A 57,671-nucleotide genomic window follows, 5' to 3' on the forward strand; every position below is an offset into this window, starting at 1 on the left:
GCCACATTGCCTTACCCCTCAAATACCCGAATCGCCACTCACGACTCTCTGGACCGAAGGGGGAGTTTCGCGTGACTGGATGGACGACACGCGCACGCGGCCGGTCCGCCGCGTGTCGTCCGCCTGGACACGCGTGTCGTCCGTCTGATCACGGGTGTCGTCCGTCTGATCACACGAAACCGCTCGATTGTAGGTACCTAAGGCACGGTTGGCCCTGACCCGAATCGCCACTCACGACCTTCTCGGCAGGGACCAAGGTCCCCGGCCGAGTGATCCGAAGATCCCTTGGTGCCGCAGGGTGCTCCCGGCAGGATCGGGAAGAGATCGGTCGTGGCCGTGTCAGTGCCCTCGCGAGGACCGATCCTGCTTCCCGAAGAAGGAGAATTCCTTGCTGTCCCCAGCATCCGCCGCGGTGGTTCGTGCCACCTTGCCCGTCGTCCGGGCGCACGCCGTCGAGATCACCGGCGAGTTCTACTCGTCTATGTTCACCGCGCATCCGGAACTGCTCGACCTGTTCAACCAAGGCAATCAGGCCGACGGCAGGCAGAAGCTGGCGCTGGCGTCGGCCGTGGTCGGCTTCGCCGAGTGCTTGATCACCGATATCGGCGAAGCGGTGCGGTTCGAGCAGGTCGCCGAGCGGATCGCCCACAAGCACGTGTCGCTGGGCATCCGGGCCGAGCAGTACCCCGTTGTCGGGCACCATTTGCTCGCCGCCGTCGGCACCGTCCTCGGTTCCGCGGTCACTCCTGACGTCTTCGCGGCGTGGCACGAGGTGTACTGGCTGCTCGCTTGCCGGTTGATCGCGGCCGAAGCCCGCCTCTACCAGCGTGGCGACCTCGACCCCGCCGACCTCTGGCGCCGCTGGCGCGTGGCCAAGCGCCTGGACGAGGCCATCGACGCGGTGTCGTTCACCCTGGTCCCCGACGACGGCGCACCCGTACCGCATTTCTCTCCGGGCCAGTACGTTTCGGTCATGGTCGAGCTTCCCGACGGCCGCCGCCAGCCTCGCCAGTACTCGCTGTCGCACGGCCCCGGGCGAGGTTCGCTGCGAATCACCGTGCGCCGGGTCCGCGGCCGCGAGGACGCCCCGGCGGGCGCGGTGTCCAACCACCTCCACGACCACGTGACCGACGACGACATCCTGCTGCTCGGGCCGCCCGCGGGGGAGACGACGCTCGACACCGGTGACGGACCGGTGCTCCTCGTCAGCGCCGGCATCGGGATCACGCCGATGGCCGCCATGCTGGACCACCTCGCCCGCACCCGGCCGACCCGGCGGATCGTGCTCGCCCACGCCGACCGCTCGCCCGCACATCACGCGTTCCGGCGCGAGTGCGCCCAGACCGCCACCGGCCTGGGCGAGGCGGACGAGTTGTACTGGTACGAAAACGACCATGACGACCGCTCGCGGCCCGGGCGGATGGAGGTCGACGCGCTGCCGTTGGGACCGGACACCACCGCCTACCTGTGTGGTCCTTTGCCGTTCATGCAAGGCATCCGCGCGGGGCTGATCCGCCGCGGCCTGCCCGCCGACCGCATCCGCTACGAGGTCTTCGGGCCCGGGATGCTCGACAAGGCCTGACCGGTCTTGCTGTTCGCTTCTCGAGCAAGGGGTGAGAAGTACTCCGTTCCAGTGATGTGACATTTTGTGGCAACCTGTCAAACTTCAGTGGCGTCGAAGGGGTACCAGAAGCACGAGGGGGATGAATGGGACAGGGGTTCTCGGTCGAGCCGGCGGCGGTGCGTGGTCTCGGCGACCTGGTTCTGCGGGCCGGCGCGGGCGCCGACACCTACCACGAGTGGTTCGCCCGGCTGATCGTCGCAGCGGATGGCGGCGAGGACAATTTCCTGTCGATCATCGGGTCGAAACTGGACGAGTGGCAACGCACGGCACTGACCCAGTTGCGCTTCACGACCGACATGGCTTCGGCCGCCGGTCATGAACTGCGCTGCGTGGCGCACTGGTACACCGTGGTCGACGCGCAGGCTGCCGAGTTGCTGGACCGGATCAATCCGGAGCCGGACGCCGCGCGGATCCCCGCGGACGAGGTCCGCGACCCGGTCGGGGCCACGCTGTTCCGCGACGCCGTCCCGGTGGGCTACGGAGGCCCGGACCCGGACCGGATCACCGACCCGGACTGGTGGCCGGTGAAGTGCGAGAAGGCGGCCGAGGAGCTGCTCGATCTCGGTGGTTCCCTGGGTGATGTCGCCGAGCTGATCCAGATGCTCACCGGTTCCGACAAGGACTTCATCACCATGATCGCCGAGCTGATCGCCGGTGACTGGTCTGTGCTGCAGCAGCAGGCGGTGCTCTACTCCGACGCCGCGGCGGGTCTTGACGGCATCGCGGCCAACATCGACCAGGGCCGGTTCGGCATCCAGGAACCCTGGAGCGGGGAAGCCGCCGACCGGGCGAAGAACTGGCTGACCGGTTACCGGGCCAGTGTCGTCCAGCTGGCGCAGTACTTCCGTGGCGCGAGCCTGGCGATCCAGGCGCTGGCGAAGCTCGCCTACCACCTGATGCAGGAGATCCGGCACGGCTACAGCTCGGCGATCGACATCGCGCTGATGATCCTCACGAAGGGAAAGAAGCTCGGCCTGGAAAAAGGGGTCCGGGTGGCCGAGGTGATCAGCGAAGCCCTGTCTGAACTCGGCCGTCGCGGCAAGCTCATCGACGTCTTCAAGAACGGGGAGCTGAAGGACATCATCCAGCTGGTGTTGTCCTTCAGTGACATCGTCGGGGCCATCCAGACCCTGATCAGTGCCGCGCTCGGACTGGCCCACCAGTTCGCGGGGGAAAGGGCGATGGACGAACTGCTGGAAGCCCTGAAAGCGATGGGTGATCCGCCGCAGTGGCCGGAGGCCTATGAGCATCGGGACGCCGAGTGTCCCGCCAAGAACAAGCGGGTGCTGTTGTGACGGAATTGAACGGCTTGTTCACCTCCGAGGAGGGGGAGCGGGCCCGTCGGACGGTCATGCGACTGCTGGCGGCGACAGGCGGTCCCGCTGGGGACTTCGCCGCGGAGGTGCTCTCCGGACGGCGGCGGCCACACGAACTGCTGGCCCACGGCCCGGTCCTGGACGAGTTCGTCCAGGAGGCGCGGGGCTGGTGGCAGATCATCGACGCGTTGCCCGCCGAGGACCGGGAACAGCTCGCCGTGGGCGCGTGGTCGTCCCTGGAGCGGCAGGTCGGCGAAATGGCCACTTTGGACGCCGACGCCGCTGTGGCCGACTTGGAGGAACTGGCCGCGCAGGTGCGGACGCCGCCCGCGCCGAGCCGACGATCTCGACCGAGCGACGACGAGGACGAAGACTGGGCGGACCGGTCCTATATGGAGCCGCTCTGACCGGGTGTCCGCGAGTCCAGTGCGGCGGCGACGAATGACGCGACCTGCGGTCGGCGGTCCTGCTCGTTCCAGGCGAGCACGAGGTGGCTGGGCGGTGCGTCGATCACCGGGACGCACACCACGTCGGCGTTCATCGGTTCGATCAGTGAACGGGGCAGCACGCCGATCATCCGGCCTACCTTGATCATGTCGACCAGCTGGACCACGTCGGCGACCTCGGGGCCGGTTCCGTCGCCGCCGGGAACCCCCTTCCAGCGCGGCATCGACTCACCCTCCAGATCGGACATCCGCAGTGAGGTCCGCCCGGCCATTCGATGCCCGGGCGGAATGACGGCGACACGGTTTTCGGCATACAGCGTCTCGTGGGCAAGGCCGTCGAGATCGTCGAACGGCGCGTAGAGCAGTCCGACATCAGCCCGGCCGTCGCGCAGGAAATCGGTGCGATCAGCGGGGCCGCTGAACAGGATGTCGACCCGGCGCGCGTCAGGCTGATGGGCGTAGCCGGCCAGGATCCCGGAGAGCAGTCCGGCGTCGCCGCCGGGTTTGAGCACGAGTCGCAGACCGGCCTGGGTGTCGCCCGCGCGGCGGGCGTTCCGGACCGCGGCGCTGACGGCGTTGAGCGCGTGCCTGCCGTGTTCCCGCAATGCCTCCCCGGCGGGAGTGAGTGACACCTGGCGACTGGAGCGGACGAACAGCGGGAACCCGAGTCTTCCCTCGATCCGCCGGATCGCCTTCGACAGCGCGGGCTGGGCGATCGACAGCCGGACGGCCGCCCGGCCGAAATGCAATTCGTCGGCGACGGCGATGAAGTACTCGAGCTCTCGCGTCTCCAGTTCAGCCATGCCTCCAGGTTATCGCCGGATGTCCGATCGGTCTTGGACGCCGACGTCTTTCCAGGCCGAGAATCGAGGCATGATCACGCACACGATGATTGTTTCCTTCGACAGGCCGCTTCCCGATGCCGAGCTCGACCAGTACCTCACGGATATCGAAACGGCCATGCACGACACCGGTCTCGCACAGTCTGTCGCGACCCGGCGGCACGTTCCGATCCCCGGCGAAGAGGCGATCCCCGCGCTGATCGCCACCGCGATCGTGCAGGTCGCCGTGGCCGACACCGAGACGCTGGCGAAGGCGTTCGCCGCGCCCGGCCTGCACGAGGTGATCGGGCGCTGGCAGTCACGACACTCGTACAAGGTCGCCTGGGCGAACCACGAGCCGCTGCCGTGAGCGCCGTTTCCGGGAAGCGCGGACTGGTCACCGGCGGAGGCAGCGGGATCGGCCGTGCGACGGCGATCGAGTTTGCCCGGCAAGGTGCGTCGGTCGCCGTGCTCGACATCGACGAGAACGCCGCTGCCGAGACCGCCGCCCTGATCGGCAAGGACGGAGGCGTGGCGCTGGTCGCCGCGGTCGACATCGCCGACGAGGATTCCGTGCGGGCCGCGGTCGAGCGCACGATCGCGGCCTACGGTGGCCTCGACTTCGCGGTGAACAACGCGGGCATGTCCTCGCGCGGGCTGCTCGATCGGATGCCCCTGGACGAGTTCGAGCGGGTGGTCCAGGTCAATCTGGCAGGGACTTTCCTGTGCATGAAGCACGAGCTCGCCGTGCTGGAGCGCGGCGGCGCGATCGTCAACGTCGCCTCCAACGGCGGTCTGGCCGCGATCCCGAACGCGCCCGCCTACGTGGCCGCCAAACACGGCGTCGTCGGCCTCACGAAGGCCGCCGCGGTCGATTACGCCTCGCGCGGCGTTCGCGTCAACGCGGTGTGCCCAGGCCCGACCAGCACTCCGGGGTTCGAGAGGTGGGCGGCGGGCAGTGACCTCGTCGCCAAGCAGGAGGCGATCACACCGCTCGGCAGGCTGGCCATGCCGGAGGAAGCCGCCGCGGCGGCGGTGTGGCTCTGCTCGGACGCCGCATCGTTCGTCACCGGGATCGCGTTGTCGGTCGACGGCGGGCGCTTGGCCTGATCAAGGAGCCGTCGCTTCCTGCCCGGCGGCCTTACTCTTCACTGCGCCGGAGTCGCTCACGGGCTTCACTCTCGGTCAGTGAGGTGATGGGCCGTCCGACGGTGTGCTGGTACTTGGCGTCGTAGGCCCGGGTCCAGACGCCGGCCGCCCACGACCGCTGGAGTTCGTCGGCGCTGAACTCCCGGCCACGGGCGTGGCAGTACGCGGCCAGGAACCGTTCGGTGTCCTCCACGGTCGCGAGCCGGTCCACGTCGACGGTCGAATACAGCGCGGCGGCGAAGCCGGCTAGGACGGCCTCGCTGTCAGCGATCACGCTGTCCCAGTCGTGCACCACCAGCGGCACGTCTCCGGCCCAGCGCAGATTGCCGGCGAGCCAGTCGCAGTGACCGATCACTGCTTCTGACTCGCCGGCGCGCAGCCGGTCACGGGCACGGCGTCCGGCGTCGTCGATCCACTCCGGGCCGGTCACCTCGTCGAGGTTGACGTCGTCCTCGGGACACGGCCACAGTCCGTCCTCGGTGTGGTTCCATGCCGCCCACGACGGCGCCGGGGCGAGCGTGGACACCTCGGCCGGTCCTGGAGCGAGCCTGATCAGCCGCGCGAACGCCTCGGCGAAGGCCTCGGCCTCACTTGGGAGCGTTGCGCCGCCAGGGATGTAGGCCTCCGCGGTCGCGACGTCTTCGCCGAAAGGCTCGGCGCCGGTGAGCGGTCGAGGGCACGGATAGCCGGCCTGGAACAGGTGCCGCTGGACATCGACGCAGGCCGCGATCCGCGGCGAGTCCGGACGCACCTTGACCACGACCTCACGGCCGTCGGCCAGCCGCAGCCCGATGACCACGGACAGGTGCCCGGATCTGAAGATCTCCTCCGCCGGCCGGCTGCCCAGATGCTCCACGCACCACCGAACAAGACGAGCCGGATCGACGGCAGGCCCGCGAGACGACATCTGGACATCGTCGCATGCACCGGAGACGACCCCGGGCATCGTCGACGGCAACGCGGCTGGACCGCTCGGCGGGTGTCGGCGATGCTGTGGGCGTGGAGTACGTGTCCAGAGTGCCGCGACCGCCGCTGGCCGGGCTGATCGACGACCTCTATTACCTGGAGGGCACGCCGCCGTACGCCCGGCTTCACCTGCGCTATCAGGTACGCCGTTGACCGGGCTGAGCAGGTCCGCCGCTCAGCCCGTGACGACCTACGACTCGGTGTAGAAAGCTATCCGGCCCCCGACGAAGCCGGTGAAGTCCACCGGCTTACCGGCCATGTCCCAGCGCAGGATGTTGTCTTCGCCAGTGCTCGTCAGGATCTCGTGGATGACCTTCGACATCGGCCCAGGGTGTTCGTGCCAGTTGTCCCGGTCGTTGTAGGCGATCCGCCAGTCGTCCGGATCGGCGGAATCGGTGATCCACCAGAACGTGCCACCTGCGTCGTTGCGCCCCCATGGGTACAGCCCGCCAGGTTCGGGGAACAGCCGGTAGGACACGCCGGTGAGGTAGCCGGTGTACTCGTCCGCGAAGATCTCCAGGAGCTTCTCGTTGCTCCCTTTGGTTCCCGCCAGATCGTCGGCGCTTTGTCCCGGGTTGTCCAGCTCGATGCAGCCCCGGAAGTCGCCGCTCGGGAATCGGGCCAGCAAGTCCTTGTAGTCGGCGGGGAGCGGGGTGCCCAGCTCGCGTTCGACGGTGTCCCAGTCGAGTTCCGGTCGGAAATCCCCGGCCCGCCAGCCGACGAGGCGGGCGATCTCGTCGACTAGAGACCGGTGTGGTGCGTCTGTCATCGTTCTGCTCCTGGTCTCGATCAGGCGATCCGGTGGCGGCGCTGGTGAAGTCGGGCCGAACCTAGCGTGGTCGCCGTACTCCGGTTCACCAGGGGAGCGCCGACCTGATCTCGATTACTTCGAGGTGGTCCCGACGCGATGCAGGATCGCGCCGGTCGCGATATCCAAAACCTCGACCTGCCAAGGCGAACGTTGGACCGCGATCCAGGGGAAGCCGTAGTGGCGCACCACAGGACCGGCGAGTTCGACGACCGTGCGCACGTCGTCCGTGGTCCGCGCCCGGACGACGGCGCCCGCGCGCGTCAGGAGCGCCGGTCGATCACCGATTTCCATCAGGCCCAGCACTTCTTCGTCCGGCGGGACGGGGATGAACACGTCCTCGAAGCGGTAGCTCCACACCCTCCAGGTGTGTCCGCGCGGTGCGGCGTACGACGCGCCCGGTCCGAACAGCACGTAGCCGCCACCATCGAGTTTGGTGTGGAACGGAAAGCTCTCAGGCTGGTGAACCATCGAGCTCGACGGTTCGAGATAGACATGGCCGGGGGACGAGCGAAGATTCCACCACGTGCCCGCGCGGCGGAAGTAGACGCCGAACCGCCACGGCTCGTCCATGTCGAGGTACAGCGGCGAAAGGTCGTGCTCGGTCTCGTCGGCGACGCTGAAGTCGATCGGGATGCGCAGCTTCCGCAGGTCGGTGTCCCTGACGCCCTCGATGTGCACCAGGAGCTCCCGGTCGACCTCGATCAGCGTGATCAGCGACTCGAAGTGCGAATCGGATACGTAGGTCGCCGCGAGTATCGGTCCTGGCAGGCGGAACTTGGCCGTCGGCAACCCGTACCGCCACAGGATCAGTTCGTCCGGCCCGTCACCGCGTGCGATCATCAAGGGGGCCGAGCTCGGGAAGGCCGGGAACCGCAGCTTCGTGCCCCGCACCCCGGATTCCAGCATCCCCAGGCACTCCTCTTCCGTGGGCATCTGCACCTCGACCCGTGTTCCGTTCACGTCCACCGCGACGTGCCCGTCGCCGGTTTCGGCCAACGTCACCGTGCGCTCGGGCGGCTGTTCTTCTCCGTCCGAAAAGGTGAACTCGTGAGCGGGGTGCGTCCGGGAGATCAGCCATTCCGTGCCGAGCCGAGACCGCCGGCGATCGGTGAACGACAGGAGCTGGAGGCTCTCGGCTTTCTGTTCCAGGGCGACCATCACGGCCAGTCGTACGAGATCCAGGCGCGCGGAGGACCGCGGCAGATCGTCGAGCAACACCGCGATCCGCGCGGACCGCGGTGACACCAGCGCGGCGACGGCGTCGACCATCTCGCGGAACTCAGGTCCGGGATCGACACCGGTGAGCACGGACAGGTTCGTTGACATCGTCATCCCCCAGAGGTCGAGTGGAGACGATCTTCTCACCCCTGATGGACGTCGTTCGGTCCCGCGCACGAAAGGAGCCGCGACAACGGCGATCGAGGCGCGCGGGACCGGACGACGTCAGTACTTTCGACGAGCTATGACGTCGTCGCCTCCCACGCGGTCACCGCGCCGCCCGTGACCTGGTCGATCCAGGCCCGATAGCCGGGAACGCTGTTGTAGATCCCAGGGCCGTTGAGGCAGTTGCTGCTGTTGTTGCCGGATCGGCTGGTGGCGCCGGTCAGCTTACCGTCCAAAATGGACGGCCCGCCGGAATCGCCGTAGCAGGCACTGGTTCCGGGTGCGCCCTGGAAGCAGATCTCCTTGCCTCGCTTGAAATCGGCGGTACAGCGGGAGTCCGCGACGGTAGTGGTGTCCACCTCGCGAAGCTGCGGCGACGAGCCGCCGCAACCAGGGGTACCGCACGTCTGACCGTGTCCGATCAGTTTGTTGACGGTGCCGACGGCCGGGCTGGTGGCCGCGATCTTGATCGGCGTGGCGGTGGCCGCTCTCGTGAGCTTCACCACGGCGATGTCGTTCGCGCCGAGGGTCGCGCTCGCCGCCGTGATGAGCTCGCCGCCGGAGCCGGTGTTGATCGCGCCGATCCGGGCGGAGAAGCCGCCGCCGGTGGAGCCCTGGACGCAGTGTTTCGCCGTGACGAGCCATTGCGGGGCGATCAGCGACGCCCCGCAGAAATGACGACCATTGCGTTGCAGCGACGCGAAGAACGAGTAAGGAGTGGTGACGATCTTGCCGCCGATGATGAAAGGTTCGATCGGCGGTCCGGCCGGTGATTCGGCCACAGCCGCGGGCCCGGCGAAGAGCGACCCGGCGACGAGGGCGGCGGCGATCATGGACATACGTCGGATCCACATGATTTTTCGGCCTCCTGAAGAGAAAGGGGAGTCCAGCATGGGAGTGGTGTCAGATCGATCAACACCTGACCGTAGTGCCCTGTCGAGTATCCGGTACCTCCGTTGGTACTGAATCGGACATACCATCGATCCGAATATCGTCGGATCGGCTGCCCGGCCGTGCCTGACCACGGCGTCGCCCCGATTTCGTCACCTTCGGCGTCCCCTGCGACCGCACCTCAGTGATCGGTTCCGCGACCTCCGGAAATCCGCGATCCGCAGGAATTCGACCACCACGGGGAGAGGTCTCATGATGACAAGGACGCGCCGGATGGCGACTGTTTTGACAATTCTCGTACTCGGTATCGGCGGTCTCTTCGCCGCGCCCGCGTCGGCCGGAACCGCGTCTTCCGCCACCGCGCAGGCCACCTGCACCGGGTCGGGCTCGTGCTGGTTCACCTGGGGCCGCATCAGGGCGGGGACTGCACGGATGCCCGGTTCTACGACCGGATCAACGGCATGAGAATGACCAGCCACTGCCAACCGCCGGGCGCACGTGGTCTCGCCCGGACCGCGTGCGCCCGGTTCCGTGCGGTGACTCAGATCGGTTCGGGGGCGCGACTCGGATCTCGTTCGGGCACGTTCGCCTCGACGCGCTCCATCAGCAGCGCGAACGACATGACCAGCAACGGGATCACCAGCACCATCCACATGATCCTTCTGGTACCCGGATCGGCCGCCGGGCAATCGCTCCTGTCGCTTGCTGCCACGACTCGCGATGTTCCCGTTACCAAATCACGCTTCAAGGCCGCATCCTCCGTGGAAGCGCGCGCCGACGCAGAAATACGGCGAATCCAGCACAGATGACCGCGGCGCCGGCGGAAAACGTACCGAGGAGAGCTTGCCGGTCGCGTGCGTCCCGGCAGGCCTCGATCTGCTGATGGGCTTCCTCCGACACCAGCGCCTGCGAACCCTGCACAGGTGTGGCGCCTCCGGCGAACACTGACCGCATTTCCTCCGACCAGCCTGTCGCACTGCCGCAGACGACCTCGGCCCGACCGGCCGGCCCCTCAAGGGACACCTCGACCGACAACGCCCAGACGGCGATCGCCGCGAGGACCGCCGCGGCGATCGCCGGCCACCGTGATGCACCCATGAGATCGATTATCGCCAATCCCGACGTGACACCGACGTCCATGGGGACCGGACGCTTCATCGTCTGTCGCTGACGCGATCACAACGTATACGATCAAGGCGTCGACCGGACAGGCCAACGGGCCGTGGCGGTCACGTGCCCGGGGCGCCTCGCGGCGCGACGTCGGCCGCATCGAATTCGGGAGGCTGAAATTCTGACCGACATGAATCAGGCGGGCGGGAGTGTCAAGGTGAACCGCAGTCCTGTGACGATGACGCTGCCGGCTCTTCCCGTGCTGGTCTACGAAGTGCTGTGGGAACGGCTCGGTCTCGGGCCCATGCCATCGCCTCTTGCGGTGCGCCGCCACGGCCGCGATGACGTGGAGCGGGAAGAGCGTCGTGCTCGCGCACATCGATGGCTGACATCCAACAGTCTCGGAGATGCGGACAACCTCGACGGCGACGTGCTGCAGGCGTTGCGGGCGATGGACGACCGCGATCTCGCGCTGTCCTTGCGCTACAGCGACTCCGCCGGACAGGTGGCGATCGGCTGTTTTCCGCAGCCCACCGGCCGGGCGCTGCGTGTGATCGTCCACGACCAGACCGTGGACCTGGGCTGGATGAACGCGACGAGGATGGCGGAAGGCATGCTGGAGGTACTGCCCGATGCCCAGCCGGGCATCGGGCGGCCTCTCCGCGTCGGCGAACTCGCTCTCATCCGGGCCGGTCGAGCATGGCGGCGATCAGGGCTGCTCAGCGCCGGGAAGCGATCTTTGATCGAGCACGGGGTGGATCCTGAAGGCGCCGAGTGGTTCCTGCGTGTTCTGTCGAGGGCGAGAGCGACCGGAAAGGCGAGCGCGGCGCGATCGGGAGTCGACGGGAAGGAACTACCGGCAGGCCGCCCGCTGTCCTTTGTGGACAGTTTTGACGGTCGGTACGTCGCCGTGCGGAGCTACGGATCGGTCACGCTCATGCCCGCCGACGGTGCGACGTTGAAGTCACTGATCGGAGCGCTCGTAGACGACTTCATCGAGAGCCGGCCCGCACGCGATACAGGTACGTTCAGTCACCTCTGGTGATCTGCCTGGGAACCGATACGGCGGTGGCCGTCTCGCCGTCGAGCAGACGGCGAGACGGCCACCCTCTCCCCTCGGTGGGCCTGGTTCAGCCGATGATGCTGCCGGGAGAGACGAATCCTCCCGAAATCGGCGGGTAGTTGTCCGTCCACGTCACTCTGGCCACCATCGCGCTGTCGACCCGCCCGGTGAACCCGTCATAGGGCACGCGGTGGGAGCACGTCGCGGACGGGCCGGGGGTCACGCAGGCCGCGCTGATCGGGGCGACGATCTTGCCGCCCTTGCGGATGCCGATGGTCATCGTGATGTCCCTGGCCAGGTTTGTCAGCTGGCCGGTGGCGGTGTCCCGGCAGGCGATCGCCCACGTCACGTTGAGGAAGCCGCCGTAGATCGTGACGTCGTTGCCGACGCTGACTTCGCAGGCGATCGCGGTCGCGGATACGTCACCGCCGGAGGTGGACAGCTCGACACTGGTAGGGCTGAAGGCGGCACGCGCGGCGGCCGGCGTCGTGGTCGCGGCCGACGCGGCGCCGACCACGCCGACGCTCAACATCAGGACGGATAGGAAACAGGCGATCTGCCTGAGCCGACTGAGCATGCGCTTCTCCTTGCGTTCGTCATAGGGGCCGGGACGCAGGCCAGGATGGGCGCCCGTTTTCGTCCGCCGACACAACGTTCTGCGAATCGGCTGTTCAGTGGTGCCGAGCGGGGTGCCGCGGGCACTAGGCAGGAGTTCGCCACAGCGTCGTGCGGTGACCGGGTGGGAGGGCTGTGCGGTGAGAGTGGAGCTGCGGGTGCTGGGCCAGATAGAAGTCCTGGTCAATGGGACGAGGGTGGACCTCGGGCACGCCCGGCAGCGGTACGTGCTGGCGGTGCTCGTGCTCGAGGCCAACCAGGTGATCTCCACCGACCAGCTGGTGGACCGGATCTGGGGAGAGCGCCCGCCCCGACGGGCCCGGCAACTGGTGAGCAACTACCTGTCCCGGCTACGCCACCTGCTGTCCACCAGCGGCGTCGCGGGCGAGGTGGTGATCGAGCGGCGTGGGGGCGGCTACGTCACGCTGGTCGCACCCGACCGCGTGGATGTGCACCGGTTCCGGCGCCTGGTCACCGATGCCCGTGCCGACGCCGATCGAACCCGTGCGTTGGAGCTGCTGGAGCGGGCCGCGGAGGTGTGGCGGGGCGAGGCACTGTCCGGTTTGGACACTCCATGGATCGCCACGGTGCGGCACGGGCTGGAACGGGAACGGTTCGCCGCCGACACCGACCGCATCGACCTGGCTTTGCGCCACGGTCGGCACGCCACGCTCCTGCCCGAGTTGACCACGCGCGCCCAGTCGCACCCGCTGGACGAACATGTGGCCGCTCAGCTCGTACTCGCCCTGTACCGCAGCGGACGTCAAGCCGACGCCCTGGACCACTACCACGGGCTACGCGCTCGGCTGGCCGAGGAATTGGGCACCGACCCTGGAACAGCCCTGGCGGAACTGCACCGGCGGATGCTGGCCGCCGACCCCGGTCTCGCCGACCCCGGTCTCGCCGAACCCGACCCGGCGGACCGGTCGACGACGGTACCCCGCCAACTGCCCGCCGCACCCGCGCTGTTCACCGGCCGCGTCCCCGAACTGGCCGAACTGGATCGCGTCCTGACCACCACCCGAGACGGCGCATCGTCCCGTGCACAGCAGGACCGGACGGCGGCGAGAACGATGGTGATCTCGGCGATCGGCGGGGTGGGCGGGATCGGCAAGACCTGGCTGGCCCTCGCGTGGGCGCACCGCAACCTGCACCGCTTCCCTGACGGGCAACTGTTCGTCGACCTGCGGGGGTTCAGCCCCGCCGGACGTCCGACCGACCCGGCCGACGCGGTGCGCGGGTTCCTCACGGCTCTCGGCGTCCACCCCGATGGACTCCCGGCGGACCTGGACGCGCTCGCCGCGCTGTACCGGGGTCTGGTCGCGGCGAAGCGGATGCTGGTCGTACTGGACAACGCCGCCACCGCCGACCAGGTCGTCCCGCTGCTGCCCGGCGGCACCTCCTGCACCGTGCTGGTCACCGGTCGCACCAGGCTCTCCTCGGTGATCGACCGGTACGGCGCCCGCCACCTGGCGCTGGACATCCTCACCCGCGGCGAGGCCCGCGCGCTGCTGGCCACGCGCCTGCGCGAGCAACGGGCCGACGCCACGCCCGAGGTGACCGATGAGCTGACCGAGCTGTGCGGACGTCACCCGCTCGCCTTGGCGATCGCCACCCGTCACGCCGCCGCCCGTCCGCGGATCCCGCTGCTCGAGTTCGTCGCCGAACTTCGCGATCTGGGCCTGGAGATGTTCGACCACGACAACGACCCCGCCGCCAGCCTGCCCGCGGTGCTGTCCTGGTCCCTACGCTGGCTCACCGACCGGCAGCGGACGGTGTTCGCGCTGCTCGGGCCGGCTCCCGGGCCGGACATCGACCTGCCCGCCGCCGTGTGTCTGACCGGTCTGCCGCCGGCCGAGATCCGCAAGACCTTGCGAGTCCTGGAGGATCACTCTTTACTCGATCGGCGCGCGGGCGGCCGGTACGTCATGCACGACCTGGTCCGCGCCTACGCCACCAGCCTCGCCCACGACTTGGCCGAGCCGGTGCGGCGGGCCGCGCTGGACCGCGTGGTCGACTTCCACCTGCATACCGCCTATGTCGCCGATGGGCTCCTGGACCCTCATCGCCCGCCGATCCGGCTCGATCCACCTGCCCCCGGTGTCCACATCGAGCCGTTGCCCGACCGACCGGCCGCGTGGGCGTGGCTGGACACCCATCACCCGCATTTGCTTGCCGCCCAGCACACCGCGGCCGCTCTCCGCCACCACCACACGGTGTGGCGGATCGCCTGGTGCCTGTGCACCTTCCACCGCCGGCGAGGTCGCCACCGTGACGACCTGGCCGTGTGGGAGGTCGCCACCGCTGCCGCCGACCGGCTGCCCGACCCCGCCGCTCGCATTCTCGCCCACCGGCTCCTCGGCCACGCTCATGCCGAGCTGGGCCACCACGAGAAAGCCATCCTCCACCTGCATGAGGCCCTCGGCCTTGCCGAACATCACCACGAGCCCACCCAGCAGGCGCACACCCACCACGCCCTCGGATGGGCGTGGGAGCAGCGGGGGGATGACCGGAAGTCCCTGGAACACGCCCGCGACGCCCTGGCCCTGTTCCGCGTCGTCGGATCGCCGGTCTGGGAAGCCGTCGCGCTCAACTCGGTGGGCTCGCTCGCCGCGCGTCTTGGCGAGTACGACACCGCTCGCGAACACTGCCAGGCCGCCCTTGCCCTGCACCGACGCTACGAGGACCCCGACGGCGAGGCGGACGCCCTGGACAGCCTGGGCTTCATCGACCACCACACCGGACACCACCGGCGGGCCATCGACTACTACCGGCAGGCCCTCACCCTCTACCGCAGTGTCGGAAACACCACCGAAGCCGCCGACACCCTTGACAACCTCGGCCACCCCTACGCCGCCCTCGGCGACCACGCCCTTGCCCGTGCCGCCTGGCAGCGAACTCTGGAGCTGTACCGGGAACAAGGCCGCGACGCCGACGCCGAGCGGGTGCGACGGCAACTCGACGTCCTCGCCAGGACGCCGGACGGGGCCGGCCCATTTGCATAAACTATGAATATAAAACTGCTATGCTTCGGGCATGCGTCGTCAAGAGACCGCTTCCGACGCGTCCGCCGCCATCGGGGCAGCTCTCTACGGCCTGGCCACCAGGGCCGCGAGACGCCTGCCCCGGGACATGAGCCTGACGTCCGCCGCCACACTGGCCACCCTGGACAGGACCGGCCCGCGGCGCATCACCGATCTGGCCGCGGTCGAGGGCGTCACCCAGCCCGCGATGACCGCCCTGGTCCGGGTGATGGAGGAGTCCGGACTGGTCGAGCGGCAGGGCGACGCGTCCGACAAGCGGGTCACGCTGGTGTGCCTGACCGAGGCCGGCGCGTCCTATGTCCGGACGCGGCGCCAGACGGGGGTCCACGCGTTCGAGCGGTTGATCGGCGAGCTCACCGGTGACGAGGTCGAGGCGCTGGTGGCGGCCCTTCCGGCGCTGAAGCATCTGGCAGAGCTCGAATAAGTCATTCCAATACTGGAGGTTCCATGCCCAAGGGCTACTGGGTCAGCGCCTATCGCACCATTTCAGACGCTGAGAAGCTGGCTGCATACAACGAGCTGGCCGCTCTGGCCGTCAAGGCCGGGGGCGGTCGGACCCTCGTCCGTGGCGGTCGGGTCGCGGCGCGTGACGCCGGAATCGCCGAGCGCACCGTCCTGGTCGAGTTCGACAGCTTCGAGCAGGCCGTCGCGACGTATGAGAGCGCGGCCTACCGGGAGGCGCTGGCCGCCCTCTCCGATGGCGTCGAGCGCGACTTCCGCATCGTCGAAGGCATCGACTGAGCGGAGCCCGTGCTCACTGAAGATCTTGCCGGTCCGCGGCGAGAACTCCCGCCAGGTCCGCCGGGGACGGGTAAGCGAAGACGAGGGCGACCGAAACCTCGATACCGAGGGCGTCCTGCAGGCCTGCGGTGATCTGGAAAGCGGCCAGCGAGTCCCCGTTGGACTCGAAGAAGTCGCTGTCCGCGTCCAGGGTGTCGTCGCCAAGGGATTCGCGGTACAGCGACACGATCAGCTCGGGAAGTTCGCGGGTCGTGGTCATCGTGATCCGTTCTCGTCGGTCCGGGTCAGTACGGCTCGGTCGCTCTTGCCGCTGTGGGTGGTGGGCACGCGGGTGATGCGGACGAAGCGGCGCGGCATCATGTGCGGCGGCAGGCTCTCGGCCAGATGGGCGCGCAGGGCGGCGTCCGGTACGTCGGTCAGTTCGCCCACGACATGCGCACTGAGGGAGACCCTGCCCCGGTCGTCCTTGTCCGCGGTGAGAACAGCGGCGGTCACGGCCGGATGGGTCAGCAGCGCGCCTTCGATCTCGGCGGGATCCACCCGATGGCCGCGGATCTTGAGCTGACGGTCCATCCGGCCCAGGTACACCAGGGTGCCGTCGAGAAGTCTCCGCGCCAGGTCCCCGGTGCGGTAAAGCCGCGCTCCCGGCGGGCCGAACGGATCCGGGACGAACCGCTCGGCGGTCAGGGCGGGGCGTCCGCCATAGCCGCGTGCGACGCCGACGCCGCCGATGTGGACCTCGCCGGTGGCCCCGTCGAGTACCGGCCGGTGCTCCGGATCGAGCAGCCACACCGACACGCCGTCGATCGGCGCGCCGATCAGGTCGGCCGTCGTCACCGGGTCACGCGGTACGGGGTACCGGGTCGAGGTCATGGTGCATTCGGTCGGGCCGTACTGGTTGACGAGCCCGCCCGGCAGCAGGTGCCTGCCACCGGAGGCCAGGAACGGCAACAGCGACTCCCCGCTCGACACGATCAGCGCGACCGTCCGCAGCGCCGCCGCGGCGGCCTCGTGCCCGGTCATGAAGCCGAGGAAGGTCGGGGTCACGCTGAGCAGCGTGGTGACGCCGAAAGTGCGTAGGGTGTCGGCGAACTCGGCCGGCCGCAGCAGTCTGGCGCGGGGGACCAGCACCACGCAGCCACCGGCGACGAGCGGCGCGAACACGTCGCGGATCGAGGCGTCGTAGCCGATCGGGGCCACCTGGAGGGCGACCGTCCCCGGTCCCAGCCCGTTGTCCGTACCGATCGCGCGCAGGTAGGACCGCAGACCGCCGTGTTCGATCAGCACGGCGTTCGGCGCGCCGGTCGACCCGGACGTGTGGCTGACGTAGGCGAGCGTGTGTGGCGTGACCACGGGCAAGCGCGTCGCCGCGGCGGGCGGCGCGTCCTGGTCGATCAGGACGACCGGGCCGGTCAAGGGCAGCGAGAGCCGTTCGGCGAGCGCTGTCGTCGTCACCAGCGTCCGCGCGCCGCCGGTCCGGCACATGGCTTCGAGACGTGCGTGAGGGAGACCGGCGTCGAGAGCGAGGAACGCGCCACCCGCCCGCGCCACGGCGGCCATCGCGATCACGGCGTCCACGCCGCGGTCGACGGCGATGGCGCAGACCTGTTCCGGTTCCAGCCCGCTGCCCGCCAGGGTCCGGGCTAGCCGCTGGATCCGGTCGGTCAGCTCCCCGTAGCTCAGGTGGCCGTCCGGGGTGCGGATCGCGGGCGCCCCGGCGGGATGTGCGAAGAGGTCGTCGACGAAGGTCATGTCGGCTCGCCGGCCAGCAGTTGCTCCACCTCGGCGTCGGAGAGTCCGGCGATCTCGTCTTCGAGCGCCTGGGTCACCGCTCGGGCCAGGTCGGTGACCGTGGTGGCTTCGAACAGGCAGCGCAGCGGAAGCTCCACCGCGAACGCGTTCCGCAACTCGGCGAGAACCCGGGTGGCCAGCAGCGAATGCCCACCCAGTGCGAAGAAATCATCCGTTACCCCGATCCGCTCCACACCGAGCACCTCGCGCCAGATGTCGGTGATGAGCTGCTCGGCCGGGCCCCGGGGCGCCTCGGCCGGACCGGTACCGGACGCGGTCAGTTCCGCCGCGGGCAAGGCTTTCCGGTCGACTTTCCCGCTCGCCGTCAGCGGCAGGGCGGGGAGTTTCGCCCAGCGTGCCGGGACCATGTACTCCGGCAGCAGCGCGCGCAGGTGTTCCCGCAAGCTGTCCGCGCCCGGCTCACCGACCACATAGGCGGCCAGCAGCGGGTCTCCCGACGGGTCCGCCGCGGTGACCACCACGGCCGCGTCCACGTCCGGATGCCGCAACAGGGCCGCCTCGACCTCCCCGAGTTCGAGGCGCAGGCCGCGGATCTTGACCTGGTGGTCGATGCGCCCGAGGAACTCGATCGTCCCGTCCGGCCGGTGCCGCACCAGGTCTCCCGTGCGGTAGAGCCGTGCTCCCGCCGGGCCGAACGGATCCGGGACGAACCGCTCGGCGGTGCGGGCGACGTCGTTGTGGTAGCCGCGGGCCAGCCGCACCCCGCCGAGGCACAGCTCGCCGGGAACCCCGGTGGGAACCAGGCGGAGATCGGCGTCCACGATGTAGGCGCGGGTACCCGGGACCGTCTTGCCGAGCGGCATCGCGGCGCCCGCGGGCTGACCGTCGAGGTCGCCGGTCACCGGGTGCAGTACCGAGCAGATGGTCGCCTCGGTCGGCCCGTAGCTGCACAGGAACCGTCCTGGCAGGCCGGACTCCGCCCACATCCGCGCGTCGTCCGTCGTGACCACGTCGGCGCCGACGTTCATCAACCGCAGCCCTGCCAGCAATTCCGGGCCATAGCGCATCGCCTCGCGGTAGTAGGCGGGCGTGGTGTCGATGATCGTCACCCCATGCTCGGCCAGTCTGGCCGGGAGTTCGGCCGGGGTCCAGAACATCGGGTCGCTCACCACGATCGTCGCTCCGGCGAGCAGGGTCGCCCCGATCTGGTCCATGGACACGTCGAAGGTGAGGGCGGACAACAGGACCACCCGGTCGTCGGAGCCGATGGTGTAGGCGTCCGCGATCACCCGGCAGTGGTGGGCGTAGGACCGGTGCTCGGTCATGACGCCCTTGGGCCGCCCGGTCGAGCCGGAGGTGTAGATGACGTACGCCAGCGAGCGCGGATCGGGCTGGGGTGCCAGGTCTGTGGCGTCACCGTCGGACCATGCGACGTCGTCGACGGCGACCACTTCGCGGTCGCCGAACCGGCCGGCGAACTCGCGGGTGGTCACCACGAGCCGCGCGCCGGCGTCGGCGAGCATGAAGTCCAGCCGTTGCGCGGGATGCCTCGGGTCGAACGGGGCGTACACGCCGCCCGATTTGAGCACGCCCAGCAGGACCACCACCGCGTCGAGCGACCGCTCCAGGCAGACCCCGACGACGGTCTCCGTCTGGACCCCGTGTGACCGCAGCAGACGCGCGAACCGGTTGGCCCGTGCGTTCAGTTCGGCATAGGTCAGCTGTCGTCCGCCGCAGACCACGGCCACGGCTTCGGGGCGGCGTGCGGCCTGTCGCTCGACCAGTTCGGGTACGCACAAGGCGTGTTCGCTCGCCGGGTCCAAGGTGGACAGTCGCTCGCGATCCGGGTCGGCCCAGTCGTGCAGCAGACGTCGGCGTTCGTCCTCGCCGACGACGTCCAACTCGGCCAGCCTGCGGTCCGGAGCGGCGCCGATGCTCGCCAGCAGACGGAGGTAGTGCGCCGCCATCCGCTCGATGGTCGCGCGGTCGAACAGGCTGGTCGCGTACTCGAAGACACAACGCAGCTCGCCGCCGTCGCGTTGCTGGACGGACACGGTGAGGTCGAACTTGGCGACCGAGGCGCCCGCCGGGATCGGCTGGACGGCGGCGCCGCACAGGGTGCCCGGCCGGTTCTCCAGATTCTCCAGCTCGAACATGATCTGGAACAGCGGGTTGCGGGAGAGGTCCCGGTCCGGCTGCAGCGCGTCGACGAGATGCTCGAACGGCAGGTCCTGATGGGCGAACGCCTCGGTGCAGCCGCGCCGAACCTGGTCGAGCAGCTCGGTGAAGGTCGGCGAGCCCGACAGGTCGGCCCGCAGGACCAAGGTGTTGGTGAAGAGACCCAGCAGTTCTTCGGTCTCCTGCCGGGTCCGGCCCGCCACCGGCGTGCCGACCGAGACGTCGGTGCGTCCGGTGTAGCGGCCGAGCAGCACGTGGAACACGGCCAGCATGGTCATGAACGGTGTCGCGCCATGCCGGGCCGCCAGCTCGTTCACCGCACGGGCCACCGGCACCGGGACGGTGGCCGAAACGGTGTCCCCGCGCGGGTCACGCCGCGCCGGACGCGGCCGGTCGGTGGTCAGCTCGACCGGGGTGAGCCCGGCGAGCCTGTCCCGCCAGTACCGGAGCTGACCGGCCATGTCCTCGGATCGCTGCCAGACGGCGAAGTCCGCGTACTGGACCGGCAGCGCCTGCCCGTGGGCCTCGTTCAGGTCGCGGAACAGGATGGCCATCGACCAGGCGTCGAAGGCGATGTGATGCAGGGTGAGCGCGACCAGATGCTCGTCTTCGGCCACCCGGATCACGGTGACGCGCAGCGGGTGCTCGCGCGCGAGGTCGAACGGACGGCCCGACACCTGGCGCAGCAGCTCGCGGGCCGCCGTGGGCTCGCCGGTCATGTCGACGAGGCGGAACGCGACCGGCCCCGGCGGGTCGACGATCTGCACCGGGTCGCCGTCCCGGTCGACGTAACGGGTGCGCAGCACCTCGTGCCGGGCGGCGAGCCGGTCCAGTGCCTGCTGGAACGTGCTGACGGAAAGCGCGCCGGAAAGCCGCAGGGCCAGCGGGACGAGGTATTCGACGCTGCCCGGTTCGAGCTGGTCGAGGAACCACATCCGCTGCTGGGCGAACGACAACGGCAGCCCGCGGTCACGCGGGACCGGTCGTATCGCCGAGAGGGAGACGCCGGTGGTGCTCGCGTCGAGCCTGGCGGCGAGTTGTTCGACGGTCCGGTCGTCGAACAACTCGCCGACCGTGAGCTCGGCGCCGAACTCGCGCCGGAGTTTCAGCACGAGCCGGATCGCGAGGAGGGAGTGACCCCCCAGAGCGAAGAAGTCGGCGCGGACATCGACATGCTCGACGCCGAGCAACTCGGCCATGGCGGCCGCGACGAACTCTTCGGTCGGTGTGCTCGGAGCGGTGCGATCGTCCGAAGTGGACTCCGGGACGCCGTCCGGGGTGGGCAGCGCGGCGCGGTCGAGTTTGCCGTTGGGGCCCAGCGGGAGCGCGTCGAGGGCGTGAACGGCAGGAGGGATCATGGGCGGCGGCAACCGGGTGGCCAGGTGTTCCCGCAGGTCGTCGGGAAGGGTGCCGTCGGCGGGCACCGCGTAGGCGACGAGAGTGGTGTCCCCGGCCGGAGTCCGGTGGGGCATGACGGCGGCCGCCGCGACGTCGGGATGCGCACACAGCGCGGCCTCGATCTCGGCGGGCTCGATGCGCACGCCGTTGATCTTGACCTGATCGTCGACGCGGCCGACGAACTCCAGCACCCCGTCCTGCCGCCAGCGCACCAGGTCGCCAGTGCGGTACCAGCGTTCTCCGGGAACCGAGGGATAAGGATGTGGGGTGAACTGCCGGGCCGTCTGATGTGGACGATCGGCGTAGCCGCGCGCGAGGCCCGCGCCGCTGACGCACAGCTCGCCCGGCACCCCGATCGGCACGAGCCGGTCCGAGGCGTCCACGACGAACACCCGCGTCCCGGACAGGGGCGTGCCGATGGGCACGGTGCCGTCCTGGTCGTCACGCCGGTACCGCCACGCCGTCACGTCGATGGCACATTCCGTGGGGCCGTAAGTGTTCTCCACCTCGACGTCGAGCAGCGTGGTCAGGCGACGGCACAGCGACGCCGGCAGCGCCTCACCCGCCGAGCAGATCAAGCGCAGCGACGCGCACTCGGCGAAACCGGGCTCGTCGAGCAGCAGGCGCAGCACCGACGGGACGAGTTGCAGGACCGTGGCGCCGTGCCGGACGATCGCCCCCGCCATCGCGGCGGGATCGCGGTGAGCGCCGGGCGGCGCCATGACCAGCGTGGCACCGGCGGCGAACGGGGTCAGCAGCTCCCACAGCGAGGCGTCGAACCCGATCGTGGTCTTCTGCAGGACCCGGTCCGCGGCGGTGAGCTGGGTGCGGACCGACCACAGGACCCGGTTGCGGATGCCGCCGTGGGTGACCGCGACCCCCTTGGGCCTTCCCGTCGAACCCGAGGTGTGCACGACATAGGCGACCTGCGCGCCATGGATCGCCGGGCGCTCGGCGAGAGCGTGACGGGCGATGGTGTCCCGATTTTCGTCCAGGTCGACCCGGGTGAGGCTGTCCGGCAGGTGGACGTCCACGGTGGAGTGCGACAGCACCAGCGTGGCGCCGGTGTCGGCGACGACCTGGCGAAGACGTCCGGTCGGATGATCCGGCGGCAGCGGGACATAGGTGCCGCCCGCGGTGAGGATCGCCAGCAACGCGATGACCAGGTCGGTCCCGCGGTCCAGTGCGACGCCGACGGGTGTCTCCGTGCCGACGCCGTGCTGTCGCAGGTACCCGGCCAGGGCGCCGACGCGTACGGCGAGTTCGCCGTAGGTCACTTCGTCCACATCGGACACGACGGCCACGGACCGTGGGGAGCGTGCCGCCTGCTCGAAGAACAGTTCGGGCAAGGACTGTCCGGCCGTCTCGGTCGTGGCCGTGCCGAAGGACCGTAGCCGTTCCTGCTCGGGCTCGGCGACCAGTTCGAGCAGAGGTGCCGGGCCCTCCGGGGCGGCGGTGATCTCTTCGAGCAGCCGCAGGTAGTTGGCGGCCATCCGGTCGATCCTGGCACGGTCGAACAGGCTCGTCGGATGGATGAGCTGGCCCTGTACCGAGCCGTCGGCGAACTGGGCCAGGTGCAGCGACAGGTCGAAAGCCGAGGCCGCCCACAGCGGCGGGCACAACGAGACGTCGAGGCCGGGCAGCCGATAGGGCTGGCGCCGGGCGTCGTACCAGGCGATACCGGCCTGGAAGACCGGGTTCCGGGACGGGTCCCGCTCCGGCTCCAGTTTGGCGATGACCTGATCGAACGGGACGTCCTGATGCGCGTACGCCTCGAGAGCGGTCTTCCTCGCCTGCCCGAGAACTTCCACAAAGGACGGTTCGCCGGACAGATCACCGCGCAGCACCAGCGTGTTGAGGAACATCCCGATCAGCGACAGCTCGTCCGGGCGCCTGGTGGAGACCGAGACCCCGACGGCGATGTCGTCCTGGCCCGAATAGCGTGCCAGCAGGAGCTGGTACGCGGCCAGGTACACCATGAACGGCGTCGCGCGGTGGGCGCGTCCCAGCTCCCGCAGCCTCGCGGCCAGGTCCGACGGCACGATGAAGTCGACGCTGTCGCCGTCGGCCGCCCACCGGGCCGGCCGGGGCCGATCGGCGGGCAGCTCCAGCGGCGCGAGTCCGGCGAGCCGGTCCGCCCAGTACGCGAGCCCGCCGTCGGTGGCCTTCCGCTCGCGGCGACGCAGGGCGTCGTGGTGCTGGAGGTCTGGCTCCGGCAGCTTCTGTGCCCCGTAGAACGCGTCGAGCTCCCTGGCCAGCACGCTCCAGGACAAGCCGTCGAAGGCGATGTGGTGCACGGCGATCAGCAGGATCGCCTCGTCGACGGCCAGCCGGACCAGCGTGACCCGCCACGGCGGCTCCGTGCGCAGGTCGATCGGGGTGCGCAGATCGCGCAGCCGGATCTCCCGCAGACTCGATTCCCGTTCGGCGGGCGACAGTCCTGATAGGTCTACAGTGGACGGTTCGACCGGCGCCGGATCCCTGACCACCTGCACCGCGGTACCGTTCACCGTGTCGAACCGGGACCGCAGTACCGCGTGCCGGGACGCGATTTCCGTCAATGCCGCCGTCAGGGCCTCGACGTCTAGGTCACCGCGGAGCCGCAGGGTCGCGGACAGCAGATGCTCGATGGCCGCGCCGGACCGCAGCTGATCGATGAACCACAGCTGTTCCTGCGCCGACGACAACGGGTGGACGTCACCGCTTGCCACGATGGTCAGCCTTTCGTGCCGTTTTCGCCGGTCGAGGGTTCGGCCATGGCCACGGCGATCTTCCGCGGGCCGGTGAACGGTTCACGGCCGTGCGAGGAGAGCATGTTGTCGACCATCAGCACGTCGCCGCGCTGCCAGTCGAAGCGCCGGGACGCGGCCCGATAGCACTCCCGCAGGTGGGCCACGACGTCGTCGGGGATGGTGCCGCCGTCGCCGTAGTAGGTGTTGGTCGGCAGGTCTTCCTCGGCGAGCATGGCGCGTAACCCGGCGCAGACGTCCTCGGCCAGCGTGGTCACGTGGAAGAACGTGAGATGGTTGAACCACACGGCCTCGCCGGTGACCGGGTGCCGGTGCACGGCCTGGCGCCGGGCCCTGGTGCGCAGCCCGTTCCGGTCGAGCCATTCGGTCTCGACACCGTTGCGCGCGCAGTAGTCCGTGACCTCGTCGCGGTCGCTGGTGTTGAACGTCTGCTGCCACGGCAACCCGAACGACTCGGTGAAGTTCCGCGTCACCATCCAGCCCCTGGCCTCGAACTCCGCCCGGACGGCGGGATCGATCGACGCCAGGATCCGCCGCGTGTCGGCCAGCGGCGTCGCGCCGAGGGTGTCCGGTGGCCGCACGCAGTAGAAGAACAGGCTCAGCGGCCAGGCGGCCTGGTAGGAGTTCTCGTTGTGCAGGAAGATCTCCTCGGCCTCCGGGTAGTCCGTCGAGGTGTAAACCTGGCCCTTGATCGTGCTACGGGGCGAAGAGCGCTCCTGGTAGGTCAGCGGCGGACCGGCCAGCGCGCGGACGGCGGTGTCGAACCCGTCGACGTCGTCGATGTCGAACCCGCGCAGCAACACGGCGCCGTGTTCGAGCAGCCGGTCCCGGATCGCGGTCCGGCGGGCCGGGAGTGAGGCGGTGTCCTTGGCCTCGCCCTGGCCTGGAGTCACCACGAAGGGCAGGGCACGTTCCTGCCCGGACGAGTCGTTTGCCGGGGAGACGGACGGTACAGCGGTCATGTCCGCCATCGTGTCCGTTCGGCCCGTGCCCCAGAAGAGAATGACGGGTAGTGCGGACCCCGTCGCCGTGCCGGAGGTTCTGCGTGTTCTTCTCTGCACCCGCGCACGCCCTCGCGGGCAGGCTCGACCCCACCGGTGAACCGACAGCCGGGTGCGCCAGTGACTTCAGGAGAGACACCCATGCGCGAGGAGCAGACCGACCAGCGGGCTTACCTGGTCGTGGTCAACCACGAGGAGCAGTACTCGATCTGGCCGTCCGACCGTGATCTCCCGGCGGGATGGCGTGCCGAGGGGACGCGCGGCGGCCGCGAGGAGTGTCTCGCCCACATCGAAGAGGTGTGGACCGACATGCGGCCACTGAGCCTGCGACGGCAGCTCGATCCGACAGCGGGCTGAGCCGGCGAAATCCCATGAACTCGAATGAGGACGAACCGGCGGGTGTGCTCGCCACGATCGGCGCGACACCGCTGGTCGAACTGACCAGGCTCTACCCGTCGGCGGGGTTCCGGCTGTTCGCCAAGCTGGAGGGCCACAATCCCGGCGGCAGCAGCAAAGACCGCGCGGCACTGTCCATGCTCGCCGGTGAGATCCACGCGGGACGGCTCGTCCCCGGACGTTCGGTGGTGGTCGAATCCAGCTCGGGCAACCTGGGGATCGGGATGGCCCAGGTGTGCCGGTACTACGGGATCCGGTTCATCTGCGTCGTGGATCCCCGCACCAGCAAGCAGAATCTCGCGATCATGCGCGCGCTGGGCGCGGAGATCGAGATGATCGAGCACGCCGATCCGGTCACCGGCGACTACCTGCCGGTCCGCCTCCGCCGCATTCGCGAGCTGACCGAGCGCCTGGAGCACGCCTACTGGCCGAACCAGTACTCCAACCCTGGCAACCCCGCGGCGCACCGGAACACCATGCGCGAGATCGTCGGGCAGGTGCCTGGCGTCCTCGACTTCCTGTTCTGCGCCACCAGTTCCTGCGGGACGCTCCGTGGCTGCGCCGAATACGCGCGGGCCAACGACCTGCCGGTGACGATCGTGGCTGTCGACGCCGCGGGCAGCGCCATCTTCGCCGACACCCCCGGCCCGCGGCTGATCCCAGGGCACGGCGCGGCCGTCCGCCCCGGTCACCACGCGGACGACCTGGCCGACCTCGTCGTCCACGTCGCCGATGTGGACAGCGTGCGCGGCTGCCGCCGCCTCGCCGCCCGCGAAGCGATCCTCGCGGGCGGTTCGTCCGGTGCGGTGGTCGCGGCCGTGCACAGCGTGCGCGACCTGGTGCCGCCCGGCGCCACCTGCGCCATCGTCCTGCCCGATCGGGGCGAGCGGTATCTCGACACGATCTACGACGACACGTGGGTCACGACCCATTTCGGCGGTATCCCTTCGGACGAGGCCGAGCGGGTCTTGACGCGGTATTGAGGTCAGCGCGGCCTAGTTAGGCGCGGGTGTTGTGAAAGCCACTTTCGCAACCTTTCAAGGTTGCGAAAGTGGCTTTCACAACACTGCCTTCCGGCTACCGCTTCGTCGGCGCGGGCAAGGGAGTGTCCACCAGCTTCGGCGCCGACCGGACGGCCGGGCTGATCACGGTCGTCAGGGCCAGCGCCGCCATCCACAGGGTGAACAGCCACACCGTCGTGGTGGCGCCGGCCTTGCTCAGCAGGATGCCGCCGATCAGCGAGCCGAGCGGGACGGCTCCGAAGGCGATCATGCCCGCGGCGGCGAGCACCCGGCCCCGGATGTGGTCCGGGGTGATGTCGAGCTGGTAGGCCGAGATCGCCACGTTCCACAGTGGACCGACGAACGCCATCGCCGCGAACACCGTGCCGAGCAGGAGCGGCTCCGTCACCAGTGCCAGCAGCGGGACCAGCAGGAGCCAGACCCAGTTCGCTCCGATCACGACCGTCTTCAGCGACAGCCGTTTGGCCGCCGCGGGCGCGAGCAGTGAGCCGAGCACCCCGCCGACCGCGATGATGCCGAGCATGACACCGATGATCGACGGCGAGGCGCCGTGGTCGGTGGCGATCACGATCACGGCCAGGAACAGCGCCTGGAACAACAGGTTGCTGCCGGCGATCAGGAACGTGGTCGCCCGGAGGAACGGCTGCCGCCACAACCAGACGGCGCCCTCGGTGAACTCGGCCCCGCGCGGGCGCCGGTCCGTGGTGTCGCGCTGGACCTGGAAGTCCTTGCGGATCAGCCCGAGGGTCACCACCGAGACCAGATAGCTGGCGACGTCGAACACGAACGGCGCCGCGCGGCTGATGCCGAACAGCATCCCGCCGAGCGGCTTGCCCAGCATGGCCGCGCCCCGGCGGCGGGCCTCGTTGTGGGCCAGCGCCTGGGCGACCTGGGACGAGTCGACCACGTTGGGTACGGCGGCCGCGGCGGCCAAGCGGTAGCACACCGCGAAGGTGCCTTCGAGGAATCCCACCACGAGGATGTGCGGCAAGGTCAGCCGCCCGAACAGCAGGGCCACCACGACGGTGGTCAGTGCGACGGCGCACAGGAGATCGCAGTAGATCATCGTCCGCTTGCGATCGAACCGGTCGACCAGCGCGCCCGCGGGCATCTGGAAGAGCAATTGAGGCAGTAGCGAGACGAATCCGGTGAGACCGGCGTCGGCCGCCGAGCCGGTCAGGGCGAGAACCAGCAGCGGGTAGGCCACGTTGGACACGTTCGAGCCCAGGATCGACACCGCCGATCCGGTCCACAGCAGAACGAAGTCGCGGTTTCGGTGCAGTGGCGGCGCCTGGGCATCCATGCTCCCGATGCTTACCGTCACCGGCGCGCACGCACAGAGAAGGATCGGTACTCCGGCGCGCGATCGGCTGCGTGAACGCGCGCCACCTTCACTCTGCCGCCTGCCCGCGCGCGCCGGGCATCCTCGACCGATCAGGACAGGAAGGCGGCTCATGGACACCCGAGGCAACGCCCGTGCCGAATTGCTGCGACGACGGCTGCGAGGTTCCGGCACTCCGGAGGCGGGCGGCGGGATCGTCCCGGTTCCCCGGGACCGGCCGCTTCCGCTGTCGTTCGCGCAGCGCGGGTTGTGGTTGCTCGACCAGACCAGGCCGGGTGGCGCCGACTACCTGATGCCGGTGCGGCTGCGGCTGCGCGGCGAGGTGAACGAACCGGCGCTGCGCCGGGCCCTGGACGAGGTCGTCGCCCGGCACGAGGTGTTGCGCACCCGGTACCTGGCCGACGGTTCCGGTGGCGAGCCCGTGCAGGTGGTCGACGAACCGGGTCCGGTGCCTTTCGAGCGGCTCGACCTCGCGGAGCGGCCGGAGTCGCTCGAAGGGGTGCTGGCCGACGCCGGTGCCCGCTCGCTCGACCTGGCCGGGGAATGGGCGTTGCGAGCCTTACTGGTCCGACTGTCCGATGTGGACCATGTGCTCCTCCTGTCCGTGCACCACATCGCGTCGGACGGTATCTCGGAGTCGATCCTGCTGTCCGAATTGGACAGACTCTACGCGGCGTTCTCCGCCGGGCGCCCGTCCCCGCTCGAACCGCTCGCCGTGCAGTACGGCGACTTCTCCGTATGGCAGCGGGATCGCCTCAGCGACGGCCGTCTCACCGAGAAGATCGAGTACTGGCGCAAACAGCTGGACGGGATCAGTCCGCTCGAGCTGCCGACCGACCGGGCACGAGGGCCGGTCCGCGACAGCGCGGGCGCCACCGTGCCGGTCTTCGTACCCGGGCCGCTGGCCGAAACCCTGGCCCGCCTCGGCAGGGAACACGGCGCGACGCCGTACATGGTGCTGCTCGCGGCGTTCCAAGTGCTGCTCGGCCGCTACAGCGGGCAGAGCGACGTGGTCGTGGGCAGCCCGGTCGCCGGGCGCGAGCAGGACCGGACCGGAGGTCTGGTCGGGATGTTCGTCAACATGATCGCCCAGCGCGCCGACCTGTCCGCGGACCTGTCCTTCACGGAGTTCCTGTCGCGGGTGCGGGCGACGGCGCTCGACGCCTACACCCATCAGGACACGCCCTTCGACCTGGTGGTCGACGAACTGGTGGGGGAGCGAGACCCGTCCCGCACGCCGCTGTTCCAGGTGGTGTTCCAGCTCGGTGACGAAGGCACGCCACAGCACCTGCCCGGACTCGGCGCCGAACCGGAGTCCCCGGGCTGGGAAGTGGCGAAGTACGACCTGGACCTCACGCTCGCCACCCGGCCTGACGGTTCGATCACCGGGCGTCTGGGGTACGCCACGGCCCTGTTCGACGCCGAGACGGCGCACCGCATGTCCCGCCACTTCGCGCGCCTGCTGGAGAGCATCGCCGCCGAGCCGACCCGCCGCGTCCACAGGCTCGCCATGCTGGCCGACGAAGAGCGCGAAGTGTTGCTGGCCGCCGGGAACGGCCCGGATCATCTGACCTTCCCCACGGACGAAAGCCTGACCGAGGTCTTCGCGGCCCGCCTCGCCGACAACCCCGCCGCCATCGCCGTGAGTTGCGCCGGCGAGCAGCTGACCTACGCCGAGCTCGACGCGCGGGCCAACCGGCTCGCCCACCGGCTCCGCTCGCTCGGGTCCGCGCCGGGACGGCTGATCGGCGTCTCCCTCGACCGGGGGCTCGACCTCGTGGTCGCCCTGCTGGGTGTGCTGAAGTCCGGTGCGGGCTACGTCCCCCTCGACCCCGCTCTGCCCGCCGGTCGGCTGAAGATGATGCGCGCCGACGCCGAGGTCGGCATCGTGGTCAGCCGCGGTGAGCTGGCCGGCTGGCTCGCGGACGAGCCGGTCACCTCGGTGCTGCTCGACCAGCCCGGCCACGACTGGCCGGATACGGACCTGGAGCCTTTGGCAGGACCGGGTGACGTGGCGTACGTGATCTACACGTCCGGGTCCACCGGACGGCCGAAAGGCGTCCCTGTCACTCACGCGAACGTCTTACGCCTGCTGCGGTCCTGCGCCGCCGATTTCGCCTTCGGACCGTCCGACGTCTGGACTCTGTTCCACTCCTACGCTTTCGACTTCTCGGTGTGGGAGCTGTGGGGCGCGTTGCTGCACGGTGGGCGTGTCGTCGTCGTGCCGTTCGAGATCTCGCGGTCTCCGTGGGACTTCCTCGACCTGCTGATCGCCGAGGGCGTCACCGTGCTGAACCAGACGCCGTCGGCCTTCCGGCGGCTGGTCGACGCGGTCGTCGAGGCCGAGACCTCGCCGGAGTCGCTGGCACTGCGTGCCGTGGTGTTCGGCGGCGAGGCCCTCGACGTGGCCGACGTGGCACCGTGGTTCGCCCGCTTCGGCGACGAACGGCCCGCGTTGGTCAACATGTACGGGATCACCGAGACGACGGTGCACGTCACCTACCGCAGGTTGCGCGCCGGGGACATCGCGGCGGGCTCGCGCAGCCCCCTCGGCAGGCCGCTGCCCGATCTGCGCGTGTACCTGCTCGACGGCGACCTCGAACCGGTGCCGGTCGGGGTGCCCGGCGAGCTCTACGTGTCCGGGCCGGGCCTCGCGCTCGGGTATCTCGGCCATCCGTCACTGACCGCGGACCGGTTCGGTCCGGATCCGTACGCGTCGCGGCCGGGCGCCCGGATGTACCGCACCGGCGATCTCGCCCGTCGCACTCTCGGCGGTGACCTGGAGTTCGCGGGCCGGGCGGACGACCAGGTGAAGATCCGCGGCCACCGGATCGAGCCGGGTGAGGTCGAGTCGGCCCTCGCGGGCCACGCGTCGGTGTCGCGCGCCGTGGTGCTCGCCCGTCGCCGTCCGGGGGAGGCGGAGCACCACCTCGTCGCCTACGCCGTTCCGGTCGCCGGTCATCGGCTCGCCGCGGCGGACCTGCGCGAGCATCTGAGCGGGCTGCTGCCTGCCTACATGGTGCCCGCGGCGTTCGTTCCGCTGGACCGTTTCCCCTTGACCTCCAACGGAAAGATCGACCGGGCCGCGCTGCCCGAACCGGCGGTGGACCACACGAGGGCCACCGGCCCGGTCGCTCCCCGCGACCCCGCGGAGCGCGCCATGGCCGAAGTGTGGGGTACCGCGCTCGGCGTCGGCTCGGTCGGGGTGCACGACAACTTCTTCGCCCTGGGCGGCGACTCGATCCGGGCCATCCAGGTGGTGGGCCTGCTGCGCAAGCGCGGCCTTCCGGTGACCGTGCAGGATCTGCTGCTGCATCAGACCGTCGAGAGCCTGACCCGGTTCACCGGCACGGCGGCCGGTCCGGTGGAGGACCGGCGGGTCGCCCCGTTCGAGCTGATCGGGGAAGCCGACCGGAAGGCGCTGCCGGAAGACCTCGCCGACGCCTATCCGATGTCGCTGGGCCAGACCGCGATGGTCTACGAAATGGTGGCGGACGCGAAGGTCAGCCTCTACCACAACATCACGCTGTTCCCGATCGTCGACGACGCCCCGTTCTCGCTGTCCGCGCTGCGGGAAGCGGCGGTGCTCCTGGTGCGCCGGCACGAGATCCTGCGCACCAGCTTCGATCTGACCGGCTACCGGGTCCCCATGCAGCTCGTGCACCGGACCGCCCCGATGGACGTCGGCCACGACGACCTGCGCGAGATCCCCGAGGCGCGGGTGGAGGAGATACTGGCGGCGTTCGTCGCCGACACCCGCCGCAGCCCTCTCGACGTCACGAGTGCGCCGCTGGTGCGCTTCCATGTGCATCAGACCGCCGAGCGCCGCTGGACGCTGTCGTTCATCGAGTGCCACGCGGTCCTCGACGGCTGGAGTCACCACTCGCTGCTCGAAGAACTCCTCGACACCTACCGCAGTCTCCGGGACGGGCTCACCCCGACGTTCCCCGAGCAGGCGCCGGTGCGGTTCGCCGACTTCATCGCGCACGAGAAACGCTCCCTGGAGTCCACTGTGGACAGGGAGTTCTGGCGAGATCGGCTGGACCGCTACGACCCGGTCACCCTCCCGCCCGGGTGGGCGGCGGCGCCGAGCGCGGACGGCCTGCCGCATCAGGTCAGCGTGCGCTACGCCGATCTGGAACCCCGGTTGCGCGCGCTGGCCGCCGTGGCGGGCGCTTCGCTGAAGACCGTGCTGTTCGCCGCGCACCTCAAGGTGCTGAGCACGATCAGCGGGTCGAGCCGGTTCCACACCGGACTGGTGCACAACGGCAGGCTGGAGGAACCCGGCGGTGAACTCGCCAGGGGGATGCACCTCAACCCGCTGCCGGTGTGCGTCGACCTGACCGCGAAGACCTGGACCGGGCTCGTCCGGGAGGTGTTCGCCGAGGAGGTGGCGGTCTGGCCGCACCGGCGGTTCCCGCTCGGGGAGCTTCAGCGGCTCTGGGGTTCCGGCCGTCCGCTGGTGGACATCTCGTTCGCCTACCTGGACTTCCACGTCTTCGACACCCAGCGGGTGGAGACGGCGAAGATCGTCGACGAGAGTTACAACGGGTTCGGCGTGGACGTGTGGAGCTTCCCCGGCGTCCTGCACTTCCGGGCACAGGCCGACCGGATCGCCCCGGAGCACGTGGAGGCGCTCGCCCCGATGTACCGACGGGTGCTGGAAGCGATGGCCGCCGATCCGGACGGCGAGGTCCGCGGCGCCGCGATCGCCCCGGCCGAGGTCGACCGGTTGATGTCGTTCGCGGACGGGCCGGTGGCCGAGTACCCGGACGCGTGCGTGCACGAGCTGTTCGAACGCCAGGTCGCGCGCACCCCGGACGTGACTGCGCTGCGCTGTGCGGACGGGACCACGGTCACCTACGCCGAGCTCGACGCCCGCGCGAACAAGCTGGCGCGGCATCTGCGCGAGCGGGGCGCGGGCCCGGAAACGGTCGTCGGTGTGCTGCTGCGTCGCGGTCCTGAGCTGGTCGCCGCGTTGCTGGCGGTCCTGAAATCCGGCGCGGCCTATCTGCCGCTCGACCCGGCCCATCCGGCGAAACGGCTGGCCACGGTGCTGACCGAGGCCGGAGTGACCACCGTGGTCACCGAATCCGCTCTGGCCGACCGGGTGCCCGGTACCGCGGTGGTCCTGGTCGGGGATCCGGCCATCGCCGCCCACCCGGACGGCGATCTGGGCCGGACCGCGACGCCGTCGACACTCGCGTACGTCATCTACACGTCCGGTTCGACGGGGACTCCGAAGGGAGTCATGGTCGAGCATCGCAACCTGGTGAACTACCTGAGCTGGCGTGCCGGTTCCACCGCTTCGCCGCTGTACTCCTCGATGGCTTTCGATCTGCCGGTGACCTCGGTGTTCCCGGCGCTGCTGTCCGGCGGGACGGTCACTCTCACCCCCGACGACGACACGCCGGCGATCGAGGCGCTGGTCTCGGCGCTGTCCGAAGGCGGCTTCGACCTGGTCAAGCTGACGCCGTCGCATCTGATGGCGCTCAACCAGATGTTGCCCGCCGAGGCGTTCGCCGGCGCGGCGTCCCGGCTCGTCGTGGGCGGTGAAGAACTGACCAGGGACATGCTCACCGCCTGGACCCGGAACGCCCCGGACATCCTGGTGGACAACGAATACGGACCGACCGAGGCCACCGTCGGCTGCAGTTCGCAGGTGAGCAGGGTCGGCGACCTCGAAGCGGGGCCGGTGCCGATCGGCAAGCCGGGTCCCAACACGGTGCTGCGCGTGCTGGACGCCGACCTCGAACCGGTCCCGGTGGGCGTGCTCGGCGAGCTGTACATCGGCGGCGCCCAGCTCGCCCGCGGCTATCGCGGACGCCCCGGCCTGACCGCCGACCGGTTCGTGCCGGATCCGTACTCCGACGGACGGCGGCTCTACCGCACCGGCGACCTGGCCAGGTACCGGCCCGACGGCGTGCTGGAGTTCGCCGGGCGGGCGGACGACCAGGTGAAGATCCGCGGCTACCGCGTCGAGCTGGGTGAAGTTGAAGCGGTGCTGCGAGCGCACGCCGAGCTGCGCGACGTGGCCGTACGCGCCCGCCGGACCGCCCGCGGCGACCAGGAACTGGTCGCGTACCTCGTCCCCGCCGACGAAGGACTGGATCCGGCCACGCTGCCCGGGCTGCTGGCCGGTGCCGTGCCGGACTACCTGATCCCGTCCGCGTGGATGGTGCTGGCCGAACTGCCCACCACGCCCAGCGGCAAGCTCGACACCAAGGCGCTGCCCGAACCGACGGCCACCGCCCGTGCCGCGATGGCCCCGCGCACCGCGGTGGAGAACATCATCGCCACCGCGCTGGCCAAGGGCCTCGGCATCGACCGGGTCGGAGTGGACGTCCCGTTCAGCGACCTGGGCCTGCACTCCCTGCTGATCATCCGCGTGCTGGTCGAACTCCGCGAAGAACACGGCCTGCCGGTCGAGCTGCGGGACTTCTACGAGCACCGCACGGTGATCGACCTCGCCGCGGCGGTGGACCCGGCAAGCAAGGCCGGCTTCCCGCCCACCGAGGCGGCGGCGATGGAATCCGCCTCGGGCTGGGCGCGGCAAGCCGTCGTCTGGCTGCGCCGCACCGGTACGAAACCGCCGCTGTTCTGCATGTACCCGGGTGGCGGCCTGTGGTACGTGCGGCTCGCCGAGCACATCAGCGCCGACCGTCCGGTGGCCGCGCTGGAATGGCCCGGCCTGCACCGGGACACGCCGTCCCCGCAGAGCATCGCGAGTGTGGCCGCCCTGTTCGTGGAGCAGATCCGCGCGGTGCACCCGGAGGGGCCGTACCACCTGCTCGGCTGGTGCGGCGGAGGACTGGTCACCGGCGAGATGGCCCGCATCCTGCATCGCGACGGCGAACGGCTCACGCTGATGCTGCTCGACCCGGCGCAGGACTTCTACAAGCGGGAGAACATGTGGGAGGAGACCGCCATGTTCGTCCGTGGCGAGAAGCTCCTGGAGGAGCTGAACGCCACGGCGGATCCTGACGAACTCGCCGAGATCCACCGCCAGTTCGCCGAGGTGCTCGACTACATCATCGACGAGGGCACCAAGGAACCGCCGGTGCCCGGGGACCCGTTCTGGCCGCGCCGGATCCGGGTGTGGCGAGAACTGACCCAGGCGATGCTCGGGTACCGCCAGCGTCCGTATCCCGGCCGGACCCACCTCTTGGTGGGCGACGAGCTGGCCGACGGCCTGCACGAGACGAACTTCGGGCAGAGCTACGCCCAGTACCGGGACCGCTGGGTCAAGCTGGCGCCCGGCGGGCTCAAGATCCACCGCGTCGGCGGCGACCACATGGGCGTGCTGCGCCCGCCGCACGTGTCCGGCCTGGCCGGGTTGCTGACCACGCTGATGGAAGCCACCGAGGAGGCGTCGCCGTGAACGCTCCCGCGCCGGTCGAGATCCCCACGCTCGCGGGGATCGACCTCGAACAGGCCACGATCCCGGAACTGCGGCAAGCGATGGACTCCGGCCCGCTGACCTCGGCCGAGCTGACGGCGTTCTATCTCGACCGCATCCGCCGGCTCGACTCGCGGTTGCACTCGGTCATCACGACCAACCCGGACGCGCCGCGGCTCGCGGCGGAGAGCGACGATCGCCGCCGGGCGGGCCGGGCGCGTGGTCTCCTGGACGGCATCCCGGTGCTGATCAAGGACAACATCGACACCGCGGACCGGCAGCCGACGACGGCGGGTTCGTTCGCGCTGGCCGGCGCGCGTCCGGCCGCCGACGCCCATCTGGTCGCGCGGCTCCGCGAGGCCGGGGCGGTGATCCTCGGCAAGACGAACCTTTCGGAATGGGCGAACTTCCGCGACCGCCGCTCGTCGAGCGGCTGGAGCGCGGTCGGCGGGCAGACCGCCAACCCGTACGTCCTCGACCGCAACACCTGCGGATCGTCGAGCGGCTCCAGCGCGGCGATCGCGGCGAACCTGGCCACCGTCGCCGTCGGCACGGAGACCAACGGGTCGATCGTCAGCGCGGCGGGTGCGAACGGGGTCGTCGGTGTCAAACCGAGCATCGGCCTGGTCAGCCGCCATGGCCTGGTGCCGATCTCCGGGGTGCAGGACACCGCGGGCCCGCTGGCCCGAAACGTGACGGACGCGGCCATCCTGCTGGAGGCGATCAGCGACCCGGCCCGGCCGGACTACCTGCCCTTCCTGGAACCCGACGCGTTGAGGGGCAAGAGGATCGGCGTCTGGGACGCGACCGGCGGCACCAGCCCGGAAACCGTCGAGGTGTTCACCGGCGCCGTGGAGCGGCTGGTGTCGCTGGGCGCGATCACGGTCGAGGTGACGATCCCCGGACTGGACGTCGTGGGCCGCGCCGAACTGCCGTCGATGCTGTACGAGTTCAAACACGGCATCAACGAGTACCTGGCGTCGACTCCCGGTGATCATCCCGCCGACCTGGCCGGGCTGATCGAGTTCAACAAGTCCAACGCGGACACCGAGATGGGCCATTTCGGACAGGAGCTGTTCGAAGAAGCCCAGGCCACGAGCGGCGACCTGACCGATCCGGAGTACTTGCGCCTGCGTGCGGAGGCGACCGGCGCGGCACGACGCGGGCTGGACGACACGCTCCGCGCGCACCGGCTGGACGCGATCGTGGCCCCGACGAACGGGCCCGCGTGGAAGACCACCCTGGGCAAAGGCGACGCCTACCTGTTCGGCTCGTCCGCACCCGCCGCGGTGTCCGGCTACGCGAACGTGACCGTCCCCATGGCGTTCGTCGGCCCGCTGCCGGTCGGCCTCTCGATCATGGCGGGCCGGTACAGCGAGCCGACGGTCCTGGCGCTGGCTTACGCGTTCGAGCAGGCCACACGGGTGCGGCGGCCACCCGGGTTCCTGCCGACGAGCTGAGTGTCCACGTCAGATCAGCCCGGCGCGGACCGCGTGCGCGACCGCGTGGGCCCGGTTGCGCACTTGAAGCCGCGCCATCAGCTCGTAGATGACGTTCTTCACGGTGTGCTCCGAACAGGACAGCTTCCGCGCGATGTCGGCGTTGCCGTGCCCGTCCGCCATCAGGGTGAGCACCGTGAGCTGCCGTTCGGTCAGGGGCGCGACCGGGTGGACACCGACGGGCATCGACAGTTCGGCGCCACCGCTGAGCAGACGGACCAGCAGCCCGTACGGCAGCCGGCTTTCCCCATTGACGGCCGAGTGCACGGCGGCACCGAACTGGGCCGGTGTCGTTTCGGGAGTCTGCAGCAGGATCCGTGCTCCTGCCCGGAAGGCACGGAGGACCCCGCCCGGATTGAGCGTGTCCGCGGCGACGATCAACCGATGTCCCGCCGCGCGGAGGGTGGCGGGACAGGCGTTCAACGCCTCGTCGATCGTGCCGCCGGCGGCCACCACCACGGTGTCCGCCGCGGCGGCGACGAGGATCCCCGCCTGTCGCAACTTCGTGACCACGGCTTCCCGGACGAGCGCGCCTCCCGCGTGGACCTGCACCCTGATCACAGCAGCCTGGCCCGAAGTGCGTAGGCGACGGCGTGCGCCCGGTTGCGCAGCCGGAACCGCTGGGTGATGTCGTGCACGACGGCCGTCACGGTGCGCGCCGAGTAGGACAGCCGCCGGGCGATCTCGTCGGTCTCATATCCTTCGGCGACCAGGCGCAGCACGGCGTGCTCACGTTCGTTGAGTCCACCACGTGCCCAGGCCTGCGGTGCGGTGGGTGTCTGGTTCTCCATGCCCTGTTCGAGCACCCGGTCGATCAGATCCGGTGGCATCGTGCAGTCGCCGACGACGGCGGCGAGCACCGCACGGGAGAGCCGGTTCGCGCTGGCCTCCCGGCGGCGCAGCAGGCCGTGCGCGCCCGCCGCGATCGCGTGCAGCGCCTCGCCCGGCGACAGTTCGGTGGCCAGCAGCACGATCTCGGGGCGATGCGGCTGGTTCCGGATGGAGTGCACCACGTCGAGGACCTTGTCGTCCACGAGGTCGACGACCACGACCGTGGCGTCCGATTCCTCACCGTTCGTCACGACGGTGAGCTCCGGGCTGCCGTTGAGTGTGCAGCCGATACCCGCTTCGAGTACCGGATCGGCCGCGTCCACACTCACCCTTGCGGGCTCTCCCATCCCTTTCCCCTTCCCCGTACAACCGCCGTCCATTTTCATCGGGTGGCAGGCCGTTGTCTTCCTCACTAAGCATGAAATCGAGATTTTCCGCGATCCGTTATTGCTCACTTCGCGTGAATTTCACCGTAGTCACGACGCTGTTCGGAGACGCAGGGACAAACGCGCAGCCGGTGCCCACGCGGATATTGCCGCTCTTTCCCTGCCGTGCCAACACCTCCGACACCAGGCTGAGGCGAGCACACCTCGGAGGTTGTCATGGCCGAACCAGCGCGCCGCCACCTGATCTCCCTCAATGATCTGGATGACGAAGAGCTGCGATGGATCGTCGGTCGCGGTGTCGAGTACGCACTCGGCCACCGGACGGACGAACGCCCGTTACGCGATTTGGTTGCGGGTATTTTGTTTCGCAAAACCTCGACCAGAACCCGGACGTCATTCTCCGCGGGCGCACTCCGGCTCGGCGCGAAACTGATCAATTACGGTCCCGGTGATCTTCAGGAGAACACCGGTGAGACCATCGAGGACACCGCCGCCGTGTTGTCGGGGATGCTCGACGTGCTCGTGGTGCGGACCTCCGGCGGTGAAGCCGAACTCCGTGCCTATGCCGTGAGCAGGCGGATGGCCGTGATCAACGCGATGTGCGCGGACGAGCACCCCACCCAGGCCCTCGCCGACCTCACCACACTCACCCAGCGGTTCGGCCGGGTCGAAGGTCTGCGTGTGCTCTATGTCGGCGAGGGCAACAACACCGCGTCGGCGCTGGCACTGGCGTTGTCCCGCTACGAGGACACGGCGCTCTACCTGCGCACGCCGACGGGTTATGGCCTCGAACAACGGTTTCTGGACCGGGCCGAGCTCAACGCCAAGCGCAGTGGCGCGCTGGTGGAGGAGCGGCACGACATGGCGGATCTCCCGCACGTCGACGTGGTCTATACCACGAGGTGGCAGACCACCGGAACGGTCAAACACACCGAGGACTGGCGTGAGGTGTTCGCCCCGTTCCACGTCGGCGAGGCGGTAATGGCCGAGTCCGGCGCGAAGGTGTTCCTGCACGACCTCCCCGCGCATCGCGGCGAGGAGGTCGCGGCGGAAGTCCTCGAAGGACCGGCGAGCCTCGCGTTCACCCTGGCCGAGAACAAGTACCACAGCGCCCGGGCCGTGCTCGCGTGGTGCGCGGGCACCGGGACCGGGGAGGAGCCGGTGCGCGATGCCTGACGACGTCCTGCTGCCGGGTGGCGAATGGCGGTTGTGGCGGGAGTTCGCCCTGCGTGGTCCCGGCTTCCCCGCCGCCGGGGTGCTGCGGCTGGCGCCGTTCGGGCTCGCCGAGGCGGCGGACCGGCTCTCCGACGGGACGGGCCCCGAGTGGCCCGCGTTCGAGGAGCTGTTCGCCGGAGCCATGGTGGACAACGTCAAAGAACTGCAGGAGATCGCCGCGCTGCCGGATTTCCAGGCCGCGGTGGCCTGGCAGAACCCCGCCCTCCTGCAGCGCGGCATCGGCTTGTTCCTGGCGTGGGACCCCTCGGTGGACGGGCGCACCAGCAAGCGGCGTGAACGCGAGGAACTGGTCGCGCACTACTGGCAGCGGTTCTGCGTGAAGAACGACACGATCGGCTTCTTCGGCCCGGTCGGCTGGGGCCGCTGGGACGAATCGGCCGACGGAGTCGTGGTCGACCCAGGCGCTGGCCTGGTCGCCGAGTCGAACGTCTATTTTTCGAGCTGGGCGGTGGACGCGGTCGCCCGCACGATCGGTGCGGACCCCCGGCTGCCGGCCTGGATCGCGCCGCGCCGGGTGTCATTCGTCCGGGTCACCGGAGACGTGGTGCGCATGCCCGGACGTCGTCCGGACCGGCTTCACCCGCAGGAGCGGGAGGTTCTCGCGCACTGCGACGGGACCCGTCGTCCAGCGGAGATCGCGGCGGAGCTCGGGGCAGGAACGACCGAAGAGACCGTGATGTCTATTTTGGACGAGCTGGTGCGGCGACGGCTGATCGTGTGGCGGCTGGAGGTGCCCACCTGCGCGTTTCCCGAACAGCACCTGCGGTCGGTCCTGGAGCGCATCACGGACCCGGAACTGCGGCGGGACGGGTTGTCCAAAGTGGCGGTCCTCGAACAGGGCAGGGACCGGATCAAGGCGGCGGGCGGCGACGCCACCGCCTTGTCCGCGGCGTTCACCGCGCTGGAGAACGAGTTCGAGGCGCTGACCCAGGTCGCGGCGCAACGCGCCAAGGGCACGCGCACCGCGCCGTGCCGGGCGCTGATCTACGCCGACTGCCGCCGGTCCGCCACGGTCCGGATCGGCGCCGCGATCCGCGACGAGCTGACCCCGCTGGCCCTGTGCCTCACGGCCGCCCGCTGGATGACGGGCCGGTTCGCGCGAGCCGTCGGTGACCGGGTCCGGCAGGCGTACGACCGCCTGCGCGATCGGGACGGGAGCGTGGACCTCGCGTCCTTGTGGATGGAGTGCCTGCCCGCCCCGCACGGCGGGTCGCTCACCGACATCGACCGCATCCAGGACGAGCTGCGGGAACGCTGGGCACGGATCCTGGCCGTCCCCGAGGACACCCGGCGCGTCCGGTTGTCCAGTGCGGACATCGCGGACCGGGTACGGGACGAGTTCGGGGAAACCGGTCCGAGCTGGCCTCAGGCCCGCTACGTCAGCCCGGACGTCCTGGTCTTGGCCGACGACGCGGACGAGGTCGCGCGCGGGAACTTCGAACTCGTCCTCGGCGAGTTGCACGTGGCGATGAACACCGCCAGCACGTCGTTGTGGGTGATGCAGCATCCGGACGCCGGGCGCCTGTTCGCCGAGACCGCCGTCGACTTCCCGGGCCCGCGTCTGCTGCCGATGCTGCCCAAGGAGCAGCCGCCGCGATGGTCGGCACGCAGCCGGATCTCCCTGGACCGGCCCGAGGACTACTACGTGGCCTTGGTGGATCACACGGTCGATCCGGAGCGGGATCGGACGGTGCTGAGCGCCGACGTCCTGGTGGAGGAACGGGACGACCGGCTGGTCGCCGTGCTGCCCGACGACGCGGAGTTCGACCTGCTCGACGTGTTCAGCAACGCGATGACCAACCGGGTCATGGACCGGTTCGCGCTACGGCCCCGCGCCGACCATTCGCCCCGGGTGACGGTGGACAAGCTGGTGGTGGCCCGGGAGTCGTGGTCGGTTCCGGTGGCGTCCCTGGATTTCGTGTCGGAGAAGTCGGAGGCTCGGCGCTTCGTACTGGCTCGCCGCTGGCGTGACGAACTGGGACTTCCGAGGTTCGTGTTCGTGGTTTCGCCGGGGGAGCCACGTCCGTTCTATGTGGATTTCGACGCGCCGGTGTTCGTGAACATCTTCGCGAAGGCGGTGCGCCGGCTGGCGCGTCAGGATCCGGATGGCCGGTTGTCGATCACGGAGATGCTGCCGACCCCGGAACAGGCGTGGCTGACCGACGACAAGGGCAATCGGTACACCTCCGAACTACGCTTCGTCGCGGTCGACCAGTCCGTCCGATGACCGTCGAAGCACCCCCGCTCGGCGCGGCCGACGTGCTGACGGCCGCGCGGCGGACCGCGGGCCGGATCCGGCACACACCGCTGCTGGTGGCGGAAGGCCTGCCGGGGATCCTGCTCAAGGCCGAACATCTGCAGCACGGTGGGTCGTTCAAGACCCGCGGCGCCGCGAACGCGATGCTCGACCTGGCCGCCGACCACGTCGTGACCGGCTCGTCGGGCAATCACGGGATCGCGGTCGCCCGGCTCGGCGCGGAGCTGGGCGTCGAGGTGACTGTCGTCGTCGCCGGTGGCGCGGCCGCCGGCAAAGCGGCCACCATCGGCAGGCTCGGCGCCCGGGTGATCGAGGTGGCCGGAGGAGTGGCTCACCGGGACCGGTACGCGCGCGAGCACGCCGCTCGCACGGGCGCGGCGTTCGTGCCGTCCTCGGACCACCGGTCGGTGGTCGCCGGAGCGGGCACGGTCGGACTGGAGGTGTTCGACGCCGTACCGGACCTCGACGTGATCTTCGTGCCGACGGGCGGCGGTGGTCTGCTCGCAGGCGTGTGCCTGGCCGCTGAGGGACTGCGCGGAGCACCGCGGATCGTCGGCGTGGAACCGGCGACGGCCCGGCGCTACGCCCGTTCGCTGGCGGCCGGCTGCCCGGTCGAGCTGCCGCCGTCCCGCACGGTGGCCGACGGGCTGCGCGGGCAACGACCGGGAGAGATCCCGCTCCCGATCATCCAGCGCCGGGTCGACGAGCTGATCGAAGTCACCGACGACGAGATCCTGGCGGCGATGGAGCTCCTGCGCCGCGACGGGGTCGAGGCCGAGCCGAGCGGGAGCGTCGCCCTCGCCGGTGCCCTGCGGACGCGGTTCACCGGCCGCGCCGTCGCCATCGTGTCCGGTGGGAACACCCCGCGGCGCTGCCGCGCCGATGTCCGATAGCCCTGAGGAGCGGTGCCGACATGGTCTGGTTGAGCGGGAAATGGCGGCTGTGGGACCAGTTCGCGGTGCGTGGCGCGGGATTCCCCGCGGCGGGCGTGCTGAGGCTCGCGGAGGAAGGACTGGCGGCGGCCGCGGACCGGCTCGACGCGGGGCTGTCCGGTCCGGCGTGGGACGTGTTCGAGAAACAGTTCGCGACCACCGCCGTGGAAACGGCCGTCGAGCTCCAGGCGATCGCGTCCTCGCCGGGGTTCCGGGCCGCCGTCGAATGGCAGAATTCCACCATCTGGCGAACCGGTATCGAGTCCTTCCTCCGCTGGGAACCGTCGGTGGCCGGGCGGACCAGCAAACCCCGGCAGCGCGAAGAGCTGGTGGCGCAGTACTGGCAGCGGTTCTGCGTCAAGAACGACACGATCGGCTTCTTCGGCCCGGTGGGGTGGGGCCGCTGGGATGAGTCCGCGAGCGGCGTTCAGGTCGAGCCCGGTTCCGGGCTGATCACAACGTCGAACGTCTACTTCGCCAGTTGGGCGGTCGATGCGCTGGCTCGCGCGATCAGCGCCGATCCACGGTGCTTGAACTGGGTGGCGCCCCGCCGGGTGCCCTTCGTACGGGTGATCGGCGACCTGGCTCATCTGCCGGGCAGGTCACCTCAGATGATTCCCGCGGAACTCCGCCCCGTCCTCGAACGGTGCGACGGAGTCCGCTCCGCACAAGAGATCCAGCAGGAACTGGGGCCGACGATCGACGTGGCCGCCGCCGTGTCGGAACTGGTACGGCTCAAGGTCCTCGTCTGGCGGCTGGACGTCCCGGCGAGCGCGCGTCCCGAACGGTATCTGCGAACCTGGCTGGCGTCCGTCGGCGATACCGGTCTCCGCGAGCAGTGGCTCACGCGGCTGGACGAGCTGGAACGCGGTCGTGAGCGAGTCCGGACGTCGTCCGCCGCGGAACTGCCCGCTGAACTGGCCTCGCTGGAGAGCGACTTCACGACGATGACCGGTGCGGCGGCCACCCGCGCCAAGGGCACGAACACCGCCCCGTGCCGCGGTCTGGTCTATTCCGACTGTGTCCGGGCGGCGCGGGCGCGGCTCGGCACCGCCATGCTGGCCGACCTCTCGCCGATCGACCTGCTGCTGACCAGCGCGACCTGGTTGACCGCGCGGCTCGCCGACACCGTGCTGGGCCACGCACGGCGGGTCCACACCGGACTCGCGGCGGCAGGGCCCGTCGACCTGGCCGCGTTCTGGTTCGCGTGCATGCCGATCCTGCACGGTTCGGCGGTGGCCGAGGCCGCGGCACTCCGCCGGGAGCTGTCCACTCGATGGGCGCGCGTCCTCGACGTCCCCGACGGCGCCCGGCGCGTCCGGTTGTCCAGTGTGGACATCGCGGACCGCGTGCGGGACGAGTTCGGCGATCCGGCCCCCGGCTGGGGCATGGCCCGCTACCTCAGCCCCGACCTGTTCATCGTCCCCGGCACCGAGACCGAGTGGGTGCTCGGCGAACTGCACGTCGCGTCGAACACCCTCGGTGCTTCGCTGTTCGTCAACCAGCACCCGGCGTCCGATGAACTGCTCGACGAGACCGCGGCCGACTTCCCCGGCCCGCGGCTGCTGCCGATGCTGCCCAAGGAACACAAGTCCCGGCTCTCCGCCCGGATCCGCTACACGTTGGACCGGCCGGAGGACTACTACGTGGCCCTGGTCGACCAGACCGTCGCTCCCGAGCGCGAGCGGGCGGTGCTGAGCGCCGACGTACTGGTGGAAGCGCGCGGGGACCGGCTGGTGGCCGTGTTACCCGACGGCGCCGAGTTCGACGTGCTGGACGCGTTCGGTCACGTGCTGACCACGCTGGCGATGGACTCGTTCCGGATCATGCCCGACACGGACCATTCGCCGCGGGTGACGGTGGACAAGCTGGTGGTGGCCCGGGAGTCGTGGTCGGTTCCGGTGGAATCCCTGAGTTTCGTCTCGGAGAAGTCGGAGGCTCGGCGCTTCGTACGGACTCGCCGGTGGCGTGACGAATTGAGACTTCCGAGGTTCGTGTTCGTGGTTTCGCCGGGGGAGCCGCGTCCGTTCTATGTGGACTTCGACGCGCCGGTGTATGTGAACATCTTCGCGAAAGCCATGCGGCGACTTGCCAGTCAGGATCCGGGTGGCCGGTTGTCGATCACGGAGATGTTGCCGTCGCCCGAGCAGGCGTGGCTGACCGACGACAAAGGGAATCGGTACACTTCCGAACTGCGTTTCGTCGCCGTGCACCGCTGACCTCCGGGAGAATTCCCGGTCGGTTTTTCTGCGCTTTCTTCCCTGCGAAAGCCTACTGTCGCCCGTCAGGCTGAGTGCATGCTGATCCTGTCCCACAGTGATGTCCGGAAAATCCTCGACGGTGCGGAGCAAGAAGTGCTGGAGGCCGTGCGCACGGCCTATGTTCTGCACACCCAAGGCCGGTCCGCCGTTCCGCATTCGGTGTTCCTGCGGTTCCCCGGCGACGAGCGCAACCGGATCATCGCGCTTCCCGCTTTCCTGGACACACCCGAGACGCCGGTCGCCGGCGTCAAGTGGGTGTCGTCGTTCCCCGGCAACGTCCAAGCCGGGATGGACAGGGCGTCGGCGGCGATCATCCTCAACTCGATGCGGACCGGCCATCCCGAGGTGTTCCTCGAAGGGGCGACCATCTCGGCACGGCGCACCGCGGCCAGTGCCGCGGTCGCCGCCGCCACCCTCGGCGCGACCGGCTCCGGGGTGTCCTTCGTCGGAACCGGCGTGATCAACTTCGAGGTCCTGTCGTTCCTGCGTGCCCTGTATCCCGAACTGGACTCGGTGACGGTGTTCGACCTCGACCAGGCGCGGGCCACCGCTTTCGCGGATCGGTGCACCACCCGCTGGCCGGAGATGAAGGTCGACGTCGCCACCGGAGTCGAGGACGCCCTCGCCGCACATCCGCTGGTGTGCCTGGCGACCAGCGCCACGGTCCCGCATCTGGACGTCTCGCGCTGCCGGCCGGGAGCGTTGATCCTGCACTTGTCGCTGCGCGACCTCACCCCGGAGACGATCCTGGCGAGCACCAACATCGTCGACGACGCCGACCACGTCTGCCGGGCCGCCACGTCACTGCATCTCGCGGAGCAGCGGACGGGCAATCGTGACTTCATCGCCCACTCGCTCGGCGAACTCCTCCTCGACGGCGATCGATACCGGCGAAACCCGGACGCGCTGACGGTCTTCTCGCCTTTCGGTCTCGGCGCGCTGGACCTCGCGCTCGCGGATCTCGTCCACCGGCGTGCCCGCGAACGCGGCCTGGGCACCCACGTTCCGGACTTCCTCTCCTAGTCGGCGGATTCCGTGGGCAGAGCCGCCGATCAGAGCGGGGTAAGGAGCGAGCCTGCGCCGTCCCGGACAGCGCTACCGCGTCTTGCCTGGTCAGGCGGTATTTGTCCGGGCTGTCGGACAAACCACCCGACCAGCCGATCCCTCGCCCGTGGGTGTTCCGCCACGCTGGGACGGTGAGCGGGGACCGGGGCCGGCCGGAGTCAGCGCGGGATGTCGCGGAGTTCTCTGAGCTCCTGCGGTCACTAAAACGGAATTCCGGTCGCACTTTGCGAGAATTGGAGCAACACGCGGCCGAAGAGGGTGCCGTCCTTCCTCGCAGCACCGTCGCCGACATGCTGCGCCGTGACGCGCTTCCCCGGCCGGAACTGCTGGCGGTGTTCGTCCGTGCGTGCGGCGACGAACGGCATCTGGCGGAGTGGTTGAGCACCCGCGAACGCCTGGCCGTCGGACCCCACCCCGACCCAACGCCGCCGGACCCGGCGGCCGAGCTCGAGACGAAGGCCGTCTCGCCGCGGCGGTCCTCGTGACGGCGGCGGTGTGGTGGTGGCGCACCGGAACGGACGACAGGAACGCCGACACCCCACCCCACTTCGAGGCGCTACCTCTGACCCTGGCGGGCGGCTGGGCCGGATACACGTGGCGAGCACCCCGGACTTGTGCGTGACCGAAGGCCGCGAGCACACCGGGCATTACGGCTCCGCCATCGCGGTCCTGCGTCCCTGCACCCAGCGAGGACTGCCGCGGATGGTCATCCAGCCCGTCGGCACCGAGCTGGCCACCATCAAGTGGGAACACCCCGCCTACCAGGTCATGGGCTGCCTCACCGTCCTGCACATCCAACCCGTCGAGAACATGCTCGAACCGCAGGAGAAATGCGACAACAGCGACCCGGACCAGCTCTTTCGGATCGAACGCGTCCGCGACCGGAGCTACCGGCTTCGCACTCCTGACACCGGCTTGTGCCTGGGACTACGCGACAACCTCATCGCGGTAGACACCGAAGCCCTCCGTAAACCCTGTGCCACGGAACCCGACCAGGAATTCCTCATCGAACTCAACATCGACGGGTGACCCGCCGACCGGGAGCTGCACGTCACGGCGTTCCAACGCGCAGCTGACGAACCTGAGGCACGGACCGATTCTGTCGATCGGCTGTCAATGCCGGTGCTCACCTTGAGGAATCGCCGATATTCCGCTATTCACTCCATTCTTTTCCGCTGAGCGGGAAAAGGAACCATTTCATGGCCGGCCAGGTGAATGTTAGGCTTTGCCGTCTTCCAACGAACGTGGAGTAAATCATGCGATTCGGCAAAACCGTCTTATCGTTCCTGCTGGCATCGCTTGCCCTCGTGGCGAGCAGTCAATTCTCTTCCGCCGCGGCTAGTGGCGAGATCGAGCTTTACTCCGGTGTCGGTTATACGGGATCGTCCTTGCATGTTCCGCCGCAGCCTCAATCCTGCACGGATGCACCTTTCGCCGTCCGCTCCGTCACGAACCTCACCAATGCCGACCTTTTCCTCTTCAGGGAGCCGGGCTGCCAGGGCGGCGCGTACGCCGTCACCTCCTTGCATCAGTCCGCGAACACGCTGGTGCCCTACCGTTCTTACCTGGTGAAATAACGCTTGGCCTACGAAGGAGGGCGGCCGCTTCGGCGGCTGCCCTCCTTTTGATCTTGGAGAGCTCAGAGCGGTTCGGCGTTGGGCCGACGCCGGGCTGGTCGACCGCGGCGAACAGATCCAGTCACGGCGTACCTGGCGGCGATGGTGCGGACGGCCTCGTCGACTACCTGACCGACGCGTTCGGCGCTCACCTCCCAGCCCGGCACCAGGAGTGTCGGCCAGAAGACGTAGTTGGAGATCATGCCCAGGAACTGGGTGGCTGCGAGGTCCACGTCCTCGATCCGCACCGTTCCCGCCTCGTGCTCAGCCAGGAGGTAGTCGCGTACGGACTCGAAGTAGGGCATCTTCCCGTGCGAGAACTGCGCATGGGCGAGCTCAGGGAACCGCGGCAGCTCGGCGATGACGATCCGGAACAGGTCGGTCATCTGGGCACGGCCCAACAGCTCGGCGTAACGACGGCCGATGATGCCGAGCCCGTCGACGACGTTGCCCGCCGGCGGCGGATCCTCCTCGTCGGCTGTTGACCAGGACTCGGTCACGATGGCGTCGAACAGGGCGGCTTTAGTCGGAAACTGCTTGAACAAGGTGGCCCGCGAAACGCCCGAGCGCTCCGCGATCCGCGCCAGCGACGTCCGGTCGTAGCCCAACTCGAGAAACAGTGCGGTCGCGGCCGTCACGATCAGCGCGCGCTTCTCCTGGGCGACGCGCTGGTGGTACGTCGTCACGACTCCGCTCATGGGCCAAGCATACGAGGTGAGTGGCTTGACTCGCCACTGCCGCCGACCTAATGTCGGGATGGTGAGTCGCCCGGCTCACCAGTGGCCGCCGTTGATCACTGCTGATCCCGGTCATTCATCCACGTATCGAAGGAACATCTGATGCCCCGCTTCGACAATCAGACCGTGCTCGTGACCGGTGGGACCGGCGGTCAGGGCTCGAGCCACGTGCGCGCCTTTCACGCGGAGGGAGCGAACGTGGTGATCGGTGACATCGACGCGGAACGCGGCGCCGATCTCGCCGACGAACTCGGGATCCGCGCTCGCTTCGCCCGCCTTGACGTTAGCGACGAGAGCTCGTGGTCCGCCGCTGTGCTAGCCGCCGAGAGCGCCTTCGGCGCCCTGAACGTGCTCGTCAACAACGCGGGCGTGCAGAACCCGCCCGCAACAATCGAAAGCACGGACCAGGCCACGTGGTCGCGCATCCTCGACATCAACCTCACCGGGACCTTCCTCGGCATCAAGGTCGCAGCCCCCGCTCTGCGCCGCGCGGCAGGGGGAGCCATCGTCAACATCTCCTCGACCATGGGCCTGGGCGGCACGGCTCACTACGCGCCGTACGTCGCCAGCAAATGGGCCGTGCGAGGCCTCACGCAAACGGCAGCACTCGAACTCGGCCGTGACCGAATCCGGGTGAACAGCATCCACCCCGGCGTGATCGCGACCTCCTTCATCCACGAACCGGCAGCCGGCGCCACCGCGGCAATCGCCGACTTCTACTCACCCGAGCCGTTTGCCATCCCCCGGCTCGGAGAACCGGCCGACGTCACCCGGCTGCTTCTGTTCCTCACGTCATCGGACGCCTCGTTCATCACGGGGTCGGAGTACGTCATCGACGGTGGACTCCTCCTCGGCCCCGCCCTTCAGGCCGAGGCCGCGTGAGCACTCCAGGCACGAACGACTTCGCACGGGGCGCATCCGTGTCCCGCCTGCCCGACCACATCCGACGAGCCATCGAGATCACCCCCGCCGCGGGCACCGGGGAACGGATCATCGACATCACGACGCTGGGGCGCCGCACCGGCCGAGCACGCCGCATCGAGATCTTCTTCTACCGAGCCGCCGGCACCACTTACCTGTGCAGCGGTGCCGGCGGTGCCGCCACCGATTGGCATGCGAACCTGCTCGCCAATCCCGACTTCACCTTCCACCTCAAGAACGGGATCCGTGCGGATCTGCCCGCACGGGCCGCACCAGTCACCGACCCGGCTGAACGTCAGGCCGTGCTGGCGGAGATCGTGGCCGATCTCAATCAGCCCCACGACCCCGGCACCATCCGGCCGACTCGGCTCGAAGACTGGGCCGGCAGCCGGCTGATGCGCATCAGCTTCCGCCATCGGCCGTGATCCCGGATCCCGCCGGCGCGGTTGCCGCCGCACAGGTGTCCTAAGCCTGCCCAGTCATTTCTGCTCAAGTCCGTCGCGTGTGGAGGAGGTTCTGCCAGCGGGCTTCGATTTCCGTCTGTGAGGTGAGCGGGCGAAGGTCGGGATCGAACATCGAACCGAACTCCTGCCGCGTGGTCGTCCATGGGATCCCCGCCGCGTCGTCCAGGATCCACATGAGTCGCAGCGGAGACAGTCGAAACGTTTCGTATGCCCGGAGGAACTCGATCAGTTCGAGGAGGTCGCATCCGCGGTCGACCATCCGGTTGACCGCGCTTGCCGCGGAGTCCATGTGCCCAGCCTCTGCTGTGTGAGTACGACTTCGACGTCAGGATATGTCTCCGGGGTCACGGGCTTTCAGTCGAAGTCGCCGTCGGCGTCGCTGTCACCGTTGCTGTCGAAGCCACGGTCGCTCTCGGCACGCCCGCCGCTGCTGTGCGGCCCTTCGGGGAATCCGGCGATCGCCGCACCCGCGCTTGTCAGTCCCAGGACGCCGTAGACCAGCCCGAGCAGGATGCGGGTGAAGATATTGGTGGTGGGCTCGCCCGCGCCGTTCATGAAGACGACGTCACCTGTCACGGTCAGCACGGCGAAGACCGTCAGGCCGACCCCGAACAGGAACCCGGCTACGCGGCCCATCAGACCCCAGAAGCTCACAGCGTGCTTCTGTCCCTTGGACATGGCCACGACGCTACGTGGAGTCCAACGCCCAGGGCACCGCTGACCGGAGTCCGGGGACCAAACGGAGGGGGCGTTTGAGGCTCTCACCTGAGCCTCAAACGCCCCCTCCGAGACCTGCCTGACGGGTCGGCCGGTCAGGCCATCGGCGGCTGGTCGCGCCACCAGCGCTGTCCGGCTTCGGGCAGCGTGGAGATCGGGTCGTAGTACGGGTAGCGACGCTGCAAGGCCTCGGGGTCCTCGTGTTCGATCCCGGTCCGGTAGTTCTTGGTCCAGTAGGAGATGCCGAGTTCGCGGTCGTAGTCGGCGAGCTGGTGCACCCACCGCTTCCCGACGTAAGGCACGTCGCAGACAATGCGCGGGGTCGCGTAACCCGGCAGGTAGCCCATGATCGAGTGCTGGAGTTCCTGCGCCTCGTGCACGGAAACGCGCCAGTGCTCGGCGTTCGGGATCATGTCGCACATGTAGAAGTAGTACGGCAGGATGCTCGCTTCGCCTTGCAGCGCGAAGCAGAGGTCCAGCAGGTCCGCCGGCGTCGCGTTGACGCCCTTCATCAGCACGCCTTGGTTGCGCACGTCGCGGACGCCGACGTCGAGCGCGGTCCGGGCGGCTTCGGCGACCAGCGGGGTGACCGACTGGGCGTGGTTGACGTGGGTGTGGATCGCGAGGTTGACGCCGCGGCGCTGGGCGGTGCCGGCGACGCGTTCGAGGCCCTCGACGACCTTCGGTTGGATCCAGTGCTGCGGCAGGGCGGCGAGCGCCTTGGTGGCGAGCCGGATGTCGCGGACGGTGTCGATGTCCATCAGCCGCATCAGGAACGACTCCAGCTGCGGCCACGGCACGTTGGCGACGTCGCCACCGGAGACCACGACGTCACGGACGCCGGGGGTCTTCTTCAGGTACTCGATCATCGCGTCCTGGCGGTCGACCGGCTTGAGCGAGAGCTTGTGCTTCTCGATCTGCTCGGTGGAGTTGCCGACCAGGTCCATCCGGGTGCAGTGCCCGCAGTACTGGGGGCAGGTGGAGATCATCTCGGCGAGGACCTTGGTGGGGTAGCGGTGGGTCAGCCCCTCGACGACCCACATCTCGGCCTCGTGCAGCGAGTCCCGTTCGGAGTGCGGGTGGCTCGGCCATTCGGTGTCGCGGTCGCTGCGCACCGGGAGCATGTAGCGGCGGATCGGGTCGGCGTACCAGGCCTCGGTCACCTTCGCCGGGTCGGTGCCCGCGTTGGGCGCCATCGTGTTGATCATCTGCGGCGGCAGCAGCATCGACATCGTGGCCATCTCGCGCTGGTCGGCGAGCATGTCCTCGTAGAAGCGCTCCTCGAGCTGGTCGCCCATCAGGGCGCGCAGTTGCTTGGCGTTGCGGATGCAGTGCACGCGCTGCCACTGCGCGTCACGCCACTCTGCCTCGGTCACGTCGTGCCAGCCGGGGAAGCGGCGCCAGTCGGGTTCGATCAGCTCGACTCGGGTGTAGTCGTAGGGCTGATCGTAGGCGGCCACCGGCGAGGTCGGTTCCTGGATCGCAGTCACTTGTACTCCTCGTCGTCGGAAACGCGTGAAAATATCCTGTCACATCGTTCCAACGACGTAAATATTCCTGTCTGGCTTGGAGTGTCAGGCGGACACTGCCTCCTGCTTCGGATCACTCCGAAGGTGTTCGACGACAGCGATTCCGGCGATCAAGACGGCGGCGAGAAGCAGCAGACCGGCGGAGTATCCGAGGCGATGAACCGCTTCAAGCCGGGTCGATGGCGCGTTCTGATCGCGAACGCCGACCGCCGTCATCGCCTCGGCGCCGCCGAGCACCAGCACCGAGGACAGCGGCCCGAGCACGGGTACGACTACACCGTCCTCAGCGAGACGAGGGCCGGTCGTGACGATCACCGCGACGACGGTGGCGCACAGCAGCGCCAGCAGCAGCGCGCCAGGGATCACCGCGTCGCGGTCGATCAGCTTCTCCGGCACCCCGCCGGTCCCCAGGTCCACGATGAACAGCACGAGCGCGGACACCACGGCCCCGCCGACCGCGAACTGCACCCTCCAGCGCGTCGCCCCCACCAGGCAACCGGCGGCGACACCGACCGCGGCCGCCAGCCAGCTCAGCACCGGCTGGAACGCCACCGAGTACACCGCCAGCAGCAGTGGCGCCATCGCACCGACCTGCACACTCGCCGACGTCGCGGCGGCGAAGAACGCCCGCGATCCGGCGATCGCGCACGCGATGACCCCACCGACGAGCACGATCAGCCCGCCGATGGCCACGACGACGTCCGGATGCCTGCCGATCGATTCGACCGGCAGCTCCAGGACCTCACTGATCTTCACCACGTCCACCGCCTGCAACGCCATGGGCAGCAGCACCGCCAGGATCGCGGCGGCCGCGAACCGGGGCGTCAGCGGACGCGGCTCGGGCCATTCCGGGGCCCGCGCACGGGCACTGCGGGTGACAACGGCCAGTAGGGCTCCGGCCACGCTCAACGCGGTGAGGACCAGGTGCCAGACCAGACCGCCGGGCGTGAGCATGAGCCACGACGCGCCCGCCAGGCTCGCGGCGAACAGCTGCGTCCCGACGGTGAGCCCGATGACCACGAGCCCCGCCACGCGAGCGCCCCGCCTCAGGAGATCCTGTGCGGCGGCGAGCACGGCCAGCAGCACCACCGGCGGCCCGGCCAGCGCGACGATCGACAACGACGGATGCGCGCCCAGGTCCGGGAACAGATGCACGAGCGCGGTCGGCAGGGACAGCACGGCTCCCGCCACCAGCAGCCACGGCCACCATCTGGTCAGGAACACGGCGGCGAGCACCGCGACGAGCGGCAGCAGTGAGACCGCCACCAGGTCGGACGGCAGGCTCCGCGGCGCGGCCAGCGCGATGAGCGGCCGCAGGATCGAGGTGTCCCGCACGGCGGTGAAAGTGACCACCGCGCCCAGCCCCAAGGCCGCCGACAACGTGGTCCCGACGATGGATCGATCAGCTCCCCAGCTCATTTCATCGACCCTAATCACGTCGTGACCATCCGCACGCTGCAAACTCGGAAGGGTGACCAACGCGCGAACCACGCTCCTGCTCGGCGGGCGCATATACAGCCCCTCGGCCCCCGACGCCACCGCCATGGCGATCACCGACGGCACCGTCGTCTGGGTGGGCCAGGACGGCCCGGCCAAAGCACTGCATCCCGACGCCGAGGTGGTCGAGCTCGACGGCGCTTTCGTCGCTCCCGCCTTCGTCGACGCGCATGTCCACGCCACTGCCACCGGCCTGCACCTGACCGGGCTGAACCTCGCGAACATCCGCAGCGCTGGCGAACTCCTGTCCGCGGTCCGTGACGCCGCCCGGCCCGGCCAGGTGCTGGTCGCGCACGGCTGGGACGAGTCGCGTTGGACCGACGGCAGGCTGCCCAGCCGCGCGGAGATCGACGAGGCGGCCAACGGGACCCCGGTCTACCTGAGCCGGGTCGATGTCCACTCCGCACTCGTCTCCAGCGCCCTCGTCGCCCTGACCACCGGAGTACACGACGCGCCGGGCTGGTCGCCTGACGGACCGCTGACCCGCGACGCGCACCATCTCGTCCGTGCCGCGATGCGCGAGGCGATCTCCCCTCAACAGCGACGCGAGGCGCAGCGCGCCTTCCTCGCCGAAGCCGCTGCCCGCGGGGTCGTCAGCGTCCACGAATGCGCGGGCCCGGACATCTCCGGCGCCGACGACCTCACCGACCTGCTCGCCCTCGCCGCGGAACCGGGACTGCCGGAAGTGGTCGGCTACTGGGGTGAACGCGGCGGCGTCGACACCGCCCGAAAGCTGGGTGCCAGGGGAGTGGCGGGCGACCTGTTCGTCGACGGCGCGCTCGGTTCCCGCACCGCCGCGCTGCACGAGCCGTACGCCGACGCCCACGGCACCTCCGGGACGCTCTACCTCGACGCCGCCGCGATCGGCGAGCACATCGGCGCCTGCACCGAGGCCGGAGTCCAGGCCGGTTTCCACGTCATCGGTGACGCCGCCGTCGCCGAGGTCGTCGAAGGATTCCGGCTCGCGGAGAAGACCGTCGGCCGTCGCGCGCTGGCCGCGCGGCACCACCGGCTAGAACACGTCGAGATGATCGACGCCGGCCAAGCACGGGAACTCGCCGGCTGGGGTGTGGTCGCGTCCGTCCAGCCGCAGTTCGACGCGGAATGGGGCGGCACGCACGGCATGTACGTCGACCGCCTCGGCGCCGAGCGGGCCCCCAAGCTCAACCCCTTCGCCGCCATGGCCGCCGAGGGGCTCCTGCTCGCCTTCGGCTCCGACGCACCGGTCACCCCGGTCGACCCGTGGGCCACTGTCCGCGCCGGGACGTACCACCGCACCCCAGGGTCGGGACTGTCCGCTCGTGCGTCCTTCACCGCCCACACCCGCGCCGGGCATCGCGCCGCCGGGGTCAACGACGGCGTCACCGGCAGCCTGGTCCCGGGCGCTCCCGCGCACTACGCGATCTGGGACGCCACGGACTTGGTCGTCGCCACCCCGGACTCGCGAGTGCAGCGCTGGTCGACCGACCCGCGGGCCGGCGTGCCACCGCTGCCGAACCTGGAAGAAGGGGCGACGCTGCCCCGTTGCCTGCGCACGGTCCGTGACGGGCAGGTCATCCACGATGTGTTCACCCGGACGGCCTAGGCTTCAGGCGTGTCCTCGACCGTGACGAACCCGGACCCCGAAGCAGCGCCCCGGAAGCGGTTCTCCCGCGCCTGGCTCCTGCGATTCCTCGTCGCCGCGGCGTCGGGTTTCACGCTGTACCTGAGTTTCGCGCCGCGTCCGCTGTGGTGGCTCGCGCCGCTGGCGTTCACCGGTTTCGCACTGGTGGTGCACGGACGCCGGTTCCGGGGCGCGTTCGGCTACGCATTCGTGTTCGGGATGGGGTTCTTCGTGCCACTGCTGACGTGGCTGCTGGACTTCCTCGGTCCCGATTTCGGGCCGTGGCCGTGGCTCGCGCTGTCGATGGCGCTGTCGGTGTACCTCGGTTTCGGCGGCGCATTCGCCACCGTGGTGTGGAGACTGCCACTGGGGCCGCTGTGGGCGGCGCTGGTGATCATCGCCCTGGAGACACCGCGGACCTGGTTCCCGTTCGGCGGTTTTCCGTGGGGCCGCGTGGCGTTCAGCCAGCCCGAGGGCGCGTTCCTCTCGCTGGCTTCGATCGGCGGCGCTCCGCTGGTCGGTCTCGCCGTCGTGCTGACCGGGCTCGGGCTCGCGGCACTGTGCCTGCGGCTCAAGGGAGCCGACCCGCGGCGTTCCCTCGTGGCCGCGTCGGTGCTGACGCTGGTGCCGGTGGTGGCGGGGCTCGCGGTGTGGCCCACGATCGGCACCGAGGCCCAGGACCGCGAACTCACCGTCGCCACGGTGCAGGGCAACGCCCCCGACATCGGCCTTGCGTTGGAAGGCCGCCGTGACGAACTCCGGAACAACCACCTCGCCGAGAGCGCCCGGCTGCTGGAGAAACTCAAGGCGGACAAGACCAAGGTCGATCTGCTGATCTGGCCCGAGACCGCGATGGCCATGCGCTCCGGTGACGCCGGTGTCGACCAGATGGTCCGCGACTACGGGACGCAGGCGATCATCGGGGCGCTGGTCCGGCTGCCCGACGGCTCGGCGCAGAACTCCGCGCTCGTCTGGGATCCGGCCACCGGCCCGGGCCAGCGCTATGCCAAGCAACAGCTGGTCCCGTTCGGCGAGTACGTCCCCGCTCGTGAAGTCGCGAAGCTGGTGACACCGTTCGTCGACAGCGTCGCGAACATGACCCCGGGTGACGGTGCCAACGCCGCCCTGTCGGTCGCGGGGACCAAGGTCGGCGTCTTCATCTGTTACGAGACGGCGTTCGACTACCCGGCTCGGGAATCGGTCGCCGACGGCGCGGAACTGCTCGTCGTGCCGACGAACAACGCCTGGTACGGACCGGGGGAGATGAGCTATCAGCAGCTGGCGATGTCGCGGCTGCGGGCTGTCGAGCACGGCCGCGCGGTGGTCGTCTCGGCCACCAGCGGAGTCAGCGCGATCGTCGCCCCCGACGGTTCGATCTCGGCCTCCACCAGCCTGTTCACCGCAGACTCCCTGGTGGGGCGCGTACCGCTGAGGCAGCAGACTACGCTGTCGGATCTACTCGGTGTAACTACGGAGTACGGGCTGCTGGCCCTGGCGATCGTCGGGGTTACCAGTGGGTACGTGATCCGTTTCCGCACCCGGCGCGCGAGCGCCGCCAAGGCAACGAGGGAAGCGGCGGGCTGACCCGCCGGAACACGGAGGAAAAGCGGATGGCGCAGGCGCCACGGGGGGCCCAGGGAATCGACCCGGTGCTGGTGGTGGTCCCGACGTACAACGAGCGGGACAACATCGGCCCGATCCTGGAACGCCTGCTGAAGGCTCTCCCGGACGTGAACGCCCTCGTCGTCGACGACGGCAGCCCTGATGGGACCGGCGATGTCGCCGACGAGCTCGCGAAGGCCGACGAGCGGATCCACGTCATGCACCGGACCGAGAAGGCCGGTCTGGGCGCCGCGTACGTCGCCGGATTCCGCTGGGGTCTCGCCAGGGACTACGCGACCATCGTCGAGATGGACGCCGACGGCTCGCACGCTCCGGAGGACCTTCCCCGGGTGCTGGCGGCTCTCGAGGACGCGGACCTGTCCATCGGCTCGCGCTACGTTCCGGGCGGCAGCACCGTGAACTGGCCGTTCCAGCGCAAGGCGCTGTCCTGGGTGGCGAACCTCTACGCGAGGATCGCGCTCGGCACGAAGATCAAGGACATCACCGCCGGTTTCCGCGCGTACCGTCGCACGGTGCTGGAGAAGCTCCCGCTCGACGAGATCGCCTCGCGCGGCTACTGCTTCCAGATCGACCTGGCGTTCCGCACGGCGCTCGCCGGGTTCGAGGTGGTCGAGGTGCCGATCACCTTCACCGAGCGTGAGGTCGGTCAGTCGAAGATGAGCGGTTCGGTCGTGCGTGAGGCGATCGTCCTGGTCGGCCTGTGGGGGCTCAAGCGTCGCTGGCAGCAGCTTCGCGGGCTGGCCAAGAAGGGCTGACGCCCAGCACGCTCACGCCGAGCTTCCCCAGTTCCTGCACCGTCGGTTCGTCCGGCGCCGCGTCGGTGATCACGCCCGCGACGTCGGACAGGGGAAGCACGGTGAAGGGCGAGGCCGCGCCGATCTTCTCAGAGCTAGCCAGTACGTAGGTGTCGGCGGCGCGTTTGGCGAGGGTGCGCTTCATCGCGGCCTCGTCCGAGTCGCCGGTGGTGAGGCCGGTCTCGGGGTGCACGCCGGTGACGCCGAGGAAGAACAGATCGGCGTTGATGCCCTCGGCCGCCTCCGCCGCGGCCGCTCCGCAGGTGACGGCGGAGTGCTTGAAAAGCCGTCCGCCGATCAGGAACACCTCGACCTTCGGATGCGTGACGAGCGCGGCCGCGACGGTGGGGCTGTGCGTGACGATCGTCGCTTCGAGGTCGGCGGGAAGTGCCTTCGCCAGCGCGAGCGCGGTCGTGCCGCCGTCGAGGATGACGGTCGACCCGAGCCGGATCAACGCTGCTGCACGTTTCGCGATGCGTTCCTTG

46 protein-coding genes and 1 pseudogene (1 of these 47 running past the window's edge) are annotated in these 57,671 nt (G+C 69.5%); 27 read left to right on the forward strand and 20 right to left on the reverse strand.

The window, feature by feature from the left end:
• The first annotated feature begins 388 nt into the window (after positions 1–388).
• From B0293_RS31205 to B0293_RS31215, 3 genes are all read left to right on the forward strand, one after another.
• Positions 389–1,582 carry a globin domain-containing protein gene (locus B0293_RS31205; protein ID WP_005151436.1) on the forward strand — a complete coding sequence of 398 codons (1,194 nt, stop codon included), beginning with the start codon at positions 389–391 and terminating at the stop codon, positions 1,580–1,582.
• A gap of 125 nt (positions 1,583–1,707) precedes the next feature.
• Complete coding sequence (locus B0293_RS31210) at positions 1,708–2,919, forward strand: hypothetical protein (protein WP_005151434.1); 1,212 nt, start codon at positions 1,708–1,710, stop codon at positions 2,917–2,919.
• Entirely contained in the window at positions 2,916–3,347 is a 432-nt protein-coding gene (locus B0293_RS31215) for a hypothetical protein (protein ID WP_245191831.1), read from the forward strand. Before B0293_RS31210 ends, B0293_RS31215 begins: the two co-directional genes overlap by 4 nt.
• On the opposite strand, the gene B0293_RS31220 is transcribed toward B0293_RS31215, so the two are convergent.
• Positions 3,329–4,189, reverse strand: a complete 861-nt coding sequence (locus B0293_RS31220; RefSeq protein WP_005151432.1) for a LysR family transcriptional regulator — start codon at positions 4,187–4,189, stop codon at positions 3,329–3,331. The genes B0293_RS31215 and B0293_RS31220 overlap by 19 nt on opposite strands.
• Positions 4,190–4,259: 70 nt before the next feature.
• Between B0293_RS31220 and B0293_RS31225 the strand changes: the two genes are divergently transcribed.
• Together B0293_RS31225 and B0293_RS31230 are read left to right on the forward strand one after the other, a co-directional pair.
• Complete coding sequence (locus B0293_RS31225) at positions 4,260–4,577, forward strand: hypothetical protein (protein WP_039915521.1); 318 nt, start codon at positions 4,260–4,262, stop codon at positions 4,575–4,577.
• On the forward strand, positions 4,574–5,317 hold the full coding sequence (locus tag B0293_RS31230; protein WP_005151430.1) for an SDR family NAD(P)-dependent oxidoreductase: 744 nt from the start codon (positions 4,574–4,576) through the stop codon (positions 5,315–5,317). Before B0293_RS31225 ends, B0293_RS31230 begins: the two co-directional genes overlap by 4 nt.
• 31 nt (positions 5,318–5,348) lie before the next feature.
• On the opposite strand, the gene B0293_RS31235 is transcribed toward B0293_RS31230, so the two are convergent.
• Positions 5,349–6,212 carry a phosphotransferase gene (locus B0293_RS31235; RefSeq protein WP_005151429.1) on the reverse strand — a complete coding sequence of 288 codons (864 nt, stop codon included), beginning with the start codon at positions 6,210–6,212 and terminating at the stop codon, positions 5,349–5,351.
• A 65-nt stretch (positions 6,213–6,277) separates the two neighbouring features.
• Here B0293_RS31235 and B0293_RS44910 point away from each other — a divergent pair.
• Positions 6,278–6,454: pseudogene (locus B0293_RS44910) on the forward strand (AraC family transcriptional regulator); the annotation flags it as partial.
• A 58-nt stretch (positions 6,455–6,512) separates the two neighbouring features.
• Here the strand turns inward: B0293_RS44910 and B0293_RS31240 are convergent.
• The 4 genes from B0293_RS31240 to B0293_RS31255 all read right to left on the reverse strand — a co-directional run bounded on the left by B0293_RS31240 (position 6,513) and on the right by B0293_RS31255 (position 10,565).
• Entirely contained in the window at positions 6,513–7,091 is a 579-nt protein-coding gene (locus tag B0293_RS31240) for an SMI1/KNR4 family protein (RefSeq protein WP_005151427.1), read from the reverse strand.
• A 114-nt stretch (positions 7,092–7,205) separates the two neighbouring features.
• Positions 7,206–8,459 carry a hypothetical protein gene (locus B0293_RS31245; RefSeq protein ID WP_143254678.1) on the reverse strand — a complete coding sequence of 418 codons (1,254 nt, stop codon included), beginning with the start codon at positions 8,457–8,459 and terminating at the stop codon, positions 7,206–7,208.
• 134 nt (positions 8,460–8,593) lie between these two features.
• Positions 8,594–9,370, reverse strand: coding sequence for a S1 family peptidase (locus B0293_RS31250; protein ID WP_245191830.1), 777 nt, complete (start codon positions 9,368–9,370; stop codon positions 8,594–8,596).
• Between the two features lie 781 nt (positions 9,371–10,151).
• Complete coding sequence (locus B0293_RS31255) at positions 10,152–10,565, reverse strand: hypothetical protein (protein ID WP_143254679.1); 414 nt, start codon at positions 10,563–10,565, stop codon at positions 10,152–10,154.
• A 64-nt stretch (positions 10,566–10,629) separates the two neighbouring features.
• On the opposite strand from B0293_RS31255, the gene B0293_RS31260 reads away from it, so the two are divergent.
• On the forward strand, positions 10,630–11,562 hold the full coding sequence (locus B0293_RS31260; RefSeq protein WP_245191829.1) for an ESX secretion-associated protein EspG: 933 nt from the start codon (positions 10,630–10,632) through the stop codon (positions 11,560–11,562).
• An 85-nt stretch (positions 11,563–11,647) separates the two neighbouring features.
• Here B0293_RS31260 and B0293_RS31265 read toward each other — a convergent pair whose 3' ends face one another.
• Positions 11,648–12,157 carry a hypothetical protein gene (locus B0293_RS31265; protein WP_005151421.1) on the reverse strand — a complete coding sequence of 170 codons (510 nt, stop codon included), beginning with the start codon at positions 12,155–12,157 and terminating at the stop codon, positions 11,648–11,650.
• Between the two features lie 178 nt (positions 12,158–12,335).
• Between B0293_RS31265 and B0293_RS31270 the strand changes: the two genes are divergently transcribed.
• From B0293_RS31270 to B0293_RS31280, 3 genes are read left to right on the forward strand one after another with little or no spacing between them, the layout of a single operon-like run.
• Entirely contained in the window at positions 12,336–15,200 is a 2,865-nt protein-coding gene (locus B0293_RS31270; RefSeq protein WP_005151420.1) for an AfsR/SARP family transcriptional regulator, read from the forward strand.
• Between the two features lie 31 nt (positions 15,201–15,231).
• Positions 15,232–15,663, forward strand: a complete 432-nt coding sequence (locus tag B0293_RS31275; RefSeq protein ID WP_005151419.1) for a MarR family winged helix-turn-helix transcriptional regulator — start codon at positions 15,232–15,234, stop codon at positions 15,661–15,663.
• Positions 15,664–15,686: 23 nt separating this feature from the next.
• A complete protein-coding gene (locus B0293_RS31280) occupies positions 15,687–15,980 on the forward strand; it encodes a DUF1330 domain-containing protein (protein WP_005151418.1) in 294 nt (97 codons plus the stop codon).
• Positions 15,981–15,993: 13 nt separating this feature from the next.
• Here the strand turns inward: B0293_RS31280 and B0293_RS31285 are convergent, their stop codons facing one another.
• The 4 genes from B0293_RS31285 to B0293_RS31300 are packed head-to-tail and all read right to left on the reverse strand — an operon-like array spanning position 15,994 to position 25,020.
• A complete protein-coding gene (locus tag B0293_RS31285) occupies positions 15,994–16,239 on the reverse strand; it encodes a phosphopantetheine-binding protein (protein ID WP_005151414.1) in 246 nt (81 codons plus the stop codon).
• Complete coding sequence (locus B0293_RS31290; protein WP_039915507.1) at positions 16,236–17,732, reverse strand: amino acid adenylation domain-containing protein; 1,497 nt, start codon at positions 17,730–17,732, stop codon at positions 16,236–16,238. The genes B0293_RS31285 and B0293_RS31290 overlap by 4 nt, the downstream gene beginning before the upstream one ends.
• Complete coding sequence (locus tag B0293_RS31295; RefSeq protein WP_005151412.1) at positions 17,729–24,019, reverse strand: non-ribosomal peptide synthetase; 6,291 nt, start codon at positions 24,017–24,019, stop codon at positions 17,729–17,731. Before B0293_RS31295 ends, B0293_RS31290 begins: the two co-directional genes overlap by 4 nt.
• 5 nt (positions 24,020–24,024) lie before the next feature.
• A complete protein-coding gene (locus B0293_RS31300; RefSeq protein ID WP_052014278.1) occupies positions 24,025–25,020 on the reverse strand; it encodes a TauD/TfdA family dioxygenase in 996 nt (331 codons plus the stop codon).
• Positions 25,021–25,200: 180 nt separating this feature from the next.
• On the opposite strand from B0293_RS31300, the gene B0293_RS31305 reads away from it, so the two are divergent.
• Together B0293_RS31305 and sbnA are read left to right on the forward strand one after the other, a co-directional pair.
• Positions 25,201–25,416 (forward strand): MbtH family protein, encoded by a 216-nt coding sequence (locus tag B0293_RS31305; RefSeq protein ID WP_005151409.1) that lies wholly within the window; start codon positions 25,201–25,203, stop codon positions 25,414–25,416.
• 14 nt (positions 25,417–25,430) lie between these two features.
• On the forward strand, positions 25,431–26,438 hold the full coding sequence (gene sbnA / locus B0293_RS31310) for a 2,3-diaminopropionate biosynthesis protein SbnA (protein WP_005151408.1): 1,008 nt from the start codon (positions 25,431–25,433) through the stop codon (positions 26,436–26,438).
• Positions 26,439–26,532: 94 nt separating this feature from the next.
• Here the strand turns inward: sbnA and B0293_RS31315 are convergent, their stop codons facing one another.
• Positions 26,533–27,780 carry an MFS transporter gene (locus B0293_RS31315; RefSeq protein ID WP_005151407.1) on the reverse strand — a complete coding sequence of 416 codons (1,248 nt, stop codon included), beginning with the start codon at positions 27,778–27,780 and terminating at the stop codon, positions 26,533–26,535.
• A gap of 151 nt (positions 27,781–27,931) precedes the next feature.
• Between B0293_RS31315 and B0293_RS31320 the strand changes: the two genes are divergently transcribed.
• Together B0293_RS31320 and B0293_RS31325 are read left to right on the forward strand one after the other, a co-directional pair.
• Complete coding sequence (locus B0293_RS31320; protein ID WP_005151405.1) at positions 27,932–35,200, forward strand: non-ribosomal peptide synthetase; 7,269 nt, start codon at positions 27,932–27,934, stop codon at positions 35,198–35,200.
• Positions 35,197–36,678, forward strand: a complete 1,482-nt coding sequence (locus B0293_RS31325) for an amidase (protein WP_005151404.1) — start codon at positions 35,197–35,199, stop codon at positions 36,676–36,678. Before B0293_RS31320 ends, B0293_RS31325 begins: the two co-directional genes overlap by 4 nt.
• A 9-nt stretch (positions 36,679–36,687) precedes the next feature.
• On the opposite strand, the gene B0293_RS31330 is transcribed toward B0293_RS31325, so the two are convergent.
• A complete protein-coding gene (locus B0293_RS31330; RefSeq protein ID WP_077241432.1) occupies positions 36,688–37,278 on the reverse strand; it encodes a response regulator transcription factor in 591 nt (196 codons plus the stop codon).
• Entirely contained in the window at positions 37,275–37,895 is a 621-nt protein-coding gene (locus tag B0293_RS31335) for a helix-turn-helix transcriptional regulator (protein ID WP_026467638.1), read from the reverse strand. Before B0293_RS31335 ends, B0293_RS31330 begins: the two co-directional genes overlap by 4 nt.
• 255 nt (positions 37,896–38,150) lie before the next feature.
• Here B0293_RS31335 and B0293_RS31340 point away from each other — a divergent pair, with 255 nt between their 5' ends.
• The 8 genes from B0293_RS31340 to B0293_RS31375 all read left to right on the forward strand — a co-directional run bounded on the left by B0293_RS31340 (position 38,151) and on the right by B0293_RS31375 (position 47,262).
• A complete protein-coding gene (locus B0293_RS31340) occupies positions 38,151–39,110 on the forward strand; it encodes an ornithine carbamoyltransferase (RefSeq protein WP_005151401.1) in 960 nt (319 codons plus the stop codon).
• Positions 39,103–41,397, forward strand: a complete 2,295-nt coding sequence (locus B0293_RS31345) for a lantibiotic dehydratase (RefSeq protein WP_005151400.1) — start codon at positions 39,103–39,105, stop codon at positions 41,395–41,397. The genes B0293_RS31340 and B0293_RS31345 overlap by 8 nt, the downstream gene beginning before the upstream one ends.
• Positions 41,394–42,320 carry a threonine ammonia-lyase gene (locus tag B0293_RS31350; RefSeq protein WP_005151399.1) on the forward strand — a complete coding sequence of 309 codons (927 nt, stop codon included), beginning with the start codon at positions 41,394–41,396 and terminating at the stop codon, positions 42,318–42,320. Before B0293_RS31345 ends, B0293_RS31350 begins: the two co-directional genes overlap by 4 nt.
• 20 nt (positions 42,321–42,340) lie before the next feature.
• Positions 42,341–44,578, forward strand: a complete 2,238-nt coding sequence (locus B0293_RS31355; RefSeq protein ID WP_005151398.1) for a lantibiotic dehydratase — start codon at positions 42,341–42,343, stop codon at positions 44,576–44,578.
• A 78-nt stretch (positions 44,579–44,656) separates the two neighbouring features.
• A complete protein-coding gene (sbnB, locus tag B0293_RS31360) occupies positions 44,657–45,643 on the forward strand; it encodes a 2,3-diaminopropionate biosynthesis protein SbnB (protein ID WP_005151395.1) in 987 nt (328 codons plus the stop codon).
• A 275-nt stretch (positions 45,644–45,918) separates the two neighbouring features.
• Complete coding sequence (locus tag B0293_RS31365) at positions 45,919–46,170, forward strand: hypothetical protein (protein ID WP_039915500.1); 252 nt, start codon at positions 45,919–45,921, stop codon at positions 46,168–46,170.
• 133 nt (positions 46,171–46,303) lie between these two features.
• Positions 46,304–46,714: an RICIN domain-containing protein gene (locus B0293_RS31370; protein WP_052014267.1), complete on the forward strand. Its 411-nt coding sequence runs from the start codon at positions 46,304–46,306 to the stop codon at positions 46,712–46,714.
• A gap of 227 nt (positions 46,715–46,941) precedes the next feature.
• Positions 46,942–47,262 (forward strand): hypothetical protein, encoded by a 321-nt coding sequence (locus B0293_RS31375; protein WP_039915497.1) that lies wholly within the window; start codon positions 46,942–46,944, stop codon positions 47,260–47,262.
• Between the two features lie 62 nt (positions 47,263–47,324).
• Here the strand turns inward: B0293_RS31375 and B0293_RS31380 are convergent, their stop codons facing one another.
• Positions 47,325–47,999 carry a TetR/AcrR family transcriptional regulator gene (locus B0293_RS31380; RefSeq protein ID WP_052014265.1) on the reverse strand — a complete coding sequence of 225 codons (675 nt, stop codon included), beginning with the start codon at positions 47,997–47,999 and terminating at the stop codon, positions 47,325–47,327.
• A gap of 141 nt (positions 48,000–48,140) precedes the next feature.
• Between B0293_RS31380 and B0293_RS31385 the strand changes: the two genes are divergently transcribed.
• Positions 48,141–48,920 carry a glucose 1-dehydrogenase gene (locus B0293_RS31385; RefSeq protein ID WP_005151390.1) on the forward strand — a complete coding sequence of 260 codons (780 nt, stop codon included), beginning with the start codon at positions 48,141–48,143 and terminating at the stop codon, positions 48,918–48,920.
• A gap of 38 nt (positions 48,921–48,958) precedes the next feature.
• Positions 48,959–49,384: a nitroreductase/quinone reductase family protein gene (locus tag B0293_RS31390; RefSeq protein WP_005151388.1), complete on the forward strand. Its 426-nt coding sequence runs from the start codon at positions 48,959–48,961 to the stop codon at positions 49,382–49,384.
• A gap of 64 nt (positions 49,385–49,448) precedes the next feature.
• On the opposite strand, the gene B0293_RS31395 is transcribed toward B0293_RS31390, so the two are convergent.
• The 4 genes from B0293_RS31395 to B0293_RS31410 form a co-directional block, all read right to left on the reverse strand.
• Positions 49,449–49,712: a hypothetical protein gene (locus B0293_RS31395; protein WP_005151387.1), complete on the reverse strand. Its 264-nt coding sequence runs from the start codon at positions 49,710–49,712 to the stop codon at positions 49,449–49,451.
• Between the two features lie 65 nt (positions 49,713–49,777).
• Positions 49,778–50,101: a hypothetical protein gene (locus B0293_RS31400; protein ID WP_039915495.1), complete on the reverse strand. Its 324-nt coding sequence runs from the start codon at positions 50,099–50,101 to the stop codon at positions 49,778–49,780.
• 134 nt (positions 50,102–50,235) lie between these two features.
• Positions 50,236–51,630, reverse strand: a complete 1,395-nt coding sequence (locus tag B0293_RS31405) for a KamA family radical SAM protein (RefSeq protein WP_005151385.1) — start codon at positions 51,628–51,630, stop codon at positions 50,236–50,238.
• Positions 51,631–51,714: 84 nt separating this feature from the next.
• Complete coding sequence (locus B0293_RS31410; protein WP_039915492.1) at positions 51,715–53,088, reverse strand: hypothetical protein; 1,374 nt, start codon at positions 53,086–53,088, stop codon at positions 51,715–51,717.
• 52 nt (positions 53,089–53,140) lie between these two features.
• Between B0293_RS31410 and B0293_RS31415 the strand changes: the two genes are divergently transcribed.
• From B0293_RS31415 to B0293_RS31425, 3 genes are read left to right on the forward strand one after another with little or no spacing between them, the layout of a single operon-like run.
• Complete coding sequence (locus tag B0293_RS31415) at positions 53,141–54,751, forward strand: amidohydrolase (RefSeq protein ID WP_005151383.1); 1,611 nt, start codon at positions 53,141–53,143, stop codon at positions 54,749–54,751.
• 9 nt (positions 54,752–54,760) lie between these two features.
• Positions 54,761–56,353: an apolipoprotein N-acyltransferase gene (lnt, locus tag B0293_RS31420; RefSeq protein WP_005151381.1), complete on the forward strand. Its 1,593-nt coding sequence runs from the start codon at positions 54,761–54,763 to the stop codon at positions 56,351–56,353.
• Between the two features lie 26 nt (positions 56,354–56,379).
• Entirely contained in the window at positions 56,380–57,147 is a 768-nt protein-coding gene (locus B0293_RS31425) for a polyprenol monophosphomannose synthase (RefSeq protein ID WP_039915488.1), read from the forward strand.
• On the opposite strand, the gene B0293_RS31430 is transcribed toward B0293_RS31425, so the two are convergent.
• A protein-coding gene (locus B0293_RS31430; RefSeq protein WP_005151375.1) for a DeoR/GlpR family DNA-binding transcription regulator crosses the window boundary here: on the reverse strand, positions 57,101–57,671 show its 3' portion. Its footprint extends 227 nt past the window's final position; the window shows 571 of its 798 coding nt (coding positions 228–798); its start codon lies off the right edge, out of view; its stop codon occupies positions 57,101–57,103. The genes B0293_RS31425 and B0293_RS31430 overlap by 47 nt on opposite strands.

It is taken from the genome of Amycolatopsis azurea DSM 43854 (genome assembly GCF_001995215.1).
Taxonomy (GTDB): Bacteria; Actinomycetota; Actinomycetes; order Mycobacteriales; family Pseudonocardiaceae; genus Amycolatopsis; species Amycolatopsis azurea.

Coding starts and splice junctions, on each gene's coding strand:
- B0293_RS31210 (WP_005151434.1), top strand. CDS start 1,708: ATGGGACAGGGGTTCTCGGTCGAGCCGGCGGCGGTGCGTGGTCTCGGC.
- B0293_RS31220 (WP_005151432.1), bottom strand. CDS start 4,189: ATGGCTGAACTGGAGACGCGAGAGCTCGAGTACTTCATCGCCGTCGCC.
- B0293_RS31225 (WP_039915521.1), top strand. CDS start 4,260: ATGATCACGCACACGATGATTGTTTCCTTCGACAGGCCGCTTCCCGAT.
- B0293_RS31240 (WP_005151427.1), bottom strand. CDS start 7,091: ATGACAGACGCACCACACCGGTCTCTAGTCGACGAGATCGCCCGCCTC.
- B0293_RS31245 (WP_143254678.1), bottom strand. CDS start 8,459: ATGTCAACGAACCTGTCCGTGCTCACCGGTGTCGATCCCGGACCTGAG.
- B0293_RS31250 (WP_245191830.1), bottom strand. CDS start 9,370: ATGTGGATCCGACGTATGTCCATGATCGCCGCCGCCCTCGTCGCCGGG.
- B0293_RS31255 (WP_143254679.1), bottom strand. CDS start 10,565: ATGAAGCGTCCGGTCCCCATGGACGTCGGTGTCACGTCGGGATTGGCG.
- B0293_RS31265 (WP_005151421.1), bottom strand. CDS start 12,157: ATGCTCAGTCGGCTCAGGCAGATCGCCTGTTTCCTATCCGTCCTGATG.
- B0293_RS31275 (WP_005151419.1), top strand. CDS start 15,232: ATGCGTCGTCAAGAGACCGCTTCCGACGCGTCCGCCGCCATCGGGGCA.
- B0293_RS31280 (WP_005151418.1), top strand. CDS start 15,687: ATGCCCAAGGGCTACTGGGTCAGCGCCTATCGCACCATTTCAGACGCT.
- B0293_RS31285 (WP_005151414.1), bottom strand. CDS start 16,239: ATGACCACGACCCGCGAACTTCCCGAGCTGATCGTGTCGCTGTACCGC.
- B0293_RS31290 (WP_039915507.1), bottom strand. CDS start 17,732: ATGACCTTCGTCGACGACCTCTTCGCACATCCCGCCGGGGCGCCCGCG.
- B0293_RS31300 (WP_052014278.1), bottom strand. CDS start 25,020: ATGACCGCTGTACCGTCCGTCTCCCCGGCAAACGACTCGTCCGGGCAG.
- B0293_RS31305 (WP_005151409.1), top strand. CDS start 25,201: ATGCGCGAGGAGCAGACCGACCAGCGGGCTTACCTGGTCGTGGTCAAC.
- sbnA (WP_005151408.1), top strand. CDS start 25,431: ATGAACTCGAATGAGGACGAACCGGCGGGTGTGCTCGCCACGATCGGC.
- B0293_RS31315 (WP_005151407.1), bottom strand. CDS start 27,780: ATGGATGCCCAGGCGCCGCCACTGCACCGAAACCGCGACTTCGTTCTG.
- B0293_RS31320 (WP_005151405.1), top strand. CDS start 27,932: ATGGACACCCGAGGCAACGCCCGTGCCGAATTGCTGCGACGACGGCTG.
- B0293_RS31335 (WP_026467638.1), bottom strand. CDS start 37,895: ATGGGAGAGCCCGCAAGGGTGAGTGTGGACGCGGCCGATCCGGTACTC.
- B0293_RS31340 (WP_005151401.1), top strand. CDS start 38,151: ATGGCCGAACCAGCGCGCCGCCACCTGATCTCCCTCAATGATCTGGAT.
- B0293_RS31345 (WP_005151400.1), top strand. CDS start 39,103: ATGCCTGACGACGTCCTGCTGCCGGGTGGCGAATGGCGGTTGTGGCGG.
- B0293_RS31350 (WP_005151399.1), top strand. CDS start 41,394: ATGACCGTCGAAGCACCCCCGCTCGGCGCGGCCGACGTGCTGACGGCC.
- B0293_RS31355 (WP_005151398.1), top strand. CDS start 42,341: ATGGTCTGGTTGAGCGGGAAATGGCGGCTGTGGGACCAGTTCGCGGTG.
- sbnB (WP_005151395.1), top strand. CDS start 44,657: ATGCTGATCCTGTCCCACAGTGATGTCCGGAAAATCCTCGACGGTGCG.
- B0293_RS31375 (WP_039915497.1), top strand. CDS start 46,942: ATGCGATTCGGCAAAACCGTCTTATCGTTCCTGCTGGCATCGCTTGCC.
- B0293_RS31380 (WP_052014265.1), bottom strand. CDS start 47,999: ATGAGCGGAGTCGTGACGACGTACCACCAGCGCGTCGCCCAGGAGAAG.
- B0293_RS31385 (WP_005151390.1), top strand. CDS start 48,141: ATGCCCCGCTTCGACAATCAGACCGTGCTCGTGACCGGTGGGACCGGC.
- B0293_RS31395 (WP_005151387.1), bottom strand. CDS start 49,712: ATGGACTCCGCGGCAAGCGCGGTCAACCGGATGGTCGACCGCGGATGC.
- B0293_RS31400 (WP_039915495.1), bottom strand. CDS start 50,101: ATGTCCAAGGGACAGAAGCACGCTGTGAGCTTCTGGGGTCTGATGGGC.
- B0293_RS31410 (WP_039915492.1), bottom strand. CDS start 53,088: ATGAGCTGGGGAGCTGATCGATCCATCGTCGGGACCACGTTGTCGGCG.
- B0293_RS31425 (WP_039915488.1), top strand. CDS start 56,380: ATGGCGCAGGCGCCACGGGGGGCCCAGGGAATCGACCCGGTGCTGGTG.